General features: G+C 52.7%; 52 protein-coding genes and 1 other RNA gene (2 of these 53 running past the window's edge). 21 read left to right on the top strand and 32 right to left on the bottom strand.

Annotation, left to right across the window (positions count from 1 at the left end):
* A protein-coding gene (locus ACSBQN_RS01095; protein ID WP_205501146.1) for an alpha-2-macroglobulin crosses the window boundary here: on the bottom strand, positions 1–2,536 show its 5' portion. Its footprint begins 3,380 nt before the window's first position; 2,536 of the gene's 5,916 nt are visible here — the first part of the coding sequence; the start codon lies at positions 2,534–2,536; its stop codon lies off the left edge, out of view.
* A 194-nt stretch (positions 2,537–2,730) separates the two neighbouring features.
* Positions 2,731–3,870 (bottom strand): class C beta-lactamase DHA-32, encoded by a 1,140-nt coding sequence (locus tag ACSBQN_RS01090; protein WP_024474547.1) that lies wholly within the window; start codon positions 3,868–3,870, stop codon positions 2,731–2,733.
* 110 nt (positions 3,871–3,980) lie between these two features.
* Between ACSBQN_RS01090 and ampR the strand changes: the two genes are divergently transcribed.
* Complete coding sequence (gene ampR / locus ACSBQN_RS01085) at positions 3,981–4,856, top strand: LysR family transcriptional regulator AmpR (protein ID WP_004240457.1); 876 nt, start codon at positions 3,981–3,983, stop codon at positions 4,854–4,856.
* Between the two features lie 3 nt (positions 4,857–4,859).
* Here ampR and hypA read toward each other — a convergent pair whose 3' ends face one another.
* The 9 genes from hypA to ACSBQN_RS01040 form a co-directional block, all read right to left on the bottom strand.
* Positions 4,860–5,201: a hydrogenase maturation nickel metallochaperone HypA gene (hypA, locus tag ACSBQN_RS01080; RefSeq protein ID WP_004193196.1), complete on the bottom strand. Its 342-nt coding sequence runs from the start codon at positions 5,199–5,201 to the stop codon at positions 4,860–4,862.
* Positions 5,194–5,685, bottom strand: a complete 492-nt coding sequence (hybE, locus tag ACSBQN_RS01075; protein ID WP_004240459.1) for a hydrogenase-2 assembly chaperone — start codon at positions 5,683–5,685, stop codon at positions 5,194–5,196. Before hybE ends, hypA begins: the two co-directional genes overlap by 8 nt.
* Positions 5,678–6,172, bottom strand: coding sequence for a HyaD/HybD family hydrogenase maturation endopeptidase (locus ACSBQN_RS01070; RefSeq protein WP_024474545.1), 495 nt, complete (start codon positions 6,170–6,172; stop codon positions 5,678–5,680). Before ACSBQN_RS01070 ends, hybE begins: the two co-directional genes overlap by 8 nt.
* On the bottom strand, positions 6,172–7,875 hold the full coding sequence (gene hybC / locus ACSBQN_RS01065; RefSeq protein WP_004236380.1) for a hydrogenase 2 large subunit: 1,704 nt from the start codon (positions 7,873–7,875) through the stop codon (positions 6,172–6,174). Before hybC ends, ACSBQN_RS01070 begins: the two co-directional genes overlap by 1 nt.
* Entirely contained in the window at positions 7,872–9,053 is a 1,182-nt protein-coding gene (gene hybB / locus ACSBQN_RS01060) for a Ni/Fe-hydrogenase cytochrome b subunit (protein ID WP_024474544.1), read from the bottom strand. The genes hybC and hybB overlap by 4 nt, the downstream gene beginning before the upstream one ends.
* Positions 9,043–10,026: a hydrogenase 2 operon protein HybA gene (gene hybA, locus ACSBQN_RS01055; protein WP_024474543.1), complete on the bottom strand. Its 984-nt coding sequence runs from the start codon at positions 10,024–10,026 to the stop codon at positions 9,043–9,045. The genes hybB and hybA overlap by 11 nt, the downstream gene beginning before the upstream one ends.
* Before the next feature lie 2 nt (positions 10,027–10,028).
* Positions 10,029–11,162 carry a hydrogenase 2 small subunit gene (gene hybO, locus ACSBQN_RS01050; protein WP_024474542.1) on the bottom strand — a complete coding sequence of 378 codons (1,134 nt, stop codon included), beginning with the start codon at positions 11,160–11,162 and terminating at the stop codon, positions 10,029–10,031.
* Between the two features lie 870 nt (positions 11,163–12,032).
* Positions 12,033–13,349 (bottom strand): sodium-dependent transporter, encoded by a 1,317-nt coding sequence (locus ACSBQN_RS01045; RefSeq protein ID WP_004236374.1) that lies wholly within the window; start codon positions 13,347–13,349, stop codon positions 12,033–12,035.
* 374 nt (positions 13,350–13,723) lie between these two features.
* Positions 13,724–15,433, bottom strand: a complete 1,710-nt coding sequence (locus ACSBQN_RS01040) for a pyridoxal phosphate-dependent decarboxylase family protein (RefSeq protein WP_024474541.1) — start codon at positions 15,431–15,433, stop codon at positions 13,724–13,726.
* Positions 15,434–16,181: 748 nt separating this feature from the next.
* On the opposite strand from ACSBQN_RS01040, the gene ACSBQN_RS01035 reads away from it, so the two are divergent.
* The 6 genes from ACSBQN_RS01035 (at position 16,182) to ACSBQN_RS01010 (ending at position 19,885) form a co-directional block, all read left to right on the top strand.
* Positions 16,182–17,132 (top strand): VirK/YbjX family protein, encoded by a 951-nt coding sequence (locus tag ACSBQN_RS01035; RefSeq protein ID WP_152696796.1) that lies wholly within the window; start codon positions 16,182–16,184, stop codon positions 17,130–17,132.
* 263 nt (positions 17,133–17,395) lie between these two features.
* The gene (locus ACSBQN_RS01030; protein ID WP_024474538.1) at positions 17,396–18,076 is read left to right on the top strand and encodes a DedA family protein; all 681 of its coding nucleotides are present in this window, start codon (positions 17,396–17,398) and stop codon (positions 18,074–18,076) included.
* Positions 18,077–18,293: 217 nt separating this feature from the next.
* The gene (locus ACSBQN_RS01025; RefSeq protein ID WP_004236369.1) at positions 18,294–18,596 is read left to right on the top strand and encodes a DUF883 family protein; all 303 of its coding nucleotides are present in this window, start codon (positions 18,294–18,296) and stop codon (positions 18,594–18,596) included.
* A 3-nt stretch (positions 18,597–18,599) separates the two neighbouring features.
* Positions 18,600–19,013: a phage holin family protein gene (locus tag ACSBQN_RS01020; protein WP_024474537.1), complete on the top strand. Its 414-nt coding sequence runs from the start codon at positions 18,600–18,602 to the stop codon at positions 19,011–19,013.
* Positions 19,006–19,308 carry a YqjK-like family protein gene (locus ACSBQN_RS01015; RefSeq protein ID WP_024474536.1) on the top strand — a complete coding sequence of 101 codons (303 nt, stop codon included), beginning with the start codon at positions 19,006–19,008 and terminating at the stop codon, positions 19,306–19,308. The genes ACSBQN_RS01020 and ACSBQN_RS01015 overlap by 8 nt, the downstream gene beginning before the upstream one ends.
* A gap of 190 nt (positions 19,309–19,498) precedes the next feature.
* Entirely contained in the window at positions 19,499–19,885 is a 387-nt protein-coding gene (locus ACSBQN_RS01010; RefSeq protein ID WP_004240479.1) for a DoxX family protein, read from the top strand.
* Between the two features lie 41 nt (positions 19,886–19,926).
* Here the strand turns inward: ACSBQN_RS01010 and ACSBQN_RS01005 are convergent, their stop codons facing one another.
* Together ACSBQN_RS01005 and ACSBQN_RS01000 are read right to left on the bottom strand one after the other, a co-directional pair.
* Complete coding sequence (locus ACSBQN_RS01005; RefSeq protein ID WP_024474535.1) at positions 19,927–20,691, bottom strand: glycosyltransferase family 25 protein; 765 nt, start codon at positions 20,689–20,691, stop codon at positions 19,927–19,929.
* Positions 20,692–20,905: 214 nt separating this feature from the next.
* Positions 20,906–21,802, bottom strand: coding sequence for a LysR family transcriptional regulator (locus ACSBQN_RS01000; RefSeq protein ID WP_015422972.1), 897 nt, complete (start codon positions 21,800–21,802; stop codon positions 20,906–20,908).
* Positions 21,803–21,908: 106 nt separating this feature from the next.
* Between ACSBQN_RS01000 and ACSBQN_RS00995 the strand changes: the two genes are divergently transcribed.
* Positions 21,909–22,607, top strand: coding sequence for a pirin family protein (locus ACSBQN_RS00995; RefSeq protein ID WP_024474534.1), 699 nt, complete (start codon positions 21,909–21,911; stop codon positions 22,605–22,607).
* A 49-nt stretch (positions 22,608–22,656) separates the two neighbouring features.
* On the opposite strand, the gene rnpB is transcribed toward ACSBQN_RS00995, so the two are convergent.
* Together rnpB and rsmI are read right to left on the bottom strand one after the other, a co-directional pair.
* An RNA gene (gene rnpB / locus ACSBQN_RS00990) (RNase P RNA component class A) lies at positions 22,657–23,028 on the bottom strand.
* A 76-nt stretch (positions 23,029–23,104) separates the two neighbouring features.
* Positions 23,105–23,977: a 16S rRNA (cytidine(1402)-2'-O)-methyltransferase gene (gene rsmI / locus ACSBQN_RS00985; protein WP_024474533.1), complete on the bottom strand. Its 873-nt coding sequence runs from the start codon at positions 23,975–23,977 to the stop codon at positions 23,105–23,107.
* 60 nt (positions 23,978–24,037) lie between these two features.
* Between rsmI and ACSBQN_RS00980 the strand changes: the two genes are divergently transcribed.
* The 4 genes from ACSBQN_RS00980 (at position 24,038) to dolP (ending at position 27,429) form a co-directional block, all read left to right on the top strand.
* Positions 24,038–25,792, top strand: a complete 1,755-nt coding sequence (locus ACSBQN_RS00980) for a penicillin-binding protein activator (protein ID WP_354633160.1) — start codon at positions 24,038–24,040, stop codon at positions 25,790–25,792.
* Positions 25,793–25,859: 67 nt separating this feature from the next.
* A complete protein-coding gene (locus ACSBQN_RS00975) occupies positions 25,860–26,222 on the top strand; it encodes a YraN family protein (RefSeq protein ID WP_004236359.1) in 363 nt (120 codons plus the stop codon).
* 34 nt (positions 26,223–26,256) lie between these two features.
* Entirely contained in the window at positions 26,257–26,847 is a 591-nt protein-coding gene (gene diaA, locus ACSBQN_RS00970; RefSeq protein ID WP_004240488.1) for a DnaA initiator-associating protein DiaA, read from the top strand.
* A gap of 9 nt (positions 26,848–26,856) precedes the next feature.
* Positions 26,857–27,429: a division/outer membrane stress-associated lipid-binding lipoprotein gene (gene dolP / locus ACSBQN_RS00965; protein ID WP_004236357.1), complete on the top strand. Its 573-nt coding sequence runs from the start codon at positions 26,857–26,859 to the stop codon at positions 27,427–27,429.
* A gap of 237 nt (positions 27,430–27,666) precedes the next feature.
* On the opposite strand, the gene mtgA is transcribed toward dolP, so the two are convergent.
* The 3 genes from mtgA to arcB all read right to left on the bottom strand — a co-directional run bounded on the left by mtgA (position 27,667) and on the right by arcB (position 31,576).
* Positions 27,667–28,389 (bottom strand): monofunctional biosynthetic peptidoglycan transglycosylase, encoded by a 723-nt coding sequence (gene mtgA / locus ACSBQN_RS00960; protein WP_024474531.1) that lies wholly within the window; start codon positions 28,387–28,389, stop codon positions 27,667–27,669.
* Positions 28,390–28,395: 6 nt separating this feature from the next.
* Complete coding sequence (elbB, locus tag ACSBQN_RS00955; protein WP_004240489.1) at positions 28,396–29,046, bottom strand: isoprenoid biosynthesis glyoxalase ElbB; 651 nt, start codon at positions 29,044–29,046, stop codon at positions 28,396–28,398.
* A 241-nt stretch (positions 29,047–29,287) separates the two neighbouring features.
* Complete coding sequence (gene arcB, locus ACSBQN_RS00950; RefSeq protein WP_373369303.1) at positions 29,288–31,576, bottom strand: aerobic respiration two-component sensor histidine kinase ArcB; 2,289 nt, start codon at positions 31,574–31,576, stop codon at positions 29,288–29,290.
* 664 nt (positions 31,577–32,240) lie between these two features.
* Here arcB and gltB point away from each other — a divergent pair.
* Complete coding sequence (gene gltB / locus ACSBQN_RS00945; RefSeq protein WP_036408378.1) at positions 32,241–36,698, top strand: glutamate synthase large subunit; 4,458 nt, start codon at positions 32,241–32,243, stop codon at positions 36,696–36,698.
* Between the two features lie 11 nt (positions 36,699–36,709).
* Positions 36,710–38,128 carry an FAD-dependent oxidoreductase gene (locus ACSBQN_RS00940; RefSeq protein WP_024474528.1) on the top strand — a complete coding sequence of 473 codons (1,419 nt, stop codon included), beginning with the start codon at positions 36,710–36,712 and terminating at the stop codon, positions 38,126–38,128.
* 76 nt (positions 38,129–38,204) lie between these two features.
* On the opposite strand, the gene sspB is transcribed toward ACSBQN_RS00940, so the two are convergent.
* The 5 genes from sspB to zapE all read right to left on the bottom strand — a co-directional run bounded on the left by sspB (position 38,205) and on the right by zapE (position 41,902).
* Positions 38,205–38,693 (bottom strand): ClpXP protease specificity-enhancing factor, encoded by a 489-nt coding sequence (gene sspB / locus ACSBQN_RS00935; protein ID WP_004240493.1) that lies wholly within the window; start codon positions 38,691–38,693, stop codon positions 38,205–38,207.
* Between the two features lie 6 nt (positions 38,694–38,699).
* Complete coding sequence (sspA, locus tag ACSBQN_RS00930) at positions 38,700–39,350, bottom strand: stringent starvation protein SspA (protein ID WP_004236347.1); 651 nt, start codon at positions 39,348–39,350, stop codon at positions 38,700–38,702.
* A 346-nt stretch (positions 39,351–39,696) separates the two neighbouring features.
* Complete coding sequence (rpsI, locus tag ACSBQN_RS00925) at positions 39,697–40,089, bottom strand: 30S ribosomal protein S9 (RefSeq protein WP_015422974.1); 393 nt, start codon at positions 40,087–40,089, stop codon at positions 39,697–39,699.
* Positions 40,090–40,104: 15 nt separating this feature from the next.
* Entirely contained in the window at positions 40,105–40,533 is a 429-nt protein-coding gene (gene rplM / locus ACSBQN_RS00920) for a 50S ribosomal protein L13 (protein WP_004236344.1), read from the bottom strand.
* 241 nt (positions 40,534–40,774) lie between these two features.
* A complete protein-coding gene (zapE, locus tag ACSBQN_RS00915; protein ID WP_024474527.1) occupies positions 40,775–41,902 on the bottom strand; it encodes a cell division protein ZapE in 1,128 nt (375 codons plus the stop codon).
* 184 nt (positions 41,903–42,086) lie between these two features.
* On the opposite strand from zapE, the gene zapG reads away from it, so the two are divergent.
* Positions 42,087–42,491 (top strand): Z-ring associated protein ZapG, encoded by a 405-nt coding sequence (zapG, locus tag ACSBQN_RS00910; protein WP_004236342.1) that lies wholly within the window; start codon positions 42,087–42,089, stop codon positions 42,489–42,491.
* 234 nt (positions 42,492–42,725) lie between these two features.
* A complete protein-coding gene (gene degQ, locus ACSBQN_RS00905) occupies positions 42,726–44,120 on the top strand; it encodes a serine endoprotease DegQ (protein ID WP_354633158.1) in 1,395 nt (464 codons plus the stop codon).
* 57 nt (positions 44,121–44,177) lie between these two features.
* On the opposite strand, the gene cysI is transcribed toward degQ, so the two are convergent.
* Both cysI and cysJ read right to left on the bottom strand, forming a co-directional pair.
* Complete coding sequence (gene cysI, locus ACSBQN_RS00900; protein WP_024474525.1) at positions 44,178–45,905, bottom strand: assimilatory sulfite reductase (NADPH) hemoprotein subunit; 1,728 nt, start codon at positions 45,903–45,905, stop codon at positions 44,178–44,180.
* Entirely contained in the window at positions 45,905–47,701 is a 1,797-nt protein-coding gene (gene cysJ, locus ACSBQN_RS00895; RefSeq protein WP_201893913.1) for an NADPH-dependent assimilatory sulfite reductase flavoprotein subunit, read from the bottom strand. Before cysJ ends, cysI begins: the two co-directional genes overlap by 1 nt.
* Before the next feature lie 359 nt (positions 47,702–48,060).
* Here cysJ and ACSBQN_RS00890 point away from each other — a divergent pair, with 359 nt between their 5' ends.
* The 5 genes from ACSBQN_RS00890 to degS all read left to right on the top strand — a co-directional run bounded on the left by ACSBQN_RS00890 (position 48,061) and on the right by degS (position 52,831).
* Positions 48,061–49,098: a taurine ABC transporter substrate-binding protein gene (locus ACSBQN_RS00890; protein WP_152696790.1), complete on the top strand. Its 1,038-nt coding sequence runs from the start codon at positions 48,061–48,063 to the stop codon at positions 49,096–49,098.
* Positions 49,099–49,100: 2 nt separating this feature from the next.
* Complete coding sequence (locus tag ACSBQN_RS00885; protein ID WP_354633157.1) at positions 49,101–49,874, top strand: taurine ABC transporter ATP-binding protein; 774 nt, start codon at positions 49,101–49,103, stop codon at positions 49,872–49,874.
* Positions 49,875–49,897: 23 nt separating this feature from the next.
* Positions 49,898–50,695 (top strand): taurine ABC transporter permease TauC, encoded by a 798-nt coding sequence (gene tauC, locus ACSBQN_RS00880; protein WP_024474521.1) that lies wholly within the window; start codon positions 49,898–49,900, stop codon positions 50,693–50,695.
* A 20-nt stretch (positions 50,696–50,715) separates the two neighbouring features.
* Positions 50,716–51,543 (top strand): taurine dioxygenase, encoded by an 828-nt coding sequence (gene tauD / locus ACSBQN_RS00875; RefSeq protein ID WP_434991528.1) that lies wholly within the window; start codon positions 50,716–50,718, stop codon positions 51,541–51,543.
* Between the two features lie 199 nt (positions 51,544–51,742).
* Entirely contained in the window at positions 51,743–52,831 is a 1,089-nt protein-coding gene (gene degS / locus ACSBQN_RS00870; protein WP_004240504.1) for an outer membrane-stress sensor serine endopeptidase DegS, read from the top strand.
* Between the two features lie 56 nt (positions 52,832–52,887).
* Here degS and murA read toward each other — a convergent pair whose 3' ends face one another.
* The 7 genes from murA to mlaF form a co-directional block, all read right to left on the bottom strand.
* The gene (murA, locus tag ACSBQN_RS00865) at positions 52,888–54,153 is read right to left on the bottom strand and encodes a UDP-N-acetylglucosamine 1-carboxyvinyltransferase (RefSeq protein WP_004240506.1); all 1,266 of its coding nucleotides are present in this window, start codon (positions 54,151–54,153) and stop codon (positions 52,888–52,890) included.
* 67 nt (positions 54,154–54,220) lie between these two features.
* A complete protein-coding gene (gene ibaG, locus ACSBQN_RS00860) occupies positions 54,221–54,475 on the bottom strand; it encodes a BolA family iron metabolism protein IbaG (RefSeq protein WP_004236327.1) in 255 nt (84 codons plus the stop codon).
* Positions 54,476–54,596: 121 nt separating this feature from the next.
* On the bottom strand, positions 54,597–54,887 hold the full coding sequence (gene mlaB, locus ACSBQN_RS00855) for a lipid asymmetry maintenance protein MlaB (protein ID WP_004236326.1): 291 nt from the start codon (positions 54,885–54,887) through the stop codon (positions 54,597–54,599).
* Entirely contained in the window at positions 54,887–55,516 is a 630-nt protein-coding gene (gene mlaC / locus ACSBQN_RS00850) for a phospholipid-binding protein MlaC (RefSeq protein ID WP_024474519.1), read from the bottom strand. The genes mlaB and mlaC overlap by 1 nt, the downstream gene beginning before the upstream one ends.
* A 118-nt stretch (positions 55,517–55,634) precedes the next feature.
* Positions 55,635–56,159 (bottom strand): outer membrane lipid asymmetry maintenance protein MlaD, encoded by a 525-nt coding sequence (gene mlaD / locus ACSBQN_RS00845; RefSeq protein ID WP_024474518.1) that lies wholly within the window; start codon positions 56,157–56,159, stop codon positions 55,635–55,637.
* A 3-nt stretch (positions 56,160–56,162) separates the two neighbouring features.
* Positions 56,163–56,945 (bottom strand): lipid asymmetry maintenance ABC transporter permease subunit MlaE, encoded by a 783-nt coding sequence (gene mlaE / locus ACSBQN_RS00840; protein WP_024474517.1) that lies wholly within the window; start codon positions 56,943–56,945, stop codon positions 56,163–56,165.
* 7 nt (positions 56,946–56,952) lie between these two features.
* A protein-coding gene (gene mlaF / locus ACSBQN_RS00835; RefSeq protein ID WP_024474516.1) for a phospholipid ABC transporter ATP-binding protein MlaF crosses the window boundary here: on the bottom strand, positions 56,953–57,671 show its 3' portion. Its footprint extends 85 nt past the window's final position; the window shows 719 of its 804 coding nt (coding positions 86–804); the start codon falls outside the window, past its right edge; it ends in the stop codon at positions 56,953–56,955.

Below are 57,671 nucleotides of genomic sequence, written 5' to 3'. Positions count from 1 at the left end.
CAACCGCCGCCTGTAATTCCTCCGGTTTCACCCAGCCCTGCTGACGATCCGGCGTCAGTTTCAGTGCCACTTTCATGCTGTCCGGCTCAAACTCTTTCACCACCACGGTGGTGGTACCGAGCAGACGCAGGTCATTCTCATTTTTACCTTCCAGATAGAGATAGATATTCCAGTCGCCGGTCGGAGAGTTTTCCGATGTGGTGTAGCTCAGTTCGCTGAAACCGGTGGCATCCAGAATAATCTGCTGTGAATGCATCAGAGTGTCACGCGGGTCGCGGATCTCCGCCCGCAGCGGGATGCCGGTCAGCGGAGTTTTCCAGTCATAGGTACGGGTGATAAGACCTGCATGAAAGGTTTCCCCCGGCCGGTAAATACCGCGATCTGAGAAAAGATAGCTGCTGAGGGTGCGCGGATCTTCCGGGGTTTCGTCGCCGTAAATATCAAAGCGCGAGAAATCCGGCTGGCGGTCATACCAGGCGTTGACCGGCAGGAAGGAGACATCCCCCTCTTTTTCCGCCAGGAACATTACCGCCATCTGCTCATTGCGGAAATCATGCAGCGGCGGGAATGCAGCGTGACCGTCACTGCCGGTTGTCCGGCTCAGCAGTGTGGTGCCGTTTTTGGCCACTACAGAGACTTTCGCGCCACTGACCGGCTCACCGGTATACACGGACTGCACGAACACATCCCGCGAGCCATCGGGGGAGGATTTCGCGATGATCCCCATATCAGTGACCACCACAAAGCGCGAATCGAGAACCGTGTCCTCTTCGTAATCCTCATCCCCTTCATCATAGCTTTCCGCTTCCGGGGCCTCCGCCGGTTTAGCCGGATCCCACGCCCGCAGGCTCAGCAGGAATATGCCGCGTTTTGCGGACGGGTCGGATGAGAGGTATTTGCTCAGGTCGATACCTTTGTACTGAATATCGCCGGGGTTAGCGGCGGACAGCGCCGTCTGGTAAGTAAAGTGCTCCGTAAAGTATTCATCACTCAGGCGGTTAAAGTCCGTTGAGGTAAAGTTTTTATCCTTAAAGGAGACGATGTGCTGTAACTGGCCCGGGATCACCCGTTTCACATCCAGCTGCAGGCCCGGGAAGTTACGTGCCGCGACGGTGATCTGTTTTTCACCTTTCATCGACAGCAAAGCCCCGTCAGACATAAAACGCAGTGTTTTCGGGTAATCCGGGATGCGTACCGGCAGATAACGTGATGTTTTCAGGTAATAACCGCCCGCCGAACTCATACCGCCGGTGATTTCCACCAGCAGCCAGCGGTTGGCCGGGGCGTTATAACTGAAGCTGAATGCAGCCTGATTCTCCTGCTCGCTGTCATCCGGGGTCAGCGTGACCGGCTCTGATAATGCGATGACTTTTTCGCTGATATCATCTGATTTCCAGTCGTCATAAATACCCTCAGAATTATAATCCGGGTGTTTTTCCGGCAGCAGACGGGCACGAACCGCTTTTGTGATCTGTTTTTCATTCACCGGGTCAGAGAATGACACAATCAGGGCGCGGCGATCTTTTCCGTCATCTGATTCCACCAGCTGACTGTCGATGCCCGTCACATCCAGACTGTAGCGGTTCGGCACAATCACGCGGAAGGTTTCATCTTTGTCCGTGGTATTGGCCGGAACGGCCGCCCCGACACCGGCTCTGACTGTCAGCAGCACTTCGCTGTCTGTATCATTGAGTGCCAGCTGCCCGGAGTGGATCCAGGCTTTGAGTTTTTTATCATCATACGTGACGGTATATGGCACCGGCTTGCCGTCACGGGTCATAGACAGACGCGATTCCAGATTTTTGACATCAGCGGGGGCATTGAAGGTCAGGCCGATGATGGCGTGTTTTTTCATCGGATCCTGCGGATCCTGATAGAACTCCGCCCGGCCGCCACGATAATAAAACTCAGGGGTGGTAAAGGTTTTTTGTTTCTCTGTTAACGCCACCTGCGGAGCCAGCAGTGTTTTGGCATCCATATCGACGGTGTAGGTTTTCCCCATCGGGAAGGTTTTTTTCGCCGTGAATACCAGCTTGCGGTCATTACGCCACTGCCATTCACCTTCCGTTGCAGGAGTCAGGGTAATACCGGCCGTGACCGGTTTGCCGATCAGCGTCACCGGTGCGGCAGAGCGGGAGAATGTCACCACCACAATCTGCGCTGAATTATCATCACGGTTATAATTAACCGCCGAAGGGCGCTGCACAGACGCGGAAATATCCTGCACCACCAGCGGCGCGACATCCACCGGCTTCGGTTTGTTCTGGTACCAGTGCCAGGTGTAATAACTGCCCGCCGCCACCGCAGCAGTCAGCAATAATAAGGCAGATATGGTTTTCGGATAGCGGTTTACACCCCGCTCCAGCCGGGCAAGCTGATTACCGGCAAAGGTCACCCAGCCCGGTACCGCCCAGCGGATCCGTCCGGTGAACGGGCGCAGCAGAAAACCCAGAAGCGTAAAAAGATAAACAAGACCGCGTGCCGCCAGACGCAGCAGAATAAAAGGTAAGCGGAGGATAAAACGCAGAACGTCCATGACAACATTTTCCTCTGTGTGTTGAGACTGACATCAGTTTGCCGCAGCACACAGTGAAATCCGGTTCAGCCGGAAGCTGTCAGTGCCCGATACTCTCATCCTCCATAAAACAGCCCATAAAGCAAATTATTGCATAAGGAATAATCTTAAATTACGGCCCCGGCATATCCGCAGGGGCCTGTTCAGGAAAAAAATTATTCCAGTGCACTCAAAATAGCCTGTGCAGCTTTGACTCTTTCGGTATTCGGGTAGTTTTTATTCGCCAGAATCACAATCGCCACCTGTTTTTCCGGAATAAAGGCCACATAGGCGCCGAAACCAGTTGTTGCCCCCGTTTTATGCACCCAGGAAGCACGGTTATACGGCTGAACCTGGTTGTCTGTTACCGGATGCGGCTGCAATGCGACCTCGTTGGTCACACCGTTAATGATCATATCTTTCTGCTGCGGCCAGTCATACATTTCCCAGCCCAGCCCCTGGTTAATCGCGGCGGTTTTATAGTAGCGGGTCTGGGCGAGATACATTGCCATTTCCAGATCCGCATTACCGGCCCGTGACGGCTCCATATTCATTTCCGCCCAGCGCAGCATATCTTTTGAGGCGGATTTCACGCCGTAAGATTCCGCATCAAGCTGTCCCGGCGACACGCGGACCGGTTTTTTGTTTTTATAGCCGTACGCATACCGGCTTTGCACACTTTCCGGCACGGTAATAAAGGTGTGAGATAATCCCAGCGGTGCCAGGATCCGCGCGGTCAGCAACTGCTCATACGGCATCCCCGCCGCATTGGCGGTCAGAGCACCAAACAGGCCGATACTGCTGTTTGCATACAGACGCATATCGCCCGGTTTCCATGATGGCTGCCACTGCTGATAGAAATTCAGCAGATCCGCACGGCTTTTCACCGCATCCGGTACCTGTAACGGCAGCCCGCCTGCGGTATAGGTGGCCAGATCCAGCAGCGTGATCCCCTTCCACTGCGGCAGAGCCAGCTCCGGCTGATATTTTGCCGCCGGATCATTCAGCGCCGTCTCTTTTTTCGCCACAGAAACCGCACCCAGCACACCTGTGAAAGTTTTACTTACAGATCCGAGCTCAAATAGTGTATTTTCAGTGACCGGCTGTTTTGCCTGAACATCGGCAAAACCATAGTTAAAATAATAGGGCTTGCCCTTTACGGATACGGCAACCGCCATCCCAGGAATATCCTGCTGTGCCATCAGCGGTTTAATAGTGCTGTCCACCACCGCTGCGACATTATCAGCGGCAGAAAACCCCGGGGCGGAAAACGCCAGCAGGGCAGAAATCAGTGTTGCAGATACAGATTTTGTCATCAGAATTAACCTTCCGTGTGTGAGTAACGGCGGCAAGTATCGTCAGATTCACCGGACAGAACAAACGGTTATTTATAACAAGAGCCTAAAGAAAAACTTACAGGTGGATTATGGTCAGACGTTATCTCCCCCTTAACCCGCTGCGCGCCTTTGAGGCCGCCGCCCGTCATCTCAGTTTTACCCGTGCGGCGATTGAGCTGAATGTCACCCACGCCGCCGTCAGCCAGCAGGTCAGGGCTCTGGAAGAACAACTCGGCTGTGTGCTGTTTACCCGCGTCTCGCGCGGGCTGGTGCTGACCCATGAAGGCGAGGGATTACTGCCGGTGCTCAATGAGGCGTTTGACCGGATTGCGGATACTCTGGAGTGTTTTTCTCACGGGCAGTTCCGTGAGCGGGTAAAAGTCGGTGCGGTGGGAACATTTGCCGCAGGCTGGCTGCTGCCGCGTCTGGCCGGATTCTATGACAGCCATCCGCATATTGATCTGCATATCTCCACCCATAACAATCATGTGGACCCGGCGGCGGAAGGGCATGATTATACGATCCGTTTCGGTAACGGCGCATGGCATGAATCAGATGCGGAACTGATTTTCAGCGCACCGCACGCCCCGCTGTGCTCACCGGCCATTGCAGAACAGTTACAGCAGCCGGATGATGTTCACCGCTTTACCCTGCTGCGCTCATTCCGCCGGGATGAATGGAGCCGCTGGCTGGATTGTGCGGGTGGCACACCGCCTTCCCCGTCACAGCCGGTAATGGTGTTTGATACCTCACTGGCCATGGCGGAAGCGGCACTACTGGGTGCCGGGGTAGCGATTGCACCGGTATGCATGTTCAGCCGCCTGTTGCAGTCAGGCGCACTGGTACAGCCGTTTGCCGCAGAGATCACCCTCGGCGGCTACTGGCTGACGCGGTTACAGTCCCGTACGGAAACCCCGGCCATGCAGCAATTCGCCCGCTGGCTGCTGAATACGGCGGCGGAGTAAAACTCACTCACCTTCCAGGCTTTTTACCCGCAAATCATCACCTTCACTGATGCGCAGCCGTTCACTGCCGCAGTGCGGACAGCATCCGGCGTGCTGCATGATTTCGGCCTCACGGCTGCAATCCCAGCACCATGCCTGTGCCGGGATAACATCAATATGCAGTGTGCAGCCCTGCGCCACGGTATCACGGCAGGCGATATCAAAACAGAAATGCAGTGCACTCTCCTCAACATCCGCCAGTGCACCGACTTCCAGCCAGACATCCGTTACCCGCGCAATGCCGTGCTGTTCAGCCTGTTCGCGGATAATATCCGCCGCACTCATGCACAGGGATAACTCATGCATGCCGGGGCACCGGTTTTCCGGTGAACAGCGCCCTGCGCCCGGCCATCGCCGGAGCATCCGGGTCCGTGACCGGCAGTGAAAGCAGCATACGCGCACTGTCATCCGCCAGCCTCATTCCCTCCTGCGGGGAAAGTGTGTGCGGCAGCGGCGACAGCAGCGAACACGCCAGATACTGAGATACGCCCTCCAGCTCACCGACGGTGAATGTCATGATGCCGTACGGCAACCGCAGACCGATTTTTTCACTGACTTTACGCTGCGGCCAGAGCTGCTCCGGCCCCGGAAAAATCACAGCGCTGAACATCCACGGTGTGATCACACAACCCGTCCACTGCCCTTCAAACAGCGTCAGTTCCGTGACATAAACCGGCATTGACGGGTGCAGGAAGGTGAGATCGTGCATAGTATCCGCCGCTACTTTTTCAAACGCGTTGCGGATCTGTTCTGCCGGGCTGTGCATAAAGCCCTGAATATCCTCAGACATCTGCCGTCTCCTTCTTCACCGCCTCAACACCTGATTCACGCAGTACCGCCAGCACCTGCTGCAGTGCCGGTTCAACGGCGGCCTGCAGTTGCGGGGTCAGACCGATATCCGGCTCCAGCGAGGCAGGAACCACGCCCACCAGCGTCAGTTTCGCGGGGAATTCCCCGGTAAACCGCAGCGCAGACAAGACATCGGATAACCCCAGCTGATGCGGGGAGATTTTATTGGTGAACAGCGCCGGAACCTCCTCATCCCGCAGAATACGGATAGTGCCCGGGGCGCTTTTCGCCGTCACAATGGCGTCAGTGATAATCAGATGATCCCGCCCTGCCATGCTGTCGAGCAGTTCCATCCCCGCCGTGCCGCCGTCCATCACTTCCACATAATCCGGCAGGATATAGCGCTCCGCCAGCGCTTCCGCGATATGCACGCCGATGGCTTCGTCAGTCAGCAGAATATTGCCGACACCTAATACCAGAATCCGCATCACAGCACCTTCACTGATACCGTTTCACGGCCATCAACATCAACAATATGAACCGCACATGCCATACACGGGTCGAATGAGTGGATAGTGCGCACCACTTCCAGCGGTTTTTCCGGGTCAGCAATTTTCAGCCCGACCAGCGACTGCTCATACGGCCCCGCCACATTATCGTGATTGCGCGGTCCGCAGTTCCAGGTGGACGGCACCACCGCCTGATAGTTCTCAATCACGCCGTCTTTGATCACCACCCAGTGCGATAACATGCCGCGTGGTGCTTCCAGGAAACCCACGCCTTTTATCACACCGGTGGCCGGGAATTCCGGTTTCACATAGGTGATGTGATCCCCGGTACCGATATTGGCGATCAGCGCGGCATACTGGTTCTGCAGCACCGCCTGTAATTCACAGCAGTGCACCGTACGGCCGATAATCCGCCCGAGTGTGGAATGCAGCTGTTTTACCTCCGGGGTATTGCCGGTCAGGGTCTGATAAACCGCAATAATTTCATTCAGTTTTTCGGCTGTACCGGGGTGTTTCGCTGCCAGTTTGCAGAACATATTGGCCAGCGGGCCGACTTCCACGGTTTTGCCGTACAGGGTCGGCGATTTCACCCACGAGTATTTACCGTCCGGATCCCAGCCGGTGTATTTCGGCTCGGTTGTGCCTTCCCACGGTTTCTGCGGCGCTTCATCCTGATACCAGGAGTGCGGAGAGCTTTCCTGAATCCCTTCCAGCAGGAAAGCATCCGTCTGGGAATCGATCGGGCGGAAAGTCGCTAAGTCAGCGTTTTCAATGTAGCCACCCGGGAACAGGAAACTGCCGTTTTTGCCGTCGGTCGGGAATTCCGGGGTGCTCAGGTAGTTCACTGCGCCCTGCCCGGTTTCAAACCACTGCGGGTAAAATGCAGCAATGACCGCAGTATCAATTTTATAAACCTGCTCAACGAAATCATTCAGCTTGTCGATAAATGATTTGATATACATCAGGCGTTCCAGGTTCAGCACACCGATACCGTCGAGGTTAATCGGGTTTGCCACGCCGCCGACCGCCAGGTTCTGAATGTGCGGCGTTTTACCACCCAGCAGCGCCACAATACGGTTGGCATCGCGCTGGCATTCCAGCGCCTGTAAATAGTGCGCAACAGCAATCAGGTTCACTTCCGGCGGCAACTGCATCGCCGGGTGTCCCCAGTAGCCGTTGGCAAAAATCCCCAACTGCCCGCTCTCCACCAATGCTTTGATTTTATCCTGCACTCTGACGAATTCCTGCGTGCTGTTGAGCGGCCAGTCAGAAACGCCGTTCAGCATGGCAGAGGCTTTTGCCGGATCCGCTTTCAGAGCGGAGGTGATATCCACCCAGTCCAGCGCGGAAAGCTGATAAAAGTGGACGATATGATCATGGGTGGTGTGCGCCGCCAGAATGATATTGCGGATATACTGCGCATTAACCGGCACATCCAGGTTCAGGGCATTTTCCACGGCACGCACCGATGCCAGCGCGTGTGTGGTGGTACAGACGCCGCAGATGCGCTGGAGGATCATCCACGCATCACGCGGATCTTTTCCTTTGACGATTTTTTCCATTCCGCGCCACATGGTACCTGACGCCCAGGCTTTGGTGACCACACCATCGCCGATTTCACAGTCAATGCGTAAATGTCCTTCGATACGGGTAACCGGATCAATCGTAATTCTCTGGCTCATGACTTACTTGCCTCATGATAAGGGTGAGCTGCGGTTTTATTGACTGCAGGGAGTATCGGTAACAGGCGGATCAGGAAAAGGTAAGCGCAGATCTCAACAGCCACGAAACCAATGGAAATTAACAGTTCTTCCGTCGCCGGGAAGTAGTGATAGCCATTGCCGGGGTCAAACGCCAGCAATGAATAGGCGAGACGCCATGCCGCACAGCCGAGCATCATGCTCAGTGCGCCAATGTAGAGCAGCCGGGAGTCACGGCGGAACGCCGGGATACTGAAGACCGCCAGTGCAATCGCCATCAGCACAATCTCGCACCAGAACAGCACAGAGTAATAATCTCCCGCGAAAGCCAGTCCGAGCTTGCCGCGGTAGATCAGTTCCCCGAAGCGCAGCACCAGAAACAGCGCCATCAGCACACTGACGGTCAGTGCCAGCTTGCCGAACAGGCGTTTTTCATCGGGACCGTTGCCTTTCAGGCCGCTCTGTACCAGGGAGCCTTCAAATACCACAATGGAGAATCCCATAATAAAGGCGGTGAGCAGAGAGAACAGCGGCAGCATTTCATAGCTCTGCCACAACGGATGCACTTTATAGCCCGCCGCAATCATCAGGGAGCCCATCGAGGACTGGTGCATGGCCGGTAACAGCGCGCCGAGCGCTATCACAAAGAACATGATTTTGTTCAGCCGCTTAAGGGAGACTTTCCAGCCCATGCGCTCACAGAATGCCGGTGCCAGTTCCAGTGCCATCACGCCGATATAAATCGTCATACAGACCGCGGTTTCCAACAGGACGGAGTTGACGTTGAAAATGCCCGGAATAAAGAAGTTCGGCATATTCCAGTAACGGCCGAGGTCAATGGTGATAGACAATCCGCCCAGTGAATACCCCAGCAGACTCGCCAGCAGCGCCGGACGCACCAGCGGGTGATATTCCCCTTTGTTGAACACATACACCGCCCACGCCAGCGCCCAGCCGCCGCAGGCAAAACCGGTGCCGATCAGCAGGTCAAACGCAATCCAGATCCCCCACGGATAACCGCCGTTCAGATCAGAGACTGACCCCAGCCCGAAGACCAGACGTTTGACGATAAGCAGAACGCAGAGGATAACAAGCGGCCCGAAAATGATGATCGGCTTACTGAATAATTTGCCGCCGAGGGGTTTGGGATCATGACTCATGATCATCACCTCCGTCGTGAGTGTCATTTTTGCTGTTGCGGCGCACCAGCACAGTGAGCCCGGCCAGTACCGCCAGCGGCAGGATCATCCCTTTGTACAGGGTGTGCTGAATGTTTTCAGAGCGGGCTCCGGTGGAGAGTTCAGCCAGTTCCGGCAGCTGCAGATTTTTATACGGCACGCCGGTCAGTACCATCACCTGGGTTCCGCCGCCCTCTTTCTCACCGTACAGATGCGGGTAATAGGAAGGCACGGGATGTTTGTAGTTATCGCCGGTTTTCAGTGTCTGGCGCGGATAGGCATATTCCTCTCCGGCTGTCAGCCCGAGACGGTTTTTCGCTTCACTCATCAGATCTTCGCGGGTGCCGAAGATAATCGCCCCGGTCGGACACACTTCCACACAGCCCGGTAAACCGCCTTTATCGAGCAGTTCAACACCCTTCTGGTTACAGAGTTCGCACTTGTGGATCATACCGAACGGGTTGTCGTAATCGTATTTCGGCACATCATACGGGCAGCCGACCATGCAGTAGCGGCAGCCGGTGCAGATGTCTTTGTCATAATGCACAATGCCGGTAACCGGATGCTTTTTCAGCGCACCGACCGGGCAGACGGAGACACAGTTCGGATCCACACAATGCATACATTGCTTCTTGATGTAGGCATAGCCGTCCTTTTCCTGATCTTTGTGTTCGCCGGTACCGCTCGTCCACACCTGGATAATGTTATTGGTGTACGGCGACAGCTTGTCATTGTTGGACCACGTCTGCGCCCCTTCCGGGTTACGGCCGGGGAAATTGATATCCTGGCATTTGGTCACACACGCCTGGCAGCCGACACACAGAGTGGAGTCATACAGCATGCCGGACGCGCCGGGGATCGGCGGGCGGTTCTCCGCCGCCGCGTGGCTCACGGATGTATTACCTAACAGTAATGCCCCGCCGGAAGCCACTTTAATAAAGTCACGCCTGTTCACAGTTACTCTCCCCGCGGATCGCCGGACCGGTTTTTCTTCTGCTGGCGGCCCAGCTCACGGACAGCCATCACACTGACACCGGCCACCAGCCCCACCACGCCGCCGAGCAGCCCGATAGCGCCGCCCGATACCGAACCGCCCTCTTTCAGTTCCACATCCGGTTTTTCAGAACGCGGTGTCTGGTTCTGTACCCCGGCGAGCTGGTGGATCCCTTTGTGGAAACCCACTCCGGCCTCGTTACAGCCATAGCAGGGATGGCCGATAGCCACCGGCCACACGCCGCCGACATCACAGAACTGCAGTGTGGAGCAGTTGCCGTGCGTTTCCGGTCCTTTGCAGCCGAGGTGATAGAGGCACCAGCCTTCACGGTGACCGTGGTCGCCGAATGCTTTGGCAAAACGTCCTGCGTCAAAGTGAGCGCGGCGCTCGCAGTGTTCGTGGATCAGACGACCGTAAGCAAACAGCGGCCGGTTTTTGTCATCCAGCCCCGGGGCTTTGCCATAAGTGATGATGTGGGCAACCGTTGCCAGGAAGTTATGCGGGTTAGGCGGGCAGCCCGGAATATTAATCACGGTTTTGCCGGGCAGAACCGCTTCCAGTGATGCCGCGCCGGTCGGGTTATCACCGGCGGCAGCCACGCCGCCCCAGGCGGCACAGGAGCCGATGGCAATAATTGCGGCAGCGCCCTCCGCTGCCCGGCGGATGTGATCGGCAATCGGCTCGCCGGCAATCATGCAGTAAATGCCGTTATCCTTCAGCGGTACAGAGCCGTCCACCACCAGCACATATTTGCCTTTGTATTTCTCAATCGCATTGTGCTTATTGGCTTCCGCCTGATGACCGAATGCCGCCGAGAGTACCTCGTGGTACTCCAGCGAAATCATATCAAGGATGAGATTTTCGATGGTCGGGTGCGTCGCCCGGAGCAGGGACTCAGTGCAACCGGTACACTCCTGTGCAGATATCCAGATGACGGGGGGACAATCCTTACGGCTGACGGACGCCGCGATTTCGGCAGATGCATTTGCACTGAGACCCATGGTGGCCGCTAAGGCCGCACAGAGTTTCAGAAAGCTTCGCCGGTCAATACCCTCAGAAGTGATATCAGAAGTAATAAAGGTATTATCTTCGATCATTCTCTATATTCCATTGTGTTAATTTAATATTAATATAATCCGGTTATTATTAAATTACTGAGACACGGAACATAATCAATAAACAAAAAAATAAAATCAGAAATATTATTTTACAGATAATGAGAATTTTTTCTATTTTTAACATTTAATCTATTTATCGGTTTTATTAATTTATATCAATTTAATATATAGCGCACCGGCGACCTGCAATGAGAATGGCGGAATCTTTCACTACCGACAGGAAAACAGGCAGCATTTACCATCTGCTTCTCACCCGTTATTCAGATACAACCCTGCGTGTTTTCAGAATTAACTGAATCAGGGTGAATAATGAATTTCACATAACCACGGCTATTTAAAACAAAAATGAAATACATTCTCATCCGGCGTTATTTAATCGGTTAAGCTCAAATAAATGCTATTTGAAATAAAATCACACCGTTATTTATCACTAAAAAATCAATTTTTATAATATGGAGGGTTATTTGTTTTGATTTAAATCAATTAATATTAAATATCTTATTTTTCTTCCGGGATAAATAAAACCCAATTAATCGGTAATTATCACTACAAAATAGAGTAAAAATAGTGAATAACACCTTAAAATGCATAATAAGACGATTATCCTTGTAAAACAGTCAGCTATTTATACGTAGGCGGACAATTTATATTCTGTTTATTATTCGTTTTAATAGTGATGATCACCTGAAACAATCATTTCATTTTCATCCTTTCTGCTCTTTTTTAATGAGATGAGCATCAAAACCGATGCCGCCCGCTCATTCAGCGGCTTCCTGAGCGTGAATTACCGGTTCTGATAGTCAGTAAAACACAACGGCCTGCGCATGCGGGCCGTTTTTTTATCTGTTATTAACTGATCAGGCCGTGTACCAGAATCACACCGATACAGATCGGTCCCACATAACGCCAGACCAGCAATAAACTCTGACGTTTCAGTCCGGTGATATTTTCCGGAATCAGCGCATTCGCTTTACGCGACCAGCCGAAAATCAGGCAGACAGCAATACCGAACAGCGGCATCAGAATATTGGATGTCAGGTAATCGAGGATATCAAAAATCGTTTTCCCGCCGAGCGTCACATCACTTAACGGCCCGAAAGATAATGACACCGGGATCCCCATCAGCATAATCGACGCCGTCACCACCAGGCCCGCTCTGCGGCGTGTCCACTGAAAACGCATCTGAACATACGCCACAATGTGTTCCAGCAGTGAGATAGCGGATGTCAGCGCCGCCATCAGCAACAGGACAAAGAACGTCACTGCCAGCACAGATCCGCCCGGCAGATGGGCAAAGTACACCGGCATGGTCATAAAGGTCAGACCCGGACCGGCATTCGCTTCCAGACCGGCAGCCGCTAATGCAGGGAAAATCATCAGTCCGGCCAGCACACACACCATGCACGAGAGGATCACCACCCACATACTGGAATTGGCAATGCTTTTGTTATCAGACAAATACGCGCTGTATGTAATGTGGATCCCCAGCCCGATTGAGAGAGAGAAGAAAGCCAGCCCCAGCGCATCCAGCACGCCTTTGCCGGTCAGTTTGCTGAAATCCGGATACAGGAACAATTTCAGTCCGGCGGATGAGCCGGGTAAACTTATCCCGACGATAATCAGCACGATCATAATAATAAACAGTAACGGCATCATCACTTTCACGGATTTTTCCAATCCGCGCTGCACCCCGGCCAGCACCACAAAGCAGGTCATCCCCGCAAACACCAGATGCGCAATCACCGGCCACCACGGGTTACTGATAAAGCGGGTGAAAATGCCGGTCAGCTGGCTGCTGTCAGTAATGTTCAGCTCACCGGCGGCGGCCATTACGGTGTAACCGATAGTCCAGCCGCCGACCACGCTGTAGAAGCTGTAAATACACCAGGAGCTGAATACACCGATCACCCCGATCCACGCCCAGTGGCGTCCCATCATTTTTTTGAAGGCGTTGACGGCTTCACTGCGGGTGCTGCTGCCGAGGATATTTTCAGCCAGTAATACCGCGAGACCGATAACAAAGCTGAATAAGAGGAAAACAACCAGGAAGGCACCACCGCCGTTATTGGCGGCAACATACGAGAATTTCCAGATGGCACCGATGCCGATGGCAGACCCGGCAGCGGCTAAGATATGACCAAAACGGGATGTCCATTGCTGACTCATACGGCCTCCTGCTGTGTCATCTGAGAGACAGAAGCGGCGGCAGAACAACAGACCGATCGTGAAACTGCGCTGATAATAATCCTTGCGGTAAAACCTGACATCATAGGAACTCTCCCGAAAAAAACAGTTCCACCAGCAGGTTTACACGCACAAAAAAGCCACCTTACTGGTGGCTTATGAAGAAAAACAGATAAACGAAGCCACCTAACTGAATAGCAGGTTTAGGCTTAGCTGACGGTTCATCATGCAGTTCATCGGTTTACTCTTCTCTGAAAATCATTAATTTTTGCTTCACAGGCAGTGCCGTTATATGACACTGCCGTGACGCTCTTTTTCTCTTATACCACAAACAGAAAATAAAAAAACACCCTTTTTTATTCTGCACTCATGGTTTTAAGCATTTTTGCAAACGCATCGATGTGATGACGCTGCGTCACCGGGTTCATAAAGACCGCCTTTTCCCCCGGAATATACACGAACCGGTTATGCTCCGCATAGGCCGAGCAGGCGATAGAATCCACCCAATTGGTAAACAGTCCTGCTTTACCGCGTTTCAGGAACAGCTCACGGTGCCAGCGGCTGTTGCGCACCATCATGTCATAGGCCGTTTTATCTCCGGCACAGGTCAGTTCGTGCGCAAACATTGCCTGCGGATCATTCACCAGTTTCGGTGAATAGAGGCGGAAACCGACACTCGGCCCCTGATTTTCCGGCACCATCACACAGGCATTACCCATAGATAACAGCTGGTTGCGCATGTAGTTCGCATTTTGCAGACAGTGCGCAATGATGGTCTGATAACCCTCAACTCCCAGGTAATGCAATCCGGCATACGCGCCGAACACACCGACACCGCTGCGGCTGCATTCAATGGTGGATTGCAGGTGAGTCTGTCCTTCCAGCGCATGCTCAAAATAGGTGAAGTTTTCCGGGTCATTTTCCAGTGCTTTGAAATCATCACCGTCACGCACCATCACCAGGCTGGAGGTATACGGCACATAACCCCATTTGTGGAAATCGATAGTGATGGAATCCGCATATTTCAGCTGTTTAAATTTCTCAACATTGTGACGCAGACCAGCCAGGGTGGCATCGTTAATCGCCAGCGGGTTGGTGTTAAAATCATAATCAATAAAGAAAATAATCGGCCAGCCAACCGCCGCATCCACGTGAATATGCGGTTTTTCTGTAATTTCAAATTCTTCACACAGACGGTTGCGCAGATCATAAACCTGTTTGATTTCATCGACACCAAAGGTATCCGTTGTCCCTGCGGTCAGCAGGATCACCGGGATCTTACAGTGAACGGTATAGCAGGCACGGATTTGCTGCTCCAGATCCGCCAGGTCAATAGTGTTATCTGACGCCACCCGGATACGGATTGTTTTGTTTGTGATATCCACACCTAACAGGGACAGGTTAGTCATATTGGAGTAGTGACCGCCCTGAGAGTTGATGATCCGGAAATCCTGATCGACCGACATTCCGAGATGTTTTGACTGCTTCAGCGATTTACGGATCCCGAACAGATAACCATACAGGTTACACATGGTTCCGCCCTGGGTGAACAGACCGGATGCTTTGCCCGCATCATAGCCAATCAGATTGGCCACTTTACGGATAACGGTTTTTTCCATGTTATCCGCCACACCCGAGTATTCACAGTACACCATGTTCGGGTTACCCAGTAAGCCCAGCATAGAGCCGTAAACTGCCGGGTCTGACGGCATGGCGATAACGTTTTCCACGGCCAGCGGGTTTTCCCAGTTTTTGCACAGCGCGGACGCAAACACCAGTAAATCATCCTGCCCTTCTCCCGGACGGATCACGTTCTGACGGACATGCGACTCACCGGCCAGTTGAGCAAAAAGATCCTTACCCTGCGGATAGCGGTTGATCTGCTGCACATCCGCGTCGGTGGTCTGGCGGAACCGAGTAATTGCCTGAATTTGCGGGTGATTAAAAATCGGCCATTTGCCGGGATCCCGGCTGAAGAAATCACTGATGACGTTTTGGTATTTAACTTCGAAATCTTTATTTAACGCATTCGCGGAGGCGAGCGTGATAAGTTCTGACTGATTCACAATGAGCTCCAAAATAGTAAATTACGCTGAGGTAATGTCATTACTTTGCGCCAAATTCATTGCATTTTAAATGATCTCAAAACTATAAATCACGTTACGTAATTAATAATAAAATTATAAATATCAATAATATATGTACATTTAATGCATTTTGTGATGACTAATAATTTTTCATAAATGCCGACACGATCACAATTTTTTACTCTGAAAAATAAACATAATTCAGTTTTTAAATTCAAAAATTAAGCGAAAATGCAGTTTTATATTCCGAAAAACAAAGCAAATAACAAATTATTAACAACATCAAAAATGCGGTTCATTAATATTGTTTAGTTTTCATTACTATTTTTTCTCTGTTGTTATTTCTCTTCTGCTGAAAAACCACGGTTATTTTGCCGGTTTTTCCGTTTTTTGCAGTGGTCATTCCCTCCGGCAAGATAAAATACCGGCGGATAATAAAAATCCCCTGAATATTACTAATGAATCCCGGCAGCCCGTTTTCCGTCGGTGGCAGCAAATACACGAATAACAGTATGATTTTAAATCATAATTCAATTTTTATCGTATTTACCGGTGATAATACAATCAATTGTTGTATTTTTGTAACGGCCGGATTTCCCCGGAATCCTTAAATTCCGTTAAGACTGCGGCCCGGCGATAAGCTTTTTTTAATTTTTATCTTTATTCTGCCGTTAAAATGGGTGAATTGTTTCACTGTGTAATAATTTCATTCATTAAAGGCACTACTATGTCCGGCCTCCTGCTGTTCAAACAACTACTCACCAAAGAATGCTGTCCCGGTATGCACTGGGACTCCGCCCGTAACCGCTTAAAATTCGCGGCCCGCAGCCTGTTTATGCCGCTGTCTACCATGAAATACCTGTCCGGCCTGACAAACACTGCCTGCTGTGATGCTATTCTGAAAAAGCAGCCGCTGCTGCCGACCAAATTACAGCGCCCGTATCTGAGCATTAATTTTCACCGCAAAAACAAATCGGCGGCTATCTGCGACCATTACCGGATCACCAAAGCCGTTCTGCCACCGGCTGTATTCAGCCGTATCTACAGCAATGAGCAGTTTTATCTCTGCCTGGTTGAAGGAAAAGAGAGCCCCTGTCACCTCTGGCTGGATGTGCAGGATGCATTTAACAAAGAGGGCGAGCTGACGCTGGAAATGCGGGATGATGCCGGTGAGATCCTGGCCCGCAGTGCATTCACCCTGCTGAACCTGAATGAAAAACGGTCACTGTTTATCGGCGCGCTCCAGGGCGGCGTCAGTGAGCAGGCTCACAATGCTATCCGGGCGGCAACTAAAAACTGTCACGGTGTATTCCCTAAACGCATTCTGACGGAAGTTATCTGCCTTATCGCCTCACTGTTTCAGTGTCAGCAGATTATTGCCACCAGTAATGAGACCCATATTTACCGCAGCCGCCGTTACCGCCATAAAAAACTGACACAATGGGTGGCCGATTATAATTCGTTCTGGGAATCTGTCGGTGGCACCGCCAATCCGCAGCACGAATATGTAATACCGCTGACCCTGCCGCGTAAACCCATTGATGAAATAGCCAGTAAAAAACGCGCCGAATACCGCCGCCGTTATCAGTTACTGGATAATGTGGCGCAGGCCGTCTGTGAACGCCTGCAACTGCCGCAGCCGGAAAATAAAACAGATGTTCAACATAACATTATTTAAGAAAAATCCTTCATTTACAGCAGGTTTGACCGGTAATTGACATTTCATTACAGAACTTATTGATTTCCCGTAAAATATAATCTGCAAAAGGCTGAATTTAATCTTAATATTGTTTCGGGGTTGCGGGAAAAATTCACTGTCTCCGCTACCCCTAATTTGCTAAAGTGGCCGGATTTACCAGCGTATATATCAGGGGTTCCGGTCATATCCGCAGAAATGCCCCATAACATGAAATAAGCTTACTTCAGATCCGGGAATAATTGATGGAAACAATGCAGCAACTTTTTTTCGCCCTCTGGCATCAGGACTATGAAACCCTGTCAAACCCGTCCCTGCTGTGGGCGATTTACATTATGCTGTTTGCCATTCTCTTCCTGGAAAACGGCCTGCTTCCCGCTGCGTTTTTACCCGGTGACAGCCTGCTGATTCTTGTCGGGGTTCTGATCGCCAAAGATACACTCGATTTCCCGACAACCCTGATTGTCCTCACCGCCGGTGCCAGTCTCGGCTGCTGGGTGGGCTATTTACAGGGGCGCTGGCTCAGTAATACCAAAATTGTGAAAGGCTGGTTGTCTCATCTGCCGCCGCATTACCATCAGCGGGCGCACAGTTTATTCCACCGTCACGGTCTGGCGGCGCTGTTAGTCGGCCGTTTCCTGGCGTTTGTCCGCACCCTGCTGCCGATGCTGGCGGGGATCGCCGGTCTGAATTCACGCCGTTTTCAGTTCTTCAACTGGCTGAGCGGCTTCCTGTGGGTCGGTATTTTAACATCTCTCGGTTACGGCCTCGGTATCAGCCCGATTTTCCGCAAATATGAGCATCATCTGATGAATATTCTGATGCTGATCCCGGTGGTGCTGCTGGTCTTTGGTTTGCTCGCCAGCCTGTGGGTGGTGTGGAAGCGCAAGCGGGCAAAATCGTCTGACGACACTCACGCACAATAAATTACCAGACTATTTTTCCGGCCGGTGCAATTACAGCAGCCGGCCGGAATACATTATCGCCCCGTCCGCTGTTTCAGCGTCATTTCCTCTGAATTACACCGCCATCACCCGCAATGTGCAGAACAATACCGGAAAATAAACTATAATTTATCTTTAATTGCAGATAAAAAGCGGTTACTTTGAATCTGTTACGCTATAACCACCACGAGGAGTTCCTATGTCACATCATACAAATGAAGAGTTACGCGCTGAACTGAAATCATTGGCTGACACCCTGGAATCTGTGCTGAATACGGCAGAAAGTAAGTCCAAAGAAGAAGTGGATTCGCTGAAGAAAAAAGCACAGGCCGCGCTGGAAAATTCCCGTACCCGCCTCGCGGAAGGGAAAGAGCAGGTTGTGCAGCAGACAAAAGAGATCGCAGGCAAAGCCGATAATTATGTCCGCGAAAATCCGTGGACCGGTGTAGGTATCGGTGCCGCTGTCGGTGTGGTGTTAGGTGTTTTACTGGCCCGCCGCTGAGTTATGACCGATCAGGAGCGTCCGCAGGGGCCCGGCAAAGGGCTCCTTGATACACTGACACGTATCACCGCCATCGTCATCAGCATGGCAGAAACCCGGCTCAGGCTTGTCGCCACTGAGCTGGAGGAAGAGAAATCCAACCTGATCCAGCTGATTCTGCTGGCCGGTGCCGCTCTGCTGCTGACGGCGTTCGGACTGATGAGCCTGATGATTCTGGTCATGTGGGCGGTTGATCCTGTATACCGCCTGACCGCAATGATTATCATGACATCCGTTCTGCTCGTCGGGGCACTGATTTTCGCCCTGTGGGCCGTCCGCAAAGCCCGCCGTTCATCCCTGCTGGGCGCAACCCGCGAACAGCTGGCGATCGACAGGCAACTGCTGGAAAGAAAAAAGCAGGAGCAGGAGCATGAATAAGCATCAGCGTGCTGAACGTGCCCGCAAAAAGCAGGCGCTGATTGACACTATCGCTGCCCAGCGCAGCGATTTGTCACAGGCCACGGGTCAGTGGCTGAAAAAAACCGAATCATTCGACCGCACCTGGCAAACATTGTCACAACTGCGTCCGCTGGTTGTCGCCGGTGTCAGCCTGTTTTCCGTCTTTGCTGTCCGCCATCCGAAAAAACTTATCCGCTGGGGACAACGCGCCCTGGGACTGTGGGGTGTTTTCCGCACACTTCAGAGCAGTTTCCCCCGTAACAGGCAGAACTGACGTATCCCGCCCCCCGGATTCAAAATTTTTGATGTTGTTTATTAAGAATTCTTGCTAACAATCCTTCTCATTCGCACTTACTATTATCCCAACGAAACGGATTGGCATATCGTGCCATTTAAACAAAAGAATATGTGACTCAATCGTCATATTTACTATTCAGTATTGTTGAGCTAATAAGGATCTCACAATGAACAACTACGCTATTTTAGTCGCACGTATCATGATGCCTGTCTTATTTATTGTGGCCGGATACGGCAAATTAGGGGATGCTTATGCAGGAACTCAGCAATATATGCAGGCAATGGGTGTTCCGGGAGCATTGCTGCCGTTAACCATTCTGCTTGAACTGGGCGGCGGGCTGGCTATCCTGTTTGGTTTCTTAACCCGCACAACCGCGATTTTCACCTTTGGTTTTACTGTGCTGACCGCCCTGCTGTTCCACAGTAATTTTGCAGAAGGTGCCAACCAGTTAATGTTTATGAAAAACTTTACCATTGCAGGCGGTTATTTACTGCTGGCTGTTACCGGCCCGGGTAAATTCAGTATCGATTATTTACTGAAAAAGAAATGGTAATTGCATTCAGGCAAAGCCACACAGCAATATAATAAATAATACTATTGTGAAACATCCGCTCCGGCGGATGTTTCTGTTTCCGCCTCTTTCACTTTGCCGTCACGGGTAAAAAATGTCAGATCGGATAATGGTTTATTGAACAGATATTCATAATCCATTGACCAGCCGCGGATATCAGAAAACCCCCTCGCCTGATACGCAATGCACGGATACAAACCGAACCAGTTATCTTTTTCCATCAGGTCATGCCAGATAACATCGATGCTTTTCGATTCATCGGGTTCACCGTTTGCCGTAATCAGATGAACAGATTTATCAAAAATATGCATCATTTTTTCCGCATAACCCCGGTTCACAATATAGGCATTGGCACAATATGCATATTTAAGGCTGAGAGAACAAATATCCGCTTCATGCTCATAAACGTTGTAATAATTTCCGCCTAATAATGCAACATCCCACTCTCTTTTCTGAAGCGCGGATAAAAAGAGATTAGCCTGCAGAATATGTTCATCATCGCAATAAAAATTGCAGTCATCCTCAACAACCAGCACCGGTCCCCAGTCATTTTCCATGATCATTTTCATCACAGCAGCATGAGAAAGCGCACATCCCAGAAATCCCGGTGTTTTCTCAACCGCATTAAAGCGGATAATTTTCTGATAAGGGATTTCAATATTTCCCAGTGCTTCCAGAATATCGTCTTTGCGATCCGGCCGGGATTCCAGATTAATGTAAATCACTTTTTCGATAAAATCGTGTTCAAATGCGAAACTGACATCTGACATAAACCGTTTCAGATCCACGCTGCCTCCTGCAAATACACTGATGACATGCCTTTTATTACCGGTGAATATCCGCTGAATGCTAACGGATAAATATCACCGGTCAATCGCTGTTGTTCTTATTATTGATTACCGCATTTCCCGGCAGACACCGCAACCGGGCTCCGGCACACAAAAAAATACCTGCCGCGGATAGCCGGGCAGGTATCTGATAATGACCGGTGATAGTGCCGGTTTATTTTCCGCTGAATAATTTCGGAATTTCCCGCAGACACCAGGCTTTGGCCTCACCCATGCTGTCGCGGCGCCATGCCATAATCACATTGGTTTCATGGCTGTATTCGGAGCCGATCACTTTCAGGCGGCCTTCCTGAATATCTTTTTCCACCAGCGGGTACGGCATACTCGCCACCCCCAGTCCGGCAAGCAGAGCACGACGTTTATCATCAATAGAACTGACCGTCAGGCGCTGTTGTTTGTCCAGCAGTAACACCGTCAGCACCGGACGTTCGCGGGCGGTATCCGCCACGGCAATTCCCCGGTATTTCACCCGGGTGGTATCGGATAACGGCTCCGGCTCTTTGTGGATCGGGTGATCCGGTGCCGCCACATACACATTCACCACAGAATAGAGCGGGCGGGAGTTGATTTCAGAAGAGGTGCGGAAATGCATATCCGGCGCAATCACGATATCGGCACGCCCGGTTTCCAGCCGCTCCCAGGCACCGGCAAGCACTTCGGTGGCCAGTGTCAGCTGAGTGGTGGATTTCTGTGCCAGTTTGTCCACCAGCGGGAACAGCGAGGCCGTCGGGATCAGCGCTTCACAGACGATGGTCAGATGCGGCTCCCAGCCTCTTGCCAGTGCTTCCGCATCACTGGTCAGTTTATCCGCCGCTTCCAGCAGCAGGCGGCCGCGCTCCAGCAGCATCCGCCCGACATTAGTGAATTTTGTCCGGTGACCCGAGCGGTCAAACAGAACAACATCCAGCTCTTCTTCCAGTTTCTGCATGGTATAGCTCAGGGCGGACGGTACACGCCCCAGTTCTTCCGCCGCCGCCGCAAAACTTCCCCGGCGGTCGATGGCATCCATCACGCGCAATGATTCCAGCGTTAACGCTTTGTCTTTACTCATCATTATCTCAGTCAGAAATTTTGAATGTCGCCACCAGATTAACTGGCTAACAATTCAGCGTCCAGCCCTTTATTATTTCACCATGTTGAATAACAGGCAGACCATTATGATTATACACAGAACCGCCGGACAGGCCGGGTCCGCCGACTATGGCTGGTTACAGGCGAAATATGCTTTCTCTTTCGGACACTATTTTGACCCCGGATTTATGGGGTACGGCCCGCTGAAAGCACTGAATCAGGAGGTACTGGCTCCCGGTGCCGGTTTCCAGCCCAAATCCTATCCCGATGTGGATATTGTAAACCTGATCCTCAGAGGGAAGCACGATATTCGTGATAATGACGGACTCTATCTGGAGAGCAGACAGGATGAGTGTCTGTTTTTCTCACCGCGCAGGGATGTCAGTTACACTGAAACCAATCCCTGTGAGGAATCACCGCTGACCCGGATTCAGATCTGGCTGAAAGCTGCACGCGGCAGCCTGCGCGGCAGTTCACAAAAACTGATGCTGACACAGCAGCCGGTACAGCTGATTGCCTCGCCGGATGGTGAAGACGGCAGTCTTGATTTACAGCAGGGGGTGCGGATTTCCCATATCCTGCTCTCTGCCGGTGAGTCCCTGACACTGCCGCTGTACGGCAAACGGGCATTCTATCAGTCGGTTCACGGTACAGTGACGGCGGATGACGGGCAGAAACAGGGGATAATTGAATGCGGCGACGGCGCGTTTATTCAGGACAGCCGGGAAGTGACCTTTCAGGCGAAAACGCCCTGCCGGGCACTGCTTATTGATATTCTTGCCTGACACACGGCCTGAAATGAAACAACCCCGCGTCAGACGCGGGGTTGTGATAGTGAGGAGTCAGCCGTTAAGCCGGGTTCTGTCGTGGACAATCATTCCTCTGGGCCAGCACTCACGCACTGGCTCAAGCAGCCTACCCGGGTTCAGTGCGGGCCGCACCATATGAACCCCTATTTGGCCTTGCTCCGGGTGGAGTTTACCGTGCCACGGACTGTTACCAGCCGCGCGGTGCGCTCTTACCGCACCCTTTCACCCTTACCTGTGCCCTTACGGACCATCGGCGGTTTGCTCTCTGTTGCACTGGTCGTAGGCTCGCGCCTCCCAGACGTTATCTGGCACCCTGCCCTGTGGAGCCCGGACTTTCCTCCCCTTTACCCGTCTCCCGGAGGGACTACGATAAAGCAGCGATTGCCTGGCTGACTCCGCTGCGGATTATAAGCAGCTTTCCCGCTGATGTACAGAATAACTCCGCCCCGGAAGACCGGATGGCGGAAAAGGCATCACTCGGCGGCAGAATCCCCGTCCAGGGTATAACGGTAAAGGGCATTTTTCTTTACACCGTACAGTTCCGCCACCACCGCAGCCGCTTTTTTCGGCGGCAGTTCTTTCTGCACAATCGCCAGCGCACGCAGAATTTCCGGGCTGAATTCCTCATCCTGCACCGGCTTCGCACCTTCCGCAATCAGTACCATCTCCCCTTTGCGGCGGTTTTCGTCTTCCTTAATCCAGGCCAGCAGTTCCCCGACCGGTTTCCCCTGAATGGATTCCCAGGTTTTGGTCAGCTCCCGCGCCAGCACCACATAACGGTCTTCCCCCCAGACGGTGACCATATCGGCCAGTGTATCCAGAATGCGGTGGGTGGATTCATAAAAAATCAGCGTGCGCGGCTCATCGGCCAGCGCCCGCAGTGTGTCCTGCCGGCTTTTGGTTTTGGCCGGCAGAAATCCCTCGTAACAAAAACGATCAGAGGGCAGACCGGCAGCACTCAGCGCGGTGACAGCCGCACAGGCACCGGGCAGCGGGATCACAGTAAGCCCCGCATCACGGGCGCGGCGGACCAGATGGTAACCGGGATCGTTAATTAAAGGTGTACCTGCATCGGACACTAATGCGATACTGATCCCGGACTGTAATTTGGTAATTAATTGATCTGCTTTATACTGTTCATTATGATCATGCAGCGCAAACAACCGGTTATTAATACCGAAGTGCGAAAGTAATAAGCCGGTATGCCGGGTATCTTCCGCTGCAATCAGATCGACATTCGTGAGCACCTCAAGAGCACGTGCCGTGATGTCATTCAGATTACCGATCGGTGTCGGCACAACATAAAGTGTCGCTGCCGCAACCACGGCTTGATTAGGTTGATTCATTGTTTCGTCCAGATGATCACATTAGAATTGAGCTTTCAGAAAACTATAACCGGGTACAGTATGTTTTCCTTAACTTTATCGCGTTACCGCAGGCAATTACTTTGTACCGCACTCTTTTCCACGCTGGTTCTCTCAGGCTGTACACTTGAGAACCGGCATGCGGGCACAGCCGGCAAAGGCCAGCCGGAAACACAGGTTCAGCAATATCAGAAGATTATTGATGCTGCGGCCGGAAAGCCGTCCGTTGACGCAATCCGTGCTTATATCGCTCAGGAGCCGCTGCTCACTGATCCGGATGCACATCAGCAGAATATTGATGAAACCTGGCTGATGCTAACACGTTTTACCCCCGAAGAGCGCAATAACATTCAGGTTAACGCTGATGAAAGCGTCTTACAGGGCTGGGTTGATCTGCTTATTCTGTATCAGAACAACCAGCAGGATCTGAAAGCGCTTTCCGCCGCACTGGGTGACTGGCAAATCCGTTACCCGGATAACCCGGCCGCCAAATCACTGCCGCAGGATCTTATCCAGACCCTGAGCAGCACCTACGGCCAGACCGGTAAAAATGCCCGAGTTGCCCTGTTCCTGCCGCTGAGCGGCCAGGCGAAACTGATGGGTGATGCTATCCGTCAGGGCTTTACTGATGCACAAAACGGCGCGGTATACAGTACCGGTTACCGGGTTACTGATGTTCCGGCCACACAGCCGGTCAGCGCCGTTCCGGCACAGACCACCCTCAGCCCGGCGGATCCTGATAAAGATATCACCACACCGGATGTGACAAACGGAGCACCGTCAAATGACAGCACCGCAGACGGCGCAACCGCAGCCAGTCCGGTATCAGCCCCGCAGGCACTACCGTACAGCGGCGAGTCCCGCACTGTCACTGACGTGAAAATCTATGATACCGACAGCAAACCGCTGGCAACTCTGCTGGCGCAGGCACAGGCTGACGGCATGGATCTGATTGTCGGACCGCTGCTCAAAGGGGATGTCGCCACACTGGCAACCGCAAACACCCCGCTGAACATTCTGGCGCTCAATGAATTAGATACACCAATCGCCCGTCCGAATGTCTGCTACTTTTCACTTTCACCGGAAGATGAAGCCCGCAACGCCGCACAGTTTATCCGTCAGGATAATAAAACTGCTCCTCTGGTACTGACACCGGATAACAGCTTCGGCCGCCGGATCGCACAAAGCTTTGCCGATGAGTGGCAGAAAAATGGTGGTGGTGTGGTACTGCATCAGACCTTCTCCGGCAATCCGGACAGTTCGCTTTCACTGACCGGCGTACCGGTGCAGCCATCCTCATCAGCGGCAGCACAGCCGGATGGCTCAGTTGTACAGCCGCAGCCTGTCAGCGGCGGTGTGGACTCGGTCTATATTATCGCCACTTCTGATCAGCTGATTTACATCAAACCGGCGCTGGAATTTGCCACCAGTGCGCGCGGTCGCCCGGCGTTTTATGCCAGCTCCCGCAGCAATAAAGCCGGAACCGGCAAAGATTTTCAGTTTGAGATGGAAGGGCTGAAACTGACGGATATCCCGCTGATTGCGGGCGGTAATCCGCAGTTACTGAGTCAGGCAGCCGGGAAATTCGGCAACGACTATACCCGTGTCCGCCTCTATGCGATGGGCATGGATGCATGGCGTCTGGCGAATCAGTTCGGTGATATGCAGCGTCATACTCTGCGCATGAATGGTGCCAGCGGAGACATTACTGTCACTGATAACTGCACCGTTTACCGTCACCTGCCGTGGCTGGAGTTTAAGCAGGGTAATCTTGCCCCGCTGGGTGCCGCAAACTAGTCTTTGTCTGAATTTTACAGGTGACAGGATGTCACCTTTATATTGCTGATATACAGGGAACGTATTTATGCTTACATGGCTGACAGGCCGTCGTCATGAACAATTTGCCCGGCGCTGGCTGGAACAGCAGGGACTGACATTTGTTGCGCAGAATGTCCGTTTCCGCCGGGGCGAAATTGATTTAATTATGCGGGACAGCGGCACCTGGGTGTTTACCGAGGTTCGCTATCGCCGCAATGCACACTATGGCGGAGCGGCTGCCAGTGTCACAAAAACCAAACAGCGCCGCTTACTTTATGCGGCTTCCTGCTGGTTATCTCAGCAACAGCTGAGTATGCTGACATGTGACTGCCGTTTTGACATTTGCGCCATAACCGGTGACCATATCGACTGGCTGAAAAATGCCTTTGGTCACGCCGACTTTTGTTAATGTCGTTATCCGTTGCTGATAGCAGGACTTATACGTGTTAGACAGAATTAAACAGTGTTTTACTGAAAGTATTCAGACGCAGATTGCAGCCGCAGAAGCCCTGCCGGATGCCATTTCCCGGGCGGCCATGATGATGGTTCAGTCGCTGCTCAACGGCAATAAAATCCTCTGCTGCGGTAACGGCGGGTCGGCGGCGACAGCTTCGCGCTTCGCCACCAGTATGATCCACCGGTTTGAAACCGAACGCCCGAGCCTGCCCGCACTGGCACTGAATACGGATAATGTGGTGATGACCGCAATCGCTGCCAACCGGCAGCAGGATGAAATTTATGCCAAGCAGGTCCGCGCCATCGGCCAGACCGGTGATGTGCTGCTGGCGATATCCACACACGGCAACAGCCGCAATATTATCAAAGCGGTTGAAGCTGCGGTGACCCGTGATATGACCATTGTGGCCCTGACCGGCTACGACGGCGGGGAGCTGGCTGGTCTGCTGGGTCCGCGTGATGCGGAAATCCGCGTACCCTCACAGCACAGTGTCCGCATCCAGGAAGTGCATATGCTGACGGTGAATTGTTTATGTGATTTAATCGACAATACCCTTTTCCCCCACCAGGAAGACTAAGGAGATATTATGAGAATTGTGCCCGTGGCAGCACTAATCTGCAGCGCGTTACTGTTACAGGGATGTATCGGCGCAGCACTTGTCGGATCTGCGGCAGTTGCGACCAAAGCCGCATCAGACCCCCGTTCTGTCGGCACACAGGTCGATGACGGCACACTGGAAGCCCGTGTCAGCGGCCAGCTCAATAAAGATAAAGATATCAAACAGCAGCGGATTATTCCGGTGGCTTATCAGGGGAAAGTCCTGCTGATTGGTCAGGCGGAAGATCTCTCTCTGGCGCGGCGGGCAAAAGAGATTGCCGCCAAAGTGGACGGTACCGAACTGGTGTATAACGAAGTCCGCCAGGGAACACCGATTGATTTGGGGACTGCCTCCAAAGACGCCTGGATTACGACAAAAGTCCGTTCCAAGCTGCTGACCAGTGATGCGGTAAAATCCGCGAATATCAAGGTAATCACTGAAAACGGTGAGATTTTCCTGTTAGGGGTGGTTACCCGTCAGGAAGGGGCTGCCGCGGCGAAAGTAGCCAGTGAAACGGATGGTGCGAAAAAAGTCACCACCGCCTTTACCTGGCTGAATTAATTCCGTCTGCTTTCGGAAACCGATAAGAAACCTGACTTAATGTCAGGTTTTTTTATGCCCGTGCCGGATGCCTGCTTTCTGCTCATCCGCCTGAATGCAGATAAAATGCAGGATATATCAATAAATAACAAATAATAAGAACATTATACCAAAACAGTCTGAGCCGCGGTCATTATTATATTTACTTATCATTTTTGTAAAAAAACAAATCAGTAAGATAAATTCATTATACTGCGGCTAATTATCAGCCAGATTATTTTTCTTCAGGAACGTTGTTCCGCCCAGCAACTGCATCTGATGCAATATCCATTGCTGACGCTGGCGGAGATACGCGGAAGGTTTATCCGCATGCAAGCGGTGGGGATTCGGCAGCACGGCGGCCAGTAATGCAGCCTCGGCCGCCGTCAGATTTTTCGCGCTTTTGCCGAAAAAGTGCTGCGCCGCTGCTTCGGCACCGAAAATTCCCGGCCCGAACTCCGCGATATTGAGATACACCGTCAGGATCCGTGACTTTGACCAGACCAGCTCAATACCGGGCGTCAGCAGCGTTTCCAGCCCTTTTCGTACCCAGCTGCGGCCATCCCACAGAAACAGGTTCTTGACCGTCTGCTGGCTCAGTGTGGATGCACCGCGTGCCGCCCGGCCTTTCTTACCGCTTTTTGACAGTGCGTCGGAGATAGCACCGAAGTCAAAACCGTGGTGGTGCGGGAAATTCTGATCCTCAGACGCAATCACCGCCAGCTTCATCTGCGGGGAAATAGCGTCTTCACCCGCCCATGTACTGTGAGCGACATAAGAAAAATTGAATGTTGACCATGCCGAAAGCTGCCTTTCCAGCATCACCATAGAGTAAGGGACAGGGAGGAACGCGAACAAAATTATCATTGTTACCCATAACAACATAACAAAAACAACTATTTTTCGCAGAAACCGCAATATCCTCCCCATCATTTTCCTCATTCTTTATCAGGCCATTCCGAGCACTTTCTTCACGAGTTTATCAATCCCGATCTGTGCCTGTGCGATATTCTCAGCCAGCATATAGGCTGGGGTTGTCACGATTTTATGGGTTTCATCTACGACGATATTATCCACCGTACAATTGACATGTACGCCGCCCATTTCCGCGATCGCCGCCGCAATATCAGAATCATTGCCAATGGTAAGTTGTACTGATGAATTAACGATTTTCGGGATCATCACCGGTGCAATACACATAAATCCCATCGGTTTGCCCTGAGATAACATTTCACGAGTCAATAATAAAAAATATTTATCTATTTCGCAGTCAGCACCTTTTACGGCAAAATCGCACAGATTTTTTGCAGCGCCGAAACCGCCCGGAACAATCAGTGCATCCAGCTGTGACGCATCCGCTTCAGCCAGCGGACGGATTTCTCCGCGGGAAATCCGTGCAGACTCTTCCAGCATATTGCGTTTTTCTGATTTTTCCTCACCGGAAAGGTGATTGATAACAGTGCGTTGAGGTTCATCCGGTGCAAAAAAATACACCTGTGCGCCGGATTGGGTTAAACTGAGCAGCGAAAGAACGGATTCATGGATTTCACTGCCGTCGAAAACACCGCATCCGCTTAAAACGATACCAACAGATTTCATATCTGACTCCTTTTGTAGTAGATTAATGCTTAACCCTTTAGAGGTGCAAACACCAATCTTCATCACAGTTTTTAATGAATCTTGTAACAAAAATACTTATCTTTGCTATGTTGAAGCCTGTATGATGTAAGAGCCTATTTCATCACTCGCCTAAATAACGATAAATAGTTGTCGCGGGTGAACCAGTTTCCCTGGTGTTGGCGCAGTATTCGCGCACCCCAACCTCGGTTGGGGTTATTTTTTACCTGCGATTTGCCAGCCAGTTTCTTAAAATCCCCACCTGACTTTCCCAATCGTGATTCAGTTCATCGACCCACTCCTGCACGTTATCATCCCATGCCGGTAATTCCGGTGACTGAATCTGCTGCGCAACCTGCCGCAGATGGATAAGCCCGACTGACCCAGCGGCGCCTTTGATTTTGTGTCCCTCTTCCGCAATGCCTTTGCGGTCTTTCGCCACCATGTTGGAATTGAGGATCGCCAGGTAACCCGGCATCATTTTTTCAAACACATCCAGGCTGTCTTCAATCAGTTTCGGCCCCACCAGTTCGATGTACTGATTCAGCATCCCGAGATCCAGTGACTGCGCATACACGTCCTCAGACGCCGCTGAGCCGCTTTCCTCCGCAGGCAGTGCCTCACTGCCGTCTCCCCAGAATTTCGCTATCATCTGCGTCAGAGCGCCCACAGCGAGAGGTTTGCTCAGTACTTCATCCATACCGGCATCCAGATACTCTTTTTTATCCTTCAGCACATTGGCGGTCAGTGCCACCAGCGGCGGTAAATCATCCGCCTGATAACGCTGATGCAGCTCACGGGCGATATCCAGCCCGCTCATATCCGGCAGCTGAATATCCAGCAGCACAAGGTCGTACTCCTCCGGCGAGAACATCGCCAGCGCGTCACGGCCGTTCATCGCGACATCCACCGTGTTACCCAGTTTTTCCAGGACAGAGCGCGCCACCACCACATTCAGCTCGATATCCTCCACCAGCAGGATATTCAGGGCCGGCAGCAGCAGGCCGTCATCTTCCTCCTCCTCCGGCGCCTCCCGGGCCGGTGCGCAGACCGACAGCGTGAAGCAGGAGCCTTTGCCCGGCTCACTGGTCACGGTGATATCACCGCCCATTGCCTGTGCCAGACGGCGGGAGACCGCCAGGCCGATACCGGTACCGGTGGCAGGGCGCCCGCCCGCGCTGTCCGTTACCTGGTAATACATGGCGAAGATTTTTTCCAGCTCATCCTTCGGAATGCCGATACCGGAATCCCGCACCTCAAAGCAGAGCATATCATTGGCTTCACGCCACACTTTCACCGTGATACCGCCTTCGCGGGTGAATTTCACGCCGTTGCCGATAAGATTCCACAGGATCTGGCGCAGACGGGTACCGTCCGCCATGATCACAGACGGTACCGGCTGGATCAGATCGAGGGTGAACTGCAGCCCTTTCGGCTGCACCAGCAGGCCGGACAGATTTTCCAGATCAGAAATAAATTCGGTGAAATTGACCGGCTGGGTATCGAGGCGGACGTTGCGCCGCTCCAGTTTGTCCATCTCAATCACGTCATTGAAGATATTGCCGAGGGTGACGGCGCTGACATGAATAGTTTTCAGGTAATTTTCCTGTTCCGGATTGAGATCCGTATCCAGCAGAATGCGGCTCAGCCCGACAATCCCGTTCAGCGGCGTACGCAGTTCGTGACTGATGGTGGAGATAAAGGTGGTTTTCTCGCGGCTGGCGTTTTCAATCGCTTCCTGATAACGCTTGCGCTCGGTGATATCACGACCAAAGCCCATCAGGCCGTGGCGTTTGCCGACACTGTCATAGAACGGCACTTTGCGCAGCTCAAAGCAGGCTTTGCGCCCGTCCGGATACACCAGCCACTGCTCATAGGTGAGCGAGACATTATGACGGAATACTTTTTCATCCGTTTCCATCACTTTATCAGCGATTTCCGGTTCATAAATATCGCGCGGGGTCAGGCCGCGCAGCAGTTTTTCACTGCGGCCGGTAAGCAGTTCCATCGCGCGGTTACAGCCGGAAAACTCATTTTTCTCATTGCGGTAATACACCAGGTCCGGCGAGGCATCAAGGAAGGAGCGCAGCAGGACAGATTGCTGTTCAAATTCAAGCTGGGTCTGTTCGCGGCGGCTGATCTCTTTCTTCAGTTTATCCAGCAGAACAACCTGTTCATCCTCAACTTTTTCGCGCTCGGTAATCTCCTGATTAAGTTGGGTAATGTTCTCTTTCAGCTGTTCGTTGAGTTCGAGATCCCGCTTGCGCATCACTTCCAGTTTACTGACCAGTCTGGACAGGCGCTGGCGGGATTCCTCCAGCTGTTCAACCACCACAGACATAAAATAGACCGCCCAAGGCGTGATCAGCAGGCCGAAGAAGACAGAGCGCACCAGGTCAATGCTCTGCACTTCCCCCTGGAGCAGCATGGTGACAGCAATCTGCACCACCATCGCCAGCACCACCAGTCCCGATGCCAGCAATAACGAAAACCGGACCAGGCCCAGTTTCATCAGTAAATCAACATAATATTGTGCTAAACCGCGTAGCAATTTCATATCTGCTCCACCCGCTGAATGAGGGTTAGTATCATAACGTAAAATTGGCGGATCACAGCGTTTCCGGTGCGGATTAAGTAAAAAATCAAATCAGCCGGCGTTACAGGCATCCTCAGCCGGATAATATGACCGGATTATCCCCCGGCACTGTTTTTTTATCTGAATAAAATTAAAAACACGACATTTATCTGCAAATTAGCATAAACAGAGCAGATAAAATCAGGTTATAAATAAAAATGCCCATGCTGCGCGGTAATAACCCGCAAAAAACAGTGATGTACATCACACAAAAAATCGGTGCTCCGGTTGCGGAAACAGCGGATTAAAATCCTGAAAATAGTTTTTTTTCATTAAATTATCGCAAAAACCATGCTCACATACTGTCAGTTACCTGATATTTGACCGTCACCGTATTTCCCGGTAAGTTGAAAAACGACGTTCCGGATCACCTGTGGTCAGCACCGATATAATAATTATTATTTACACGCCGGTCGCGGCACTAACACACATCACAATACCCTTTGCTGAGATATCTGTCGTCAGCAGGGCTGACTGAGGCCCGGAAACAGCTTTGCCGCAGAAATGCGGCCTAATGTGAGACATGCAAAAGGGGCCACTTATGCTTTATAACCCGTCACAGGATAAGGACAACTGCGGTTTCGGCCTGATTGCCCACCTCGAAGGACAACCCAGCCACAAAGTCGTGCGTACCGCCATCAGCGGGCTGGCGCGGATGCAGCACCGCGGTGCGATCCTCGCCGACGGCAAAACCGGGGACGGCTGCGGTTTGTTATTACAAAAACCCGATCGTTTCTTTCAGATGATTGCTGCGGAGAATGAATGGCGGCTGGCGCGTAATTATGCAGTCGGGATGCTGTTTCTCAGTCAGGACCCGGTCATTGCACAAAACTGCCGCGATATTATCGAAGAAGAGCTGGCAGACGAAACACTGTTTATCGCAGGCTGGCGTAAAGTGCCGGTCAGACCGGAGATCCTCGGCGAAATCGCCCTCGCCGGTATGCCGCAGATTGAGCAGGTTTTTATCAATGCCCCTGCCGGCTGGCGGGCACGGGATCTGGAACGCCGCCTGTTTATGGCGCGCCGCCGGATTGAAAAGCGCATCAGCGACCCGGATTTTTATGTCTGCAGCCTGTCCAATCTGGTGACGATTTATAAAGGTCTGTGTATGGCCGCCGATCTGCCGCATTTTTATCCGGATCTGGCCGATTTAAGAATGGAATCTGCTATCTGTCTGTTTCATCAACGCTTTTCAACCAATACTGTTCCGCGCTGGCCGCTGGCACAGCCCTTCCGCTATCTCGCCCATAACGGCGAAATCAACACTATCACCGGTAACCGCGAATGGGCACGTGCCCGTGCTTACAAATTCCGCACGCCGCTGATCCCGGATCTCATCACCGCCGCCCCGTTTGTTAATGAAACCGGTTCGGATTCCAGCTCACTGGATAATATGCTGGAACTGTTTCTTAACGGCGGAATGGATCTGGTGCGTGCCATGCGGCTGCTGGTACCGCCTGCCTGGCAGAATCACCCGGATATGGATGATGATCTGCGCGCCTTTTTTGATTTTAACTCCATGCATATGGAGCCGTGGGACGGCCCGGCGGGGATTGTTATCTCTGACGGACGCTATGCCGCCTGTAACCTCGACCGCAACGGGCTGCGCCCTGCCCGCTATGTTATTACCACAGACAAACTGATTACCTGTGCCTCTGAGATCGGTATCTGGGATTATCAGCCGGATGAAGTCACGGAAAAAGGCCGTGTCGGGCCGGGGGAACTACTGGTGATTGATACACAGGAAGGCCGCATTCTGCATACCCGCGAGACCGATAACGATCTCAAAACCCGTCATCCGTACAAGGCGTGGCTGGAGAAAAATGTTGTGCGGCTCACGCCGTATCAGGATCTGATGAATAAAACGCCGCCGCAGCGCGCCCTCGGTGATGCACAGCTGGCGGTGTATCAGAAGCAGTTCGGTTATACCCTGGAAGAGCTGGAGCAGGTTCTGCGGGTGCTGGGGGAAAACGGCCAGGAAGCCGTGGGTTCAATGGGGGATGATACTCCGTTTGCGGTACTCTCTGCCCGCCCGCGTCTGATTTATGACTATTTCCGCCAGCAATTTGCCCAGGTAACCAACCCGCCGGTCGATCCGCTGCGGGAAGCCCATGTTATGTCGCTCGCCACCAGCATCGGCCGGGAGATGAATGTCTTCTGCGAAGCGGAAGGCCAGGCACACCGGCTGAGTATGGCCTCACCGGTACTGATGCACACGGATTTTGAACAATTGCTGAGCCGTGATCCGGATTATTACCGCGCGGAACATCTTTCACTCTGTTTTGATCCGCGGGAAACCACACTGGAACAGGCGATCCGCACCCTGTGTGATAATGCGGAAGCCGCTGTCCGCGCCGGTGCTGTACTGGTGGTACTGAGTGACCGGCAGATTTCACCGGACACCCTGCCGATCCCGGCACCGATGGCGGTAGGTGCGGTACAGCAACGACTGGTCAGCCAGAACCTGCGCTGTGACGCCAATATCATCGCCGAAACCGCCGGTGCCCGTGACCCGCACCATTTTGCCGTGCTGCTCGGGTTCGGCGCTACCGCCATCTATCCTTATCTCGCCTGTGAATCCCTGCTGAAACTGTGCAGCGATAACGTCCTCACGCACTCACCGGCTCAGGTATTGCTCAACTACCGCAACGGCATCAACAAAGGACTGTATAAAATCATGTCCAAAATGGGGATCTCTGCCGTCTCCTCATACCGCTGTGCCAAACTGTTTGAAGCGGTCGGCCTGAGTGATTCTGTGGCAGAACTCTGTTTCCGGGGTGTGCCGAACCGGATCGGCGGCGCGGATTTCAGTGATTTCCAGCAGGATCTGCATAACCTGTCCCGCCTCGCCTGGCTGCCGCGCAAACCGCTCGATGCAGGCGGTCTGCTGAAATACATTCATAACAGTGAATATCACGCCTATAACCCGGATGTGATCGCCACATTGCAAAAAGCCGTTCACAGCGGAAATTATGCGGATTATCAGCACTATGCTGCCCTGGTAAACGGCCGTCCGGCAGCCATGCTGCGTGATTTACTGGCACTGCGCACCGATACACAACCCATCAGTATTGATGAAACTGAATCGGCTGAATCCCTGTTTTCCCGCTTTGATACCGCAGCCATGTCTATCGGCGCCCTCAGCCCGGAAGCTCATGAAGCACTGGCTGTCGCCATGAACCGGCTCGGCGGCAGCTCTAACTCCGGCGAAGGCGGTGAAGACCCGGCGCGGTTTGGTACAGAAAAAAACTCTAAAATCAAACAGGTGGCCTCCGGCCGCTTTGGTGTGACACCGGGATATCTGCGCAGCGCGCGGGTTATTCAGATTAAAGTGGCACAGGGCGCGAAACCGGGTGAGGGTGGTCAGCTTCCCGGTGATAAAGTCACGCCGTATATCGCCTCGCTGCGCTATTCTGTGCCCGGCGTCACCCTGATTTCCCCGCCGCCGCACCATGATATTTACTCTATCGAAGACCTGGCTCAGCTGATTTTCGATCTCAAGCAAGTCAACCCGGAAGCGCTGATTTCCGTCAAACTGGTCTCGGAGCCGGGCGTCGGTACCATTGCCACCGGTGTGGCCAAAGCCTATGCTGATTTCATCACCATTTCGGGGTATGACGGCGGCACCGGCGCCAGTCCGCTCACCTCTGTCAAATACGCGGGTACCCCGTGGGAGCTGGGGCTGGCAGAAGCCCAGCAGGCACTGGTGAGCAACGGTCTGCGCCATAAAATCCGCTTACAGACAGACGGCGGACTGAAAACCGGGCTGGATATCATCAAAGCCGCCATTCTTGGTGCGGAAAGCTTTGGTTTCGGTACCGGCCCGATGGTCGCCCTCGGCTGCAAATATCTGCGCATCTGCCACCTGAATAACTGCGCCACCGGCGTGGCAACCCAGGATGAAACGCTGCGCCGCGATCACTATCACGGCCTGCCGGAGCGGGTAATGAACTATTTCCGCTTTATTGCACAGGAAACCCGTGAGCTGATGGCACAACTGGGTGTGAGAAAACTGACCGACCTTATCGGCCGTACTGATTTGCTGGTCAGAATTGAAGGCACCACAGCCCGGCAGCAGAAACTGGATCTGTCCGATTTACTGGTCTCTCCGGTACCGCATGAAGGTGCCGCACTGTTCTGCTCTCAAACTAACCCGCCGTTTGATAAGGGGGAACTGAACCGCCGCATCCTGGAAGATACCCGGACCTGTGTGCAGACACAGCAATCCCGTGCCTTTTATTATGATATCCGCAATACCGACCGCTCGGTGGGCGCTGCGCTCTCCGGCTTTGTGGCGGAGCTGTACGGCAACAGCGGGATCGCCGCTTCACCGCTGAAACTGCATTTTACCGGCACCGCCGGGCAGAGTTTTGGTGTCTGGAATGCCGCAGGTATTGAACTGACACTCACGGGCGATGCCAACGACTATGTCGGTAAAGGCATGGCGGGCGGGCAGATTGTTCTGCATCCGCATCCCGGCTCTGCCTTTGCCGCTCACGACACCACAATTGCCGGAAATACCTGTCTGTATGGTGCCACCGGCGGCAAACTCTACGCCGCAGGCCGTGCCGGAGAGCGCTTTGCTGTCCGTAACTCCGGCGCACTGGCGGTGGTCGAGGGCGTCGGTGATAACGGCTGTGAATATATGACCGGCGGGATTGTCTGTGTGCTCGGCAAAACCGGGATTAACTTCGCGGCCGGGATGACCGGCGGATTCGCTTATCTCTATGATGAGGACGGCACCGCCGCCGGGCGTGTTAATCCGGAAATGGCGGAAACCCGCGATATCAGCGGGCTGCCGGTTCTGCAGGAACATTTGCGCGGCATGCTGGAAGACCACCGCCGCCTGACCGGCTCCGCCAGAGCAGACGCACTTCTCAGAGATTGGACAGAACAGGCCGGGCGGTTTATCCTCGTCAAGCCGAAATCTGCGGATATTCATGCACTTGCCGGGGTAACCCGCCATGCAGACACTGAATTACGGATCCGGGCACAGTAAGGGGAATCAAGATGAGCCGCAATGTTTATCAGTTTATTGAATTACAGCGTACGGATCCGCAAAAGCTCCCGCTGGCACTCCGTAAAACCGAATTTATCGAGATTTATGAGCCGTTTTCGCCGCCGCAGGTGAAAGAGCAGGCGACCCGCTGCCTCGGCTGCGGTAATCCGTATTGTGAATGGAAATGCCCGGTACATAACTATATCCCCAACTGGCTGCGGCTGGCGGAGGAAGGCCGGATTATTGAGGCCGCAGAGCTGTCACACCAGACCAACAGCCTGCCGGAAGTGTGCGGCCGGGTATGTCCGCAGGACCGGTTATGCGAGGGTGCCTGTACCCTGCATGACGAGTTCGGCGCGGTCACCATCGGCAATATTGAACGTTATATCACCGATAAAGCCTTTGAAATGGGCTGGAAACCGGATCTCTCCGCTGTCCGTCCGACCGGAAGAAAGGTCGCGGTAATTGGCGCCGGTCCTGCCGGGCTGGCCTGTGCCGATGTGCTGATCCGCAACGGCGTAACCCCCGTAGTATTTGATAAGCACCCGGAAATCGGCGGGCTTCTCACCTTCGGAATTCCGTCGTTTAAGCTGGAAAAATCCATTATGAAGCGCCGCCGTGAGTTGTTCACAGAGATGGGCGTGGAGTTTCAGCTTAATACCGAGATCGGAAAAGAGATCACGCTCAGTGAGTTACAGCAGAACTATGATGCCGTCTTTATCGGCGCGGGCACCTATCAGCCGATGAGCGGCGGGCTGAAAAATGAAGATGCTGCCGGGGTATACAGCGCCCTGCCGTATCTGATCGGCAATACCCGTCAGGTGATGGGGCTGCCGGATGATGATTCCGCTCCGTTTATTGACCTGAAGAATAAACGCGTCGTGGTGCTCGGCGGCGGAGATACAGCAATGGACTGCCTGCGGACCGCCATCCGTCAGGGTGCTGCGGAAGTGACCTGTGTGTACCGCCGGGATGAGGAGAACATGCCGGGTTCGCGCCGTGAGGTGAAAAATGCCAAAGAGGAAGGGGTTAATTTCCGTTTTAACTGTCAGCCATCCGCCATTGAAACCGATGCAACGGGTAACGCCTGTGGTGTCCGCGTATTAACCACCCGGCTGGGTGATGCGGACAGCAGCGGCCGCCGTCAGATTGAAACGGATGATAATTCCGCCTTTGTTATTGATGCCGATGCAGTCATTATCGCGTTCGGTTTCCGGCCGCACGCGATGCCGTGGCTGGATGCTCTCAGTGTCACACGGGATCAGCAGGGCCGGATCAGCGCCCCGGCACAGGCAACTTATCCGTTTGAAACCTCTGTCAGCGGTATTTTCGCCGGCGGGGATGTGGTACGCGGCTCGGATCTGGTGGTTACCGCCATTGCCGAAGGCCGCCGGGCGGCAGAAAGTATTCTCGATTATCTGCACGTATGAGCAGAGTAATTACCTGATCATGCTGCCTTAAATGCAAAAAAGACCGCTTTCGCGGTCTTTTTTATTTATCGGTCTGTTACTTCACGACACGTAAGTTCGGACGGCCACGCGGTGGTTTCGGCGGCTCCGGGTCATCCCCGTCGGTGCTTTCTTCCGCCGGTTTTACCGGTTCGTCGTGGATCAGGGTGATGTTATCCACTGCCGGAGTCAGAATATCTTCTTCTTCCGCAGCCTCATAAGCCACTTCCGGCTCAAACATCATCCCGGCACCGTTTTCACGGGCGTAGACCGCAATAATGGCAGCCATAGGCACATCCACCTGGCGCGGAACACCGCCGAAACGAGCATTAAAACCGACCCACTCGTTGGTCATTTCCAGATTACCCACAGCGCGCGGTGCAATATTCAGGACAATCTGACCATCCTGAGCATACTCCATCGGCACATTCACACCGGGGGTGTTCACATCCACCACCAGATGGGGTGTCAGTTCGTTATCCAGTAACCATTCATAGTGCGCCCGCAGCAGATAAGGGCGGCGCGGTGTTAATTCCTGAATATCCATCAGCGGTTAACCCCGTGACTGTAAACGCATCTCACGCTCAGCTTCCGTCAGGGAAGCCAGGAAAGAGTCACGCTCAAACACGCGCTGCATGTAGAACTGCAGGTGTTTGGTATCAGAAGACGGACGTGCGGACAGGTCGATACCCAGTACCGGCAGACGCCATAACAGCGGGGACAGGTAGCAGTCCACCAGGCTGAATTCTTCATTCATGAAATACGCGTATTCTTTGAATACCGGCGAAACAGCAACCAGCTCTTCCGTTAACTGTTTGCGGGCCTGGTTCGCTTCCTGGGCAGAGCCCTTTTCAATTTTATTCATCAGCGAGTACCAGTCCTGCTCGATGCGGTGCATCATCACACGGCTCTGCGCACGCATCACCGGGTAAACAGGCATCAGCGGCGGATGCGGGAAACGCTCATCAAGGTATTCCATGATAATACGTGAATCATATAAGGTCAGCTCGCGATCCACGAGTGTCGGTACCGTCTGGTATGGGTTCAGATCGATCAGGTCTTGTGGCAGATTGCCTGCTTCGACATGCTCAATTTCAAAACTTACCCCTTTTTCCGCCAGTACAATCCGTACCTGGTGGCTGAAAATATCGGTCGGGCCGGAGAACAGAGTCATTACCGAACGTTTGTTGGCAGCGACAGCCATGAAAACCTCCAAGTTTATCAAAATAAAGGAATGAACAGCGCACTACGCCATTCCTACCTGTAATCTCTCACTGAATCCGGGAAAGAAAACCACAGCGGGCCAATCCGGGCGCGCGGCAGTATGTTCAGGGGCGAGAAAAATGTTTGTGCCAGTTTACCAGATTTTGCTCAACTTAGGGTGAGTCAGGGCAAAAAATCATTCAAAAACACTAAAAATGGGGGTTAACAGGGACAGATTCATGAAATAAACATGAAATTACAGGTTATGTCGGGATAATTTGCGGCAATTATACGGTTATAAAAAAACCCGCCGGTGGCGGGTTTTTGTATTCCAACGAAACCAGTGATTAACGTTTGGAGAACTGTGGACGGCGACGTGCTTTGCGCAGACCCACTTTTTTACGTTCAACTTCACGTGCATCACGCGTTACGAAGCCGGCTTTACGCAGCTCAGAACGCAGAGATTCGTCGTACGCCATCAGAGCACGGGTGATACCGTGACGGATTGCGCCTGCCTGACCAGAGATACCACCACCTTTAACAGTGATGTACAGGTCCAGTTTTTCTAACATTTCAACCAGTTCCAGCGGCTGGCGAACTACCATGCGTGCTGTTTCGCGGCCGAAATAGTTTTCGAGGCTGCGTTGGTTGATGACGATGTTACCACTACCCGGCTTAATAAAGACACGAGCGGATGAACTTTTGCGGCGACCAGTGCCGTAGTATTGATTTTCAGCCATTGCCTATAATCCCGATTAAATGTCCAGAACTTGCGGTTGCTGTGCCGCGTGATTGTGCTCGTTACCTGCGTAAACTTTCAGTTTACGGTACATTGCACGACCCAGAGGGCCTTTCGGCAACATGCCTTTCACAGCGATTTCAATAACGCGCTCAGGATGGCGTGCGATCATCTCTTCGAAGGTCGCTTGCTTAATACCACCAACGTAGCCAGTGTGGCGATAGTACACTTTGTCTGTACGCTTGTTGCCGGTTACAGCAACTTTTTCTGCGTTCAGAACGATGATGTAATCACCGGTGTCAACGTGAGGAGTATATTCCGCTTTGTGCTTACCGCGCAGACGGCGGGCTAATTCAGTTGCAAGGCGGCCTAAAGTTTTGCCGGTTGCATCAACAACGAACCAGTCGCGTTGTACGCTTTCTGGTTTAGCTGTAAAAGTTTTCATTAAAGCTTACCCAATAAATAAGTTACATGTTGGTGAACCAATGTTCAGAAACTGAGGCTCACACGACGCTTGTCCAGTAAACCTACCCCTTCGAGCAGAATCATCTGGCGCTAGTTGCAGTCTTCTTTGGGAAATAAAGAAAACCGCTGTAACGTGGGGTCGCAAGATTATAGAGAAGTCCCTGCAAAAAATCGACCCCAAATTAAAAAAATTTCCCCGAAACCCTTTTCAGGGGCGCGCATTATACCAGATGCGGCAGTTTCAGGTACTCTTCACTTTGCATTTCCTGCAGCCGGGAGAGGCATCTGGCGAACTCAAAGGACAATAACTGCCCCTGATAGAGAGAATCCATCCCGCTCTGCGCCTGAATAATCAGTTTTACTTTCCGTTCATAAAACTCATCCACCAGCGCCAGAAAGCGCCGTGCCGCATTCTCATTTTCCGTGGTCAGCACCGGAACCTCATACAAAAGCACGGTGTGATAGATTTTCGACAGTGCAATATAATCGAGCTGGCTGCGCGCATCTTCGCACAGTGTCCGGAAGGTCACCGCCAGCACACCGTCCGTTTCCCGCACCACCGGCAACTGACGGTGATTGATGGTCAGCGCCGCCTGTCCGGCTTTCTGTCCGCCGGTCAGCCGGGAGAACATGCTGTCCATTGCCGCTGACGTTTCCGCATCCGCCGGGGTCAGCCACAGATGGGCTTGTGTCAGCGTGCGCAGACGGTAATCAATCCCCGCATCCACATTCAGCACATCACAGTATTTTTTGATCTGCTCAATGGCCGGCAGAAACCGGGCTCGCTGTAATCCGTTGCGGTACAGGTCATCCGGCGGGATATTGGAGGTCGCCACCAGCGCGATACCGCGCTGAAACAGCGCTTCCAGCAGAGTACCGAGGATCATGGCATCCGTGATATCGGAGACAAAAAACTCATCGAAACAGAGAACATCCGTTTCCTGTGCAAAGCCGTCCGCTATGCTCTCCAGCGGATTTTCATGTCCCTGAAGCGCCGTCAGCTCCTCATGCACCCGCAGCATGAAGCGGTGGAAATGCAGCCGCAGCTTGCGCGGCCCGGGCAGACTGTCATAAAACAGATCCATCAGCCAGGTCTTGCCGCGCCCGACCCCGCCCCACATATAAATACCCTGCACCGGTGGACAACTCACCGGCGCGGGGGCTTTTTTCAGCCAGCGGTTCAGGGTGCCGCGCAGCCCTTTTTCCGGCTCAGGGGAGCATGGTGTGCGCATCAGGAGCGCCTGATGCATCTCTGTCAGCCGGTCAACGGTACGCCGCTGCACGTCGTCCGGCGCAAATCCGCTGCCGTTCAGTGCCTGCTGATACAACTCACGCGGTGTTGTGCTCATAAACGGTAATCCCTTAATATTATCAGAGGTTTTTATTGAGATTTTTATGATGTAGCGGCGGGTATTATACCCGGAAATCCGGGATAATGCCGGAAAGCCTTACCTTCACTATTCCCCCCGGACGGCAAATCCGGTTATAGTGACAACAGATTCTAACGCGCATGATGCACTTAAAGGAGTAGCCATGATTTGGGTATATGCACTCATCGGATTAGCAGTTGGTTTAATCATTGGTGCGCTGGCCGTTCGTCTGGGCAGTTCTAAGTTCAGAGAGCAGGAAGCCATGAAACGGGACCTGGAAAAAAACAAGGCCGAACTGGAAGAGTACCGCAAAGAGCTGGTCAGCCACTTTGCCCGCAGTGCAGAACTGCTGGATAATATGGCGAAAGATTACCGCCAGTTATATCAGCACATGGCGAAAAGTTCCTCAGAACTGATGCCGGAACTGTCCGCACAGGATAATCCGTTCAGCTACCGCCTGACGGAAGCTGAAGCCGATAATGACCAGGCGCCGGTAAAAATGCCGCCGCGTGATTATTCAGACGGCTCATCCGGCCTGTTCCGTCCCGTCGAAAACAAAGAAAGCTAACCATTGAAACCGCAGGCAACTGCGGTTTTTTTTCGCCTGAATTCAGCCGCTTAATACAGTCTTCCAAACCATTCCCCGCACTAATCTTCAGTTCACGTAAAGCCTTGTAAAGGTTGTTTTATTTCCGTTGAATGAGGAACTTTTACACACACATAGAGTCATAGGAGTATCTGCGTATGCTGCGGCTTCTCATGCCTGCAGATTCAGCTTATTAATTGATGAGACACAAAACGAATGATGAATAAAAAGAAAAAAAACCTGCTCAGTGCTGTTGCCATCAGCCTCGGGTTATCCCTCGCGGCGCTGCCTGCAGTATCAAATGCGGCCTTACCGGCCAAAATGGCCACCGGTGAATCTCTGCCGAGCCTGGCACCGATGCTGGAAAAAGTGCTGCCCGCTGTAGTCAGCGTGGAAGTTTCCGGTACCGCCGTTGCCCGCCAGCAGGTGCCGGAAGAGTTTAAATTCTTCTTCGGCCCGAATATGCCGTCACAACAGGAAAGTGTCCGCCCGTTCCAGGGACAGGGTTCCGGTGTCATTATTGATGCACAGAAAGGCTATATTCTGACCAACAACCACGTTATTCAGAATGCGGATAAAATTCAGATCCAGCTCAACGACGGCCGTAAATATGACGCGACCTTAATCGGCCGTGATCCGCAGACCGATATTGCCCTGTTACAGGTGAAAAATGCCCCGAACCTGATCGCCATCACCCTGGCGGATTCCGATAAACTGCGCGTCGGTGATTTCACCGTTGCTGTCGGGAACCCGTTTGGTCTGGGTCAGACCGCGACCTCCGGGATTATCTCAGCATTAGGCCGCAGCGGCCTGAATGTGGAAGGGCTGGAAAACTTTATTCAGACCGATGCCTCCATCAACCGGGGTAACTCCGGCGGTGCACTGGTCAATCTCAACGGTGAACTGATCGGTATCAACACCGCGATTCTGGCACCGGGCGGCGGTAATATCGGGATCGGCTTTGCTATCCCGAGTAACATGGCCAAAGACCTGACCTCCCAGCTGATTGCCACCGGTGAAGTCAAACGCGGCTCCCTCGGCATCCGCGGTGCTGAAATGAACGCAGATATCGCCAAGGCAATGAGTGTGGAAGCTCAGCGCGGGGCGTTTGTCAGTGAAGTGATCCCGAAATCCGCCGCTGCCAAAGCGGGGATTAAATCGGGTGACGTGCTGGTCTCCGTTGACGGTAAGCGCGTCAGCAGCTTTGCGGAACTGAGAGCCAAAATCGGTACCACCGCACCGGGTAAAGAAGTAAAAATCGGTCTGCTGCGTAAAGGCAAACCGCTGGAAGTCAGTGTGATACTGGATGACAGCGAAGGCCAGACCACCAAAGCGGAAAACCTGACCACTCTGCTTCAGGGAGCAACCCTGAGTAACGGCAGTAATAAAGAGGGTAATAAAGGCGTGAATATTGACGCGGTACAGAAAGATTCTCCGGCGGCCATGTCCGGCCTTCAGCCGGGAGACCTGATTATCGGCGTCAACAACCAGCGTGTGATGACCATTGTTGAACTGCGTAAAATTATCGACGGCAAGCCAAGCGTGCTGGCACTGAATATTTTACGCGGCGACGACAATATTTATCTGCTGCTGAATAATGCCGGCCGCTGATACATTTTTACTGTGAATACTGAAACCGCGCCGCGTAAAACGGCGCGGTTTTTTATTTCAGGCAGCACCTGCCTCATAAAAATCCACGGCAGAATTCAGAACCGGTTTTACCACCCCGGCGCGGATCAGATAATCGCCGAAATCCTCCCCGTCCGCCCGCTCCTGTGACCAGCGTCCGATAAGCTCATCAAGCACCGATAAAATAGCTGCTGAGCTGATATTTTCGCGGTACATGCGCGGGATACGGGTGCCGGTACGATTGCCGCCGAGATGCAGATTATAGCGATCCGGCGCTTTGCCGACCAATCCCACCTCCGACAGCATGGCCCTTCCGCAGCCGTTCGGGCAACCGGTGACCCGCAGAACAATCTCTTCATTTCCCACGCCGTGCGAGGACATAATTTTCTCAACCTCTGTGACAAACTCCGGCAGAAACCGCTCCGCTTCCGCCATTGCCAGCGGACAGGTCGGAAATGACACACAAGCCATGGAGTTTTCCCGCAGCGGTGTGACGTTGTCTCTGATAAGGCCGTGTGTCCGTGCAAGGGATTCAATACGGGATTTTTCCGCCTCCGGAATACCGGCAATAATCAGGTTCTGATTAGCGGTTAACCGGAAGTCTCCCCGGTGGATTCTGGCGATTTCCGCCACGCCGGTTTTCAGCGGTTTGCCCGGCAAATCAATCAGACGCCCGTTTTCAATAAACAACGTCAGATGCCAGTGGTCATCAATCCCTTTTAACCAGCCTATCTGATCACCACGCAGGGTAAATTCATACGGGCGGATCGGGGAAAAGGTGATACCGGCACGCCGTTCGGTTTCCTGTTTAAATGTGTCAACCCCCACCCGCTCCAGCGTGTATTTGGTTTTGGCATTTTTACGTTCCGTCCGGTTTCCCCAGTCGCGCTGAGTGGTAACAATCGCCTCTGCCACCGCCAGGGTATCTTTCAGCGGGATAAAGCCGAACTCACTGGCGAGACGGGGAAAAGTCGCGGTATCACCGTGAGTCATCGCCAGGCCGCCGCCCACCAGCACATTAAAACCAATCAGTTTACCGTTTTCCTCAATCGCCACAAAATTCATATCATTAGCGTGCAAATCAACATCGTTCAGCGGCGGGATCACCACCGAGGTTTTAAATTTACGCGGCAGATAGGTTTCACCTAAGATCGGTTCCTCATCGGTTGCCGCCACTTTTTCTTTATCCAGCCAGATTTCGGCATAAGCGCGGGTACGGGGCAGCAGATGTTCGGAGATTTTTTTCGCCCATTCATACGCCTCCCGGTGCAGGCCGGACTGAACCGGGTTCGAGGTACAGAGCACATTGCGGTTTACATCATTAGCGGTTGCCAGTGAATCCAGTCCCGCCTCATGCAGCATCTGATGCGCCGGTTTGACATCCCCTTTCAGAATGCCGTGGAACTGAAAGGTCTGCCGGTTGGTGATCCGGATACTGCCGTACAGCGTCTGTTCTGCGGCAAACTTGTCTATTTTCAGCCACTGTTCAGGGGTGATCACCCCTCCCGGCAGACGGCAGCGCAGCATCATGGCGTGGCGCGGCTCCAGTTTCTGCTCTGTGCGCTCCGCCCGGATATCCCTGTCATCCTGCTGATACATACCGTGAAAGCGGATCAGCAGGAAGTTATCCCCTTCAAATCCGCCGGTCAGGCCATTACTCAGATCCTCTTTGATTGTGCCGCGCAGATAGTTGCTGTCGCGCTTCATTCTTTCGCTGTCGCTCAGTTTGCCTTCCACGATTAAAGGCCCGTTGTGTTTATCACTCATTAATAGACATCCCTCTGGTACCGGCGCGCTGTGCGCAGCTCACTTAAAAACTCATCGGCTGATTCATGATCCCGGTTACCGTACCGGCTGATGATCTCCAGTAATGCATCTTCGGTATCACGGGCCATCAGGCCCGCATTACCGCAGACGTAAATATGTGCGCCATCCTCAATCCAGCGCCATACGTCCGCTCCCTGCTCGCGCAGTTTGTCCTGAACATAGGTTTTCACCGGTTTATCCCGCGACCAGGCCAGCGAGATCTGGGTCAGCACGCCGTCACGGACATAGCGCTGCCATTCGGTCTGATACAGAAAATCCTCGGTAAAGTGCTGATTGCCGTAGAAAAGCCAGTTTTTACCTGAGGCACCGTCATTTTCCCGCTGCTGCATAAAGGCACGAAACGGCGCAATACCGGTGCCCGCACCGATCATAATGACCGGCACATCCGGGTCGGCTGGCAGGCGGAAGTTATCATTAGGTTCAATGAAGACCCGCACATCCGCGCCCTCCTGTATATGATCGGCGAGAAATCCGGAAGCCCCGCCGGTCCGCGCCCGGCCATCCGTGTCATAACGCACCACGCCGACGGTCAGATGAATTTCATCGTCTGCTTCCGCCTGTGATGATGAGATGGAATAGAGCCTCGGGGTCAATGGCCGGAGAATACCGGCAAAAGCCTGCGCGGAAGGCCGGGAAGGCGCCTGACGCAGCATTTCCGCGACAGGTGTTTTCTGCGCATAATGCAGCGCGGCCTGCTTATCACTGATAAGAGCAGATAACGCGTCATGCTGCGATAACTGCGCATATTTGCTGACCGTCACTCCGTTATTCTGTGTGAGCTCCAGATGCCGGATCAGCGCCTCGCGCAGTGTGTATGTCCTGCCGGATACCGTGATCTCCGTTGCCGCATCTGCATGCAGCAGGCTGATAATTTCATCCGCCAGTACCGGATCATTCTCAAACCAGACGCCGAGGGAATCCCCGGGCTGATAATGCAGACCGGAATCCCCGGCGGAAATTTCAATATGCCGCACATCTTTCAGTGAATTGCGGCCGGTAATTTTCTGATTAACAGAGAGAAATGCCGTCAGAGGTGCGTCTTTGCTGTAACGGTTTTCAGTGGCACTGACCGCCTGTACAACCACCGGCGGCGGATTTCCCGCTGCAATACCTCTCTCTTTCAGCACCTGTGTCAGTGCGTCTGTCCACGCCGCTGCCGCAGGCTGATAATCCACATCCGCATCCGCTCTCGGCACAAGTGCGCTTGCCCCGGCCTTTGTCAGCTGAGTATCAAAATCAATACCCGCCTGACAGAATTTTTCGTATGACGAATCCCCCAGAGAGAAAACGGCATACGCTGTTCCGCTGAGATCCGGGCGTTTTGATGAATGCAGATATTTATAAAATGCCACCGCTTCTTCCGGTGGTTCACCGTCCCCCTGAGTGGATGTCACAATAATGACAATCTTCTCCCGGGCAAGCTGTTTATATTTATATTCTCCGGCGTTTACCAAATTAACCGCGAATTTTTCACTGAGAAAACGCGTTTTTAATTCTTCACATACGCGACGTGCATTACCGGTTTGTGACGCGGAAATAATGGTAATAATGTCACTGTCTGTTGTATTTGATGCCGGGATAATAGCTGTCTGCACAGACGTATTTCCCCGTCCCCACAAATAACCGGATAACCAGGCCAGTTGCTGAGAGGTAAAATCTGCTGTTACCGTCTGCAAAGCCGCAAGCTGCTCCGCAGAAACCGGAAATACCTGTTCCGGTAATATCTGTGCTGCCATAGTCCTGTCACTCCCGCATTGCTCATTGTGGTTATTATTCCGTTATTTCCCAGGTTATCGTATTACGGCTTATTGAAAATAAGAAAATAAAGCCATAACTCATAACTAAATAATCTGATATATCATGACGATTATTCATCAACCGTATATTTTCGGAATTCACACCAGAGCAAACAATGAATTACACGTAAAAAAATAACTAATTTTAACCCTTCTGTTTAATGGGAAAATGATCTTCAGCGGGAATATTATTCATGTATAACAAAAAGGAATTTCAATATAAAAAGTAATTCTTTCCCGGAATATATTCCCTGACACTAAATAGATAACTACTCATGACTTCATAACGGAAGAAAATAATGTCGTTATATCAGCCTCAGAAAAAAAATAAATTAAAGGTCATTTTGTCCTTACTGGCGGCGCTGGCGGTGATAAGCGCATTTATTTACAGCCAGAAAGCGCCTGCACCACAGGCAACCACTGAAAAACCGGTGGTCATCGCTTATCAGGCGATTATCGATCCCGGTAAAATTGCACAGGCAAACCATGCCTATGAGGCCGCCACCGGTAAACAGATTATCTGGAAAAAATTCGACAGCGGCGCGGATGTGCTGACGGCACTGGCTGCCGGTGAGGCGGATATCGCCAATATGGGCTCCGCGCCGTTTACTGTTGCCGCCAGCCGCGGACTGCCGGTGGAGGTTTTTTATATTTCCGGCATTCCGGACACCGCCGAGGCAATGATTGTCCGCAATGACCGTAATCCGTCAGGCGGACTGGCCGGTAAAAAAATTGCCGTACCTTTTACCTCCACGGCCCATTACAGCCTGCTTGCGACACTGGAGAACCTGAATATTGATGAAAAATCAGTGCAGTTGGTTAACCTGCGGCCTGCTGAAATTGTCGCGGCATGGGAGAGAGGTGATATTGATGCGGCGTATGTCTGGGAACCGGCCTTAAGTCAGCTGAAAGCAAACGGACAGATCCTGATTTCCGGCCGCGACGTACGGGCATGGGGTAAACCAACCTATGACCTGTGGGTCGCGGACAGCAAGTTCGCCGCACAGCATCCTGATGTGCTGGCACAATTTGCCGCCGTTACTGATATTGAGGTTCAGTGGTATCAGCGTAACAAAAATACTATCGCGGACTTTCCTGACATCACCGGCAAAATTGCACAACTGACCGGTGCCCGTCCGGAGGATGTGCCGGGTGTGATGGCGGGTAGTGATTATCCCGTTCTGAAAGAACAGAAACAGATCCTGACGACCACCCTGGCGGATGATATCCGCAATACCGCACTGTTTTTACAGCAGCAGGGCAGTATTGATTCGGTTAAAGATTCCTATGCCGGAAATATCAATACGGAGGCCGTCACCACAGCGGCGGGGAAATAATAATGGCGGATATCGTACTGGAGAATATTGATCTGGTTTATCACGGTCAGCCGCAGACAACCTTATCCGGTATTAATTTAACCATTCCGGATAACGGTATTACCGTTATTCTCGGCGCTTCCGGCTGCGGAAAAACATCGCTGCTGAATATTGTTGCCGGGTTTTTAGCGCCCTCCGGCGGAAAAATAACGCGGAACGGAAACGAAATTCGGCATCCCGCCTCTGACAGAGCCGTGGTATTTCAGAATGACGCACTGATGCCCTGGCTGAATGTTTATGAAAATGTCGCACTGGGACTGAAAATTAAAAAGCTTGGTAAGCAGGAAGAAAAAGCGATTGTCGAAGAAAACCTGCAAAAAGTCGGATTACTGCATGCTATCACCGACAATATCTGGTCACTCTCCGGCGGTATGCGCCAGCGGGTCGGTATTGCGCGGGCACTGGCTGTAAAGTCTGATTTTATTCTGATGGATGAACCCTTCGGTGCACTCGATGCCGCCAACCGGGAACAGATGCAATCCTTAATTCTGACGCTGTGGCAAAAACAGCAGAGTGCCTTTTTTATTATTACTCATGATATTGAAGAGGCACTGTTAATGGCCACAAGGCTGATATTAATGGCGCCGTATCCCGGCCGGATAATATCCGGAGAAGAACCCCCGTTTTATAAACAATGGTCGCAGGGACGGCGTATCCGTGAGATTAAATCGGATCCGGCGTTTATTCATCACCGCGACATATTGTCAGACAAAATAATGGCGTATCAGCGCGGTTAATTAACGGATACGGAGTGACATCAATGGCAGATATAACCGGAAATAAACAACCCCGCCACAGCCGTTTATTACTCAGCATTGTGAGTTTATCCGTGCTGATTACCGGCTGGTGGCTGATCACCGCATTTCAGTGGGTTAATCCGCTCTATTTACCCGCCCCGACTCAAATAGGACACCAGTTTCTGGCGTTATCTGAATCCGGTTACATGAATGCCACGCTGTGGCAGCACCTGGCAGCCAGTCTTGACCGCATGCTCAAAGCGCTGCTTCTGGCGGTTATCACCGGGATCCCGCTGGGGGTGCTGATGGGACTGAGTTCACGGATACGCGGAATACTGGATCCGGTGGTTGAACTGTACCGCCCGGTTCCCCCGCTCGCCTATCTGCCGCTGATTGTCATTTGGTTCGGGATCGGGGAAACCACCAAGATCCTGCTGATCTGGTTAGCGATTCTCGCCCCGGTCCTGATTTCAACGATGCAGGGCATTATGGCCGCGCCGGGAAACCGGATCCGCGCCGTGCAGTCCCTGGGGGCAAACCGGTTTCAGGTGCTGAGATATGTGATCCTGCCGTCAGCACTGCCGCAGATGCTGACCGGGATCCGGATTGGCCTCGGCGTGGGCTGGTCCACCCTGGTGGCGGCAGAGCTGGTCGCGGCACAGCAGGGACTGGGGTTTATGGTGCAGTCTGCCGCGCAGTTTCTTAACACCGGTATTGTCATCACCGGTATCGCAGTGATTGCCGTGGTGGCACTAGCCATCGAACTGGCATTGCGTCATTTGCAGCAGGCATTAGTGCCGTGGTACGGCAAAGAATCTTAACCGACAGAGAGGTAATGAATATGGATATCAGACAATTAACACCCGCTATCGGCGCACACGTCAGCGGTATTGATCTTAACCTGACACCGGATGCCGCCACGCTGGCCCTATTACAGGATGCCTTACTGGAACATCAGGTGCTGTTTTTCCGCCAGCAGTATATTAAGCCGGAAGCTCAGCGGGACTTTGCCGCTGCGCTGGGTGAACTGCATATACATCCGGTTTTTCCTTCCCATAAGAATGTGCGGGAACTGATTGTGCTCGACAGCCACCTGCTTGATCTGAAGGATAACGAACTGTGGCACACTGATGTGACATTTCTGGAAAAACCGGCCATGGGCTGTGTGTTATCCGCGGTACAGGTTCCCCCTTTCGGCGGCGATACTCTGTGGGCCAGCCTGACCCGGGCTTATGATGATTTATCACCGCCGTTGCAGGAATTTTTATCCGGTCTGACGGCGGAACATGATATCAGCCTCTCTTTCCCGGACAGTCGTTTTGCGCAGACCGGGGAAGCCAAAGCGGCGCTGGAAAAAGCCCGCCGCGATTTCCCGCCGAGACGTCACCCGCTGGTCAGAACCCATCCGGTCACCGGGAAGAAGGGCTTGTTTGTGACCGCAGGTTTTACCAGCCGGATCTGTGAATTAAGCCAGGAAGAGAGTGATACATTGCTGACCTTCCTGTTTAAGCACAGCACACAGCCGAAATATTTTGTCCGCTGGCACTGGCAGGACGGCGATGTGGCGGTCTGGGATAACCGCTGCACCCAGCATCTCGCCAGTTTTGATTACGGCGATTTTCACCGCATTATGCACAGAGCAACCGTAATGGGGGATAAACCCGTTTAACCGGCTGTACTGCATGAGACTGTCAGTGACCGGCGGCTGACAGACTCATGACCGTCAGTGATAAATAACCGTCTGATACCGCACCTGTTTATTTGTACCACATCATAAAATACCGCAATTACACACATATAATTTCCCCGGATTATGCTATTCTGCCGGAAGTATCTGCTTCCCGTACTCACAACACCGGTTAAGGACTATGTGGTTTAAATTATTGCGCTCCGTTTTTATGGGACTTCTCGTGGCTGCCCTGCTTCTGGTCAGCGTCCCGTCTATTCGCCCGCAATTTGTGACCCAGTGGTTTACCCATCTGTTTAATAATGACGAACCGGTCAGCTACAACAAAGCGGTACGCCGCGCTGCGCCTGCTGTGGTCAACGTTTACAGCAGTAATATGGGCAGCCTCTCCCAGCAGGGTCCCGAAATGACCTCCCTCGGTTCCGGTGTGATCATGAATGATCAGGGTTATATCCTGACTAACCAGCACGTCATTAAAAATGCCGATCAGATCCTGATCGCCCTGCAATACGGTAATTACGGCCGCCTGTATGAAGGTATGCTGATCGGCGCGGATGATCTGACCGACCTCGCGGTACTGAAAATCAATACCACCGATAAACTGCCGGTGATCCCGATCAACCCGAAACGTCAGTCCCATGTGGGTGATGTGGTGCTGGCGATCGGTAACCCGTTTAATGTCGGGCAGACAGTCAACCAGGGTATTATCAGTGCAATGGGCCGTGTCGGACTGAGCCCGACCCGCCGCCAGAATTTTCTCCAGACTGATGCCTCGATTATGGCCGGTAACTCCGGCGGCGCACTCGTCAATACCGAGGGCGAACTGGTCGGTATCAATACCATGTCTTACGACAGCAACGATCCGTCACGGATGAGTGACAGCATCGGGCTGGCGATCCCCGCAGAGCTTGCCCTGCGCATTATGAATAAGCTGATAAAAGACGGCCGTGTGATCCGGGGCTATATCGGCATCACCTCCAAAGAGCTGCCGCCGATCCGGACTAACAACAGTGATATCAATCAGATAACCGGTCTGCGGGTCTTTCAGGTTGCCCGTAACGGCCCGGCCGATAAAGGCGGGATTCAGGTCGGGGATATCATCACCAGCGTCAATAACAAACCGAGCACCTCACCACTCGAAATGATGGATCAGGTGGCGGAACTGAGCCCGGGCAGTGTTGTGCCGGTCACCCTGTTACGCAATGGTCAGATGCGGTCTGTCGATGTGACCATCGAAGAGTTCACTCCCTCCCCCGGCGGACAGGAATAAGGCACAAAAAAAGAGCGGATATCCGCTCTTTTCTGTTTATGGCTTATATCAGAGAATTACTCCGCTGAATGAATGCGTTCGATATCCGCACCCAGACCGCGTAATTTCTCTTCAATATGCTCATAACCGCGATCGATATGATAAATACGATCAACGATTGTGGTGCCTTCCGCGATACAACCCGCCAGCACCAGGCTTGCAGATGCACGCAGATCGGTCGCCATCACCTGAGCACCGGACAGTTTTTCCACGCCGTGACACAGCACAGAATTACTCTCGATTTCCGCATGAGCGCCCATACGGATCAGCTCCGGAATGTGCATAAAGCGGTTTTCAAAGATGGTTTCCGTGATCATACCGGAGCCTTCCGCCACCAGGTTCAGCAGACTGAACTGCGCCTGCATGTCTGTCGGGAAGCCCGGATGCGGTGCGGTACGGAAGGTGACCGCTTTCGGACGCTGCCCTTTCATATCAAGGCTTATCCAGTCGTCACCGGTTTCGATTTCAGCCCCGGCTTCGCGCAGCTTGGCCAGCACCGCATCCAGCGTATCCGGCTTGGCGTTACGGCACAGAATTTTACCGCGTGAAACTGCCGCTGCGATCAGGAATGTCCCGGTTTCAATACGATCCGGCACAACGGTGTGAGAGCCGCCGCCGAGACGTTCAACACCTTCAATCACTACGTGGTCAGTCCCTGCACCGGTGATTTTGGCACCCAGTGCATTCAGGAATGCAGCGGTGTCTTCAATTTCCGGTTCACGGGCCGCGTTTTCGATAACGGTTTTGCCTTTCGCCAGGGCTGCCGCACACATAATCGTGATGGTGGCACCCACGCTGACTTTGTCCATCACGATAGTGTTACCGGTCAGGCGACCGTCCACTTCCGCTTTGACATACCCTTCATCGAGGGTGATTTTCGCCCCTAACTGCTCTAAACCGGTGATATGCAAATCAACCGGACGGGCACCGATAGCACAGCCGCCCGGCAGAGAAACCTGACCGTGACCAAAACGGGCCACCAGCGGCCCCAGCGCCCAGATAGACGCACGCATAGTTTTGACCAGGTCATAAGGTGCGCAATATTCATTAATCGCAGAAGCATCCACACGCAGTGTGGTTCCTTTGCGCTCAATTTTTGCACCCAGCCGCGTTAACAGCTTCACAGAGGTGTCGATATCCCGCAGTTCCGGCACATTGTGTAATTCAACCGGTTCTTCCGCCAGAATTGCAGCGAACAGGATAGGCAATGCTGCGTTTTTTGCCCCTGAGATAGTCACTTCGCCCTGAAGAACGGAAGGACCTTTTACCCGAAATTTATCCATCTGTAGACACTCTCATTATCATTAATTGCTGCCGCGTTACTTGTCACTGCATTGTCAGCCGCCGCGGTTACAGCCCGCTCAGTTTACGATCCCGTTCCCACTGAGCCGGGGTATAGGCTTTGATAGACAACGCGTGGATACGGTTATCCGCAATATATTCCATCAGCGGCGCATACACGGCCTGCTGCTGTTTAACGCGGCTCATGCCGTCAAAAAGATCGCCGACCGCGATCACCTGAAAATGGCTGCCGTCACCGGTCACAATTGCGTCAGTAAGTGCTAACTTATCCATCAGCACCTGTTTGATTTCATTCGTATCCATAATTTCTCAAATTGGTTATCAGATTGTGTGTTATAGGCACTATCGTAATCGAATATGCCCCGCTCTTAAACCATTAAAAATGCCTCCGGCTGTGGTGACACAGGCGGAGGCAGTGATAAATTCACGCGTTCTGACTGAATTCAAACTCAACGCCGTAGAGTGACATCAGCATCTGCAAGTTAGCGCTTACTCCGGATAACACAAACGGCGCTTCCGGGCGCTCTCCCCGCAGACGGACCAGCATAGCCAGTCCGGCGGAATCCACATGACTGAGACCGGAAACATCCACCGTCTGCACGGCGCTCATCTGCTGCTGACGTGCATTCCAGAACGACAGCAGTGTATCGCGATCCAGTTCCCCGTTCAGGGCGAGCGTTTCACCCTGTTTTTCCCACGTCAGCGCAGCCGTCATTATTTCTGATCCAGGGTAATCGGGGTTTTCGCGCTGCGCTCAAGTTCAGCAGTCAGACCATCAACACCTTTCTGACGCAGAATAGATGCCCACTCATTTTGTTTGGTGGTGATCATGCTCACGCCTTCGGCAATCATGTCATAAGCCTGCCAGTTACCGGTTTTGGTATTCTTACGCCACTGGAAATCCAGACGGATTGGCGGACGCCCTGCCGGCTCTGTCAGTGTCACACGGATAGCCACGATGGTTTTATCACCCAGCGGTTGTGCAGGGTCAATCTGATAAGTCTGGTTGGTGTACATGGCCAGTGCCTGGCCGTATGCCTGGGCCAGATAAGCCTCAAAGGCTTTAAAATAGGCATCGCGCTGTGCCGGTGTCGCATCTTTGTAGTAAGAGCCTAACACCAGTGCACCGGCGTATTTGATCTGCACGTACGGCAGTAATTCTTCCTGAACAATAGTGCGCAGATAGTCCGGGTTCTGCCGGATTTGCGCCTGTTCGGCTTTCAGACGGCTGAAGGTTTTCGCCGCCGCATCGTTCATCAGTGTATACGGGTTTGTCTGGTCAACAGCTCCGGCAAACGGGGCCATCACCACCAGCATCGCCGCTATCAGTAAACGCTTAAACATAATCAACTCCTGATTAATCACCGGCACTTTCCGCCGTGAAGGTGTCTTCGGTAAACAGTATTATGCAGGATGTCTGCCTCTGCGGGCAAAAACATCCGCTTTTACATTACTTTTCGTATCAGTGCTGTGCAGCCGGTGCCGCTTCCGGGGTATTACCCCCTTCGCCGTCGCCGCTCTTATACAGGAACTGACCGATTAAATCTTCCAGCACCATCGCCGGTTTGGTGTCCTGAATACGGCTGCCGTCTTTCAGCATCTCAGTCATCGGCAGATCCGGATCGGTTGTATTCTCAAACCCTTTGCTGAGTGCCAGATACTGCTCACCCAGCAGACCGGAGGTGCGGATAGATAACGAACTGGTGTCCGGAATCTGATCATACTGACTGTAGATATCCAGCGTCACTTCCGGTTTATAGTCCTTGTCCAGACGGATGTCATTGACGCGGCCAATCACCACACCGCCGATTTTTACCGGTGAACGGGCCTGCAGGCCGCCGATATCATCAAAGGTGGCAGACACGCGGTAGGTTTTTTCGCTGCCGACAGAGCGGATATCCGCCACTTTCAGTGCCAGGAAGATAATCGCCGCAATGGCAATTAAGACGAAAAGCCCGACCCAAACTTCATTTTTCTTGCTTTGCATTGTTTAATTCCCGAACATCAGTGCCGTAAGCACAAAATCTAACCCTAACACGGCAAGCGATGAATGAACGACCGTGCGTGTTGTTGCCCGACTAATCCCTTCAGACGTCGGAATAGCGTCATACCCGTTGTACAGGGCAATCCAGGTGACGGTGAAGGCGAAAACCACACTCTTGTAAATGCAGTTCATCACATCTTTCTGCCAGTCCACATTGGCCTGCATGGAAGCCCAGTAGAAACCTTCATCGATCCCTTTCCAGTCCACCCCGACCATGACCCCGCCAAGAATACCAACGGTGACAAAAATCATGGATAACAGCGGCATACTAATCAAACCGGCCCAGAAACGCGGTGCGATCACACGGCGCAGCGGATCCACCGCCATCATTTCCAGGCTGGATAACTGTTCTGTGGCTTTCATCAGCCCGATTTCTGCTGTCAGTGCGGAACCGGCGCGTCCGGCAAACAGCAGAGCGGTCACCACCGGCCCCAGCTCACGCAGCAGCGACAGCGCCACCATCATGCCGAGGCTGGCTTCCGCACTGAAGGTTTTCAGAACCAGATATCCCTGTAAGGCCAGAACCATCCCGATAAACAGCCCGGATACTGAAATAATCAGCAGGGACTGCACACCGACGCTGTACAGCTGCTTGCGCAGCAGCGGCCACTGCCGGGCAAACTGCGGTTTGCCGAACAGCGCACGGAACAGCATGTATCCTGACCGCCCGAAAGACGCGCATGTCGCTAACGCGCGGCGTCCCAAAGCAGCAAGTGCCTGTGTCAACATATCTCGTTTATCCTAATAAATCTGATTGGTAATCACCCGCCGGATAGCGGAAAGGAACCGGTCCGTCAGCAATACCATCCAGGAACTGGCGCACACGCGGTTCGGTGTTCTCCTGCAACTCTTCTGCGGTGCCCTGTGCAATCACGGACTGCTCCGCGACGATATAAGCCTTATCCGCGATACTGAGCACTTCCGGCACATCGTGAGAGACCACGATGCAGGTTACACCCAGCGACTGATTGAGTTCATCAATCAGTTTTACCAGCACACCCATGGTAATCGGATCCTGGCCGACAAACGGCTCATCAAACAGGATAAGGTCCGGATCCAGTGCAATGGCCCGCGCCAGTGCCGCACGGCGCGCCATCCCGCCGGAGAGTTCCGACGGCATCAGGTTTGCCGCCCCGCGTAAACCGACCGCTTCCAGTTTCATCATCACGGTTGTCCGGATCAGGGATTCCGGCAGACGGGTATGTTCGCGCAGCGGGAACGCCACGTTGTCATAGACTGTCATATCCGTGAATAATGCGCCGGACTGAAACAGCATGCTCATTTTGCGGCGCGACTGATAGAGTTTGCTGCGGGAAAGTGCCGGGATATTGTCGCCGTCAAACCAGATTTCGCCGCTGTCCGGGCGCAGCTGTCCGCCAATCAGACGTAACAGTGTGGTTTTCCCGATCCCGGACGGCCCCATAATCGCGGTCACTTTGCCGCGCGGCACATCCA

The organism is Morganella sp. B601 (assembly GCF_051172335.1).
Lineage (GTDB): Bacteria > Pseudomonadota > Gammaproteobacteria > Enterobacterales > Enterobacteriaceae > Morganella > Morganella morganii.
Note: the sequence above shows the minus strand (reverse complement) of the source record. Positions and strands in the feature narration are given on the sequence as shown.

What these genes read in the sequence shown, in the direction of transcription:
- ACSBQN_RS01090 (WP_024474547.1), bottom strand. Translation starts at nt 3,870, where the DNA reads ATGACAAAATCTGTATCTGCAACACTGATTTCTGCCCTGCTGGCGTTT.
- ampR (WP_004240457.1), top strand. Translation starts at nt 3,981, where the DNA reads ATGGTCAGACGTTATCTCCCCCTTAACCCGCTGCGCGCCTTTGAGGCC.
- hypA (WP_004193196.1), bottom strand. Translation starts at nt 5,201, where the DNA reads ATGCATGAGTTATCCCTGTGCATGAGTGCGGCGGATATTATCCGCGAA.
- hybE (WP_004240459.1), bottom strand. Translation starts at nt 5,685, where the DNA reads ATGTCTGAGGATATTCAGGGCTTTATGCACAGCCCGGCAGAACAGATC.
- ACSBQN_RS01070 (WP_024474545.1), bottom strand. Translation starts at nt 6,172, where the DNA reads ATGCGGATTCTGGTATTAGGTGTCGGCAATATTCTGCTGACTGACGAA.
- hybC (WP_004236380.1), bottom strand. Translation starts at nt 7,875, where the DNA reads ATGAGCCAGAGAATTACGATTGATCCGGTTACCCGTATCGAAGGACAT.
- hybB (WP_024474544.1), bottom strand. Translation starts at nt 9,053, where the DNA reads ATGAGTCATGATCCCAAACCCCTCGGCGGCAAATTATTCAGTAAGCCG.
- hybO (WP_024474542.1), bottom strand. Translation starts at nt 11,162, where the DNA reads ATGATCGAAGATAATACCTTTATTACTTCTGATATCACTTCTGAGGGT.
- ACSBQN_RS01045 (WP_004236374.1), bottom strand. Translation starts at nt 13,349, where the DNA reads ATGAGTCAGCAATGGACATCCCGTTTTGGTCATATCTTAGCCGCTGCC.
- ACSBQN_RS01035 (WP_152696796.1), top strand. Translation starts at nt 16,182, where the DNA reads ATGTCCGGCCTCCTGCTGTTCAAACAACTACTCACCAAAGAATGCTGT.
- ACSBQN_RS01030 (WP_024474538.1), top strand. Translation starts at nt 17,396, where the DNA reads ATGGAAACAATGCAGCAACTTTTTTTCGCCCTCTGGCATCAGGACTAT.
- ACSBQN_RS01025 (WP_004236369.1), top strand. Translation starts at nt 18,294, where the DNA reads ATGTCACATCATACAAATGAAGAGTTACGCGCTGAACTGAAATCATTG.
- ACSBQN_RS01020 (WP_024474537.1), top strand. Translation starts at nt 18,600, where the DNA reads ATGACCGATCAGGAGCGTCCGCAGGGGCCCGGCAAAGGGCTCCTTGAT.
- ACSBQN_RS01015 (WP_024474536.1), top strand. Translation starts at nt 19,006, where the DNA reads ATGAATAAGCATCAGCGTGCTGAACGTGCCCGCAAAAAGCAGGCGCTG.
- ACSBQN_RS01010 (WP_004240479.1), top strand. Translation starts at nt 19,499, where the DNA reads ATGAACAACTACGCTATTTTAGTCGCACGTATCATGATGCCTGTCTTA.
- ACSBQN_RS01000 (WP_015422972.1), bottom strand. Translation starts at nt 21,802, where the DNA reads ATGAGTAAAGACAAAGCGTTAACGCTGGAATCATTGCGCGTGATGGAT.
- ACSBQN_RS00995 (WP_024474534.1), top strand. Translation starts at nt 21,909, where the DNA reads ATGATTATACACAGAACCGCCGGACAGGCCGGGTCCGCCGACTATGGC.
- rsmI (WP_024474533.1), bottom strand. Translation starts at nt 23,977, where the DNA reads ATGAATCAACCTAATCAAGCCGTGGTTGCGGCAGCGACACTTTATGTT.
- ACSBQN_RS00980 (WP_354633160.1), top strand. Translation starts at nt 24,038, where the DNA reads ATGTTTTCCTTAACTTTATCGCGTTACCGCAGGCAATTACTTTGTACC.
- ACSBQN_RS00975 (WP_004236359.1), top strand. Translation starts at nt 25,860, where the DNA reads ATGCTTACATGGCTGACAGGCCGTCGTCATGAACAATTTGCCCGGCGC.
- dolP (WP_004236357.1), top strand. Translation starts at nt 26,857, where the DNA reads ATGAGAATTGTGCCCGTGGCAGCACTAATCTGCAGCGCGTTACTGTTA.
- mtgA (WP_024474531.1), bottom strand. Translation starts at nt 28,389, where the DNA reads ATGAGGAAAATGATGGGGAGGATATTGCGGTTTCTGCGAAAAATAGTT.
- elbB (WP_004240489.1), bottom strand. Translation starts at nt 29,046, where the DNA reads ATGAAATCTGTTGGTATCGTTTTAAGCGGATGCGGTGTTTTCGACGGC.
- arcB (WP_373369303.1), bottom strand. Translation starts at nt 31,576, where the DNA reads ATGAAACTGGGCCTGGTCCGGTTTTCGTTATTGCTGGCATCGGGACTG.
- gltB (WP_036408378.1), top strand. Translation starts at nt 32,241, where the DNA reads ATGCTTTATAACCCGTCACAGGATAAGGACAACTGCGGTTTCGGCCTG.
- ACSBQN_RS00940 (WP_024474528.1), top strand. Translation starts at nt 36,710, where the DNA reads ATGAGCCGCAATGTTTATCAGTTTATTGAATTACAGCGTACGGATCCG.
- sspB (WP_004240493.1), bottom strand. Translation starts at nt 38,693, where the DNA reads ATGGATATTCAGGAATTAACACCGCGCCGCCCTTATCTGCTGCGGGCG.
- sspA (WP_004236347.1), bottom strand. Translation starts at nt 39,350, where the DNA reads ATGGCTGTCGCTGCCAACAAACGTTCGGTAATGACTCTGTTCTCCGGC.
- rpsI (WP_015422974.1), bottom strand. Translation starts at nt 40,089, where the DNA reads ATGGCTGAAAATCAATACTACGGCACTGGTCGCCGCAAAAGTTCATCC.
- rplM (WP_004236344.1), bottom strand. Translation starts at nt 40,533, where the DNA reads ATGAAAACTTTTACAGCTAAACCAGAAAGCGTACAACGCGACTGGTTC.
- zapE (WP_024474527.1), bottom strand. Translation starts at nt 41,902, where the DNA reads ATGAGCACAACACCGCGTGAGTTGTATCAGCAGGCACTGAACGGCAGC.
- zapG (WP_004236342.1), top strand. Translation starts at nt 42,087, where the DNA reads ATGATTTGGGTATATGCACTCATCGGATTAGCAGTTGGTTTAATCATT.
- degQ (WP_354633158.1), top strand. Translation starts at nt 42,726, where the DNA reads ATGATGAATAAAAAGAAAAAAAACCTGCTCAGTGCTGTTGCCATCAGC.
- cysI (WP_024474525.1), bottom strand. Translation starts at nt 45,905, where the DNA reads ATGAGTGATAAACACAACGGGCCTTTAATCGTGGAAGGCAAACTGAGC.
- cysJ (WP_201893913.1), bottom strand. Translation starts at nt 47,701, where the DNA reads ATGGCAGCACAGATATTACCGGAACAGGTATTTCCGGTTTCTGCGGAG.
- ACSBQN_RS00890 (WP_152696790.1), top strand. Translation starts at nt 48,061, where the DNA reads ATGTCGTTATATCAGCCTCAGAAAAAAAATAAATTAAAGGTCATTTTG.
- ACSBQN_RS00885 (WP_354633157.1), top strand. Translation starts at nt 49,101, where the DNA reads ATGGCGGATATCGTACTGGAGAATATTGATCTGGTTTATCACGGTCAG.
- tauC (WP_024474521.1), top strand. Translation starts at nt 49,898, where the DNA reads ATGGCAGATATAACCGGAAATAAACAACCCCGCCACAGCCGTTTATTA.
- tauD (WP_434991528.1), top strand. Translation starts at nt 50,716, where the DNA reads ATGGATATCAGACAATTAACACCCGCTATCGGCGCACACGTCAGCGGT.
- degS (WP_004240504.1), top strand. Translation starts at nt 51,743, where the DNA reads ATGTGGTTTAAATTATTGCGCTCCGTTTTTATGGGACTTCTCGTGGCT.
- murA (WP_004240506.1), bottom strand. Translation starts at nt 54,153, where the DNA reads ATGGATAAATTTCGGGTAAAAGGTCCTTCCGTTCTTCAGGGCGAAGTG.
- ibaG (WP_004236327.1), bottom strand. Translation starts at nt 54,475, where the DNA reads ATGGATACGAATGAAATCAAACAGGTGCTGATGGATAAGTTAGCACTT.
- mlaB (WP_004236326.1), bottom strand. Translation starts at nt 54,887, where the DNA reads ATGACGGCTGCGCTGACGTGGGAAAAACAGGGTGAAACGCTCGCCCTG.
- mlaC (WP_024474519.1), bottom strand. Translation starts at nt 55,516, where the DNA reads ATGTTTAAGCGTTTACTGATAGCGGCGATGCTGGTGGTGATGGCCCCG.
- mlaD (WP_024474518.1), bottom strand. Translation starts at nt 56,159, where the DNA reads ATGCAAAGCAAGAAAAATGAAGTTTGGGTCGGGCTTTTCGTCTTAATT.
- mlaE (WP_024474517.1), bottom strand. Translation starts at nt 56,945, where the DNA reads ATGTTGACACAGGCACTTGCTGCTTTGGGACGCCGCGCGTTAGCGACA.